The sequence below is a fragment of the Serratia sp. (in: enterobacteria) genome, from assembly GCF_051654945.1.
Classification (GTDB): domain Bacteria; phylum Pseudomonadota; class Gammaproteobacteria; order Enterobacterales; family Enterobacteriaceae; genus Chania.
Window position 1 is genome coordinate 287,894 of sequence record NZ_JBOFZA010000118.1, and the last position, 57,671, is coordinate 345,564.

A 57,671-nucleotide genomic window follows, 5' to 3' on the forward strand; every position below is an offset into this window, starting at 1 on the left:
TTGTGCCTTTCAAGAACCCTATTGTCGGGGTCAGCGAAGTTTTCACCGCGACCGGCAAAGGTGGTGCAGCACTGATGGCGGCACCAGTTAACAATGCCCCAGAGGGGAGCAAGGCCAAGAAATCCGATAACGACGCACCGGTGGCCCCGAAAGATAGCAGCGCGGCCTCGCGTATTTCAGCGCTGTTTAAACAGATCCAGAATTTGCAGCAAAAGCTCGTCGAGCTGCAAAACTCGGATGGCGATGCGAAACAGATCGAACAGCAAAAACAGCTGATCATGAGCCAGATCCAAATGCTCCAGGCCGAGATCGCGCGCATCCAGAAACAAGAAATGGAAAAACAGCAGGAAGAACAGATGGCCAAGGCCATGCAAGGCGATGGCGTCAACCGCCCGACGGCCGCCAACGCCGTGGACGTTTATATCTAGACGATAAAGGGCGTAACATGACGTTACGCCCCCTCGATTCAGCTTTTCTTCAAGGGTTTGATCAGGTGATCCAGCCCTTCAATTTTAATCGCCAACGTCATTTCCATCAGCATCCCCAGCTTGCCATTGGGAAATTCGCCCTTGCGGGCAAACCACAGCAGATACTCTTCCGGCAGGTCGATTAACGCCCGGCCCTGGTATTTGCCAAAGGGCATGAGGGTATTGGCGATTTCAATCAGGTTTTCCTTTTCCATCAACCCCCCAGCAGGCGGATCATCTCCGCTTCGTCGATAACCTCGATCCCCAGTTCCTGCGCCTTGACCAGCTTGGAACCGGCAGCCTCACCGGCGATCACCAGATCGGTTTTCTTGGATACGCTGCCGCTGACCTTGGCCCCCAGTGCGGTCAGCCGATCTTTGGCTTCGTCGCGGGAAAGCTGGCTGAGAGAACCGGTCAGCACCACGGTTTTACCGGCAAACGGGCTGTCGATCTCTTCCGCCACCACCACTACCGGCGCAGGCCAGTTAATGCCGATTTCCGGGCTGGTCAGTTCGTTAATCACCTGTTGGTTATGCGCTTCAGCAAAGAAGTTCACCACGTGGCTAGCCACAACTCCGCCAACATCCGGCACCTGCTTTAATGCCTCCAGATCGGCCTCTCGCAGCTTCTCCAGCGAGCCAAAGTGCGCCGCCAGTCCGGCTGCTGTCGCCTCCCCCACCTCACGGATACCCAACGCATACAGGAAGCGCGCAAACGTGGTCTGTTTGGCGGTGTTTAACGCATTGACCAGATTCTGCGCCGATTTAGGCCCCATGCGATCCAACCCGGTGAGAATGCCAGCGGAAAGGCGGAACAGATCGGCCGGCGTTTTGACATATTCTTTATCGACCAGCTGTTCGATGATTTTATCGCCCATGCCGTCCACGTCCATCGCACGGCGGGAGACAAAGTGTTTCAACGCCTCTTTACGTTGGGCACCGCAGATCAGGCCACCGGTACAGCGTGCGATGGCTTCGCCCTCCACCCGCTCCACATCGGAACCACATACTGGGCAATGCAGCGGGAACACCACTTCACGCGCGTCCTGTGGACGGCGATCTTCGATCACCCCGACCACTTTCGGGATCACATCCCCGGCACGGCGCACGATCACCGTGTCGCCGATACGCAACCCAAGGCGATCTATTTCGTCGGCGTTATGCAGCGTAGCATTGCTGACAATCACCCCGGCCACCAACACCGGCTCCAGGCGTGCTACCGGCGTAATAGCCCCGGTACGGCCAACCTGGAATTCCACTTCCCGCACTACAGTGATTTGCTCCTGGGCCGGGAACTTGAATGCCGTGGCCCAGCGCGGTGCGCGAGCGACAAAACCCAGAGATTCTTGCAGATCGATATCGTCGATCTTCACCACCACGCCATCGATATCAAAACCAAGATTGATACGGTCTTGTTCTACCTGACGATAAAATGCCAGCACCTCATCGCTACCGGTACAAAGCTTGACGCGATCGCTCACCGGCAAGCCCCAGGCTTTAAACTGCATCAGGCGTTGCCAATGGCTGCGCGGCAGTTCGCCCCCTTCCAGCAGGCCAACGCCGTAGCAGAAGAAGGTCAGTGGCCGCTTGGCGGTGATACGCGGATCGAGCTGACGCAGCGAGCCCGCCGCCGCATTACGCGGGTTAGCGAAGATTTTGCCATCTTTGCGACGCGCCTCTTCATTCATCTGCTCAAAACCGGCGTGCGGCATAAACACTTCACCACGGACTTCTACACGACGCGGAATGTTGTCACCGGTCAGACGCAGCGGGATTGCGCGGATAGTGCGCACATTCGAGGTGATATTCTCACCGGTGGTACCATCGCCACGCGTGGCAGCACGCACCAGTTCTCCGTCTTCATACAGCAGACTGACGGCCAACCCATCCAACTTAAGCTCACAGCAGAAGGTCAGCGGCTCGCTGCTTTTCAGGCGATCCTGCACACGCTTGTAAAACGCCAGATAGCTCTCTTCATCAAATACGTTATCCAGCGACAGCATCGGCACTTCATGGCGCACCTGATCAAACGCCGCCAAGGGAGCAGCCCCGACACGCTGGGTGGGCGAATCGGCGGTGATCAGCTCAGGATGGGCCTCTTCCAGCTTGCGCAGTTCACCCATCAGGCGATCGTACTCCGCATCCGGGATTTCCGGCGCATCGAGCACGTGATACTGATATTCATGATGGCGCAATGCGCTGCGCAGTTGATTGATTGTTTCGTTAATCGAGGCCATGGCTCACCATCAAAGATAAAAAACCCCCGGCTGGCGGGGGTTCTGGATTACGGGTTATGCAGTGCGCAGGCAACCGGTCAGGCGTTGTTTTCCAACACTTCGCGGATGCGCGCTTTATAGGTTTCCAGCTTTTGCGGGGTCATCATACGGCGCTCATCATCCAGCACCACGCCACCCACATCGTCGGCAATTCGTTGCGCCGATTGCAGCATCAGCTTGAAGTTCTGATTGGCATCGCCGTAAGACGGTACCATCATAAACATCGATACGCCCGGCGTAGAGAAGTCTGACATCATTTCCGGATCGAATGACCCAGGCTTGACCATGTTGGCCAGGCTGAACAGCACCGGGCCACTGCCTGCCGGGCTGATATGGCGATGGAAGATCCCCATTTCACCAAATTGGAAGCCCGCCTGCAGCACGCTTTGCAGCAGCACTTCACCGCCGATCACGCCACCTTGATGAGCAGCAACGTGCAGCACCAATACGGTTTCCTGCAATTTTGCCGGTTTAAGCGGTTCCGGCGCAGGCTGCGGCTCACGCACGGGTTCTGCGTGATGGAAGGCAGGCTCTGGCGCTTGGGCAGCAGGCATATCGTCAACGCGCGGCTCACGACGCACAACAGGCTGCTGCGGCTCTTCGTCTTCGTCCTGGGCGTAGTTATCCAACAGGATGTCGTCGTAGTCCGGCCGCTGGGAAAGCGGCGCGGGCTGGGCTGGCCGAGACGCTGGCTGTGCTGCAGGAACGGGCCTTGGTGCAATCACCGGCTCTTCGCGTGCGACATCGATATGACCCATTGAAGGTTCATCCTCAGGCTCGGTACGAGTGGCACGGATACGCACCTCCCCCACGCCTTCGGCTGGTTCATCAACGGGAGTAGGTTCACGCTCGTTTTTCGAACGTTTAGCTGGGCGATCGCGAAAAAGGGACGAGCGTTCCTTACGGCTGGTCCAAAGACCATGTAATAACAACGCTATTATGGCGATCGCGCCAACAACGATTAATATCAGACGCAAATCCTGCATCATTGCTATCTCTGTTGTTCCAAGACATTGCCACCGCGGCAAACATTCACTCTTTAACTCTATTTGCCCGCAGGCACAAGTGCAAGTCCGTGCTGAACTTTATGCCAATAAAGATGATTATTCGGCATTTTTTTGCTGTTTTTTCAGCCAATATGGCTCTAGCCAGTGGAAAATCAACCCTATATGATAGCGTTGCCTGTTCAGCCAAAGAGAAAATCCTAAGATATGTCCCATGTTCCTCCCCCTATCGGCTCCACCAACGGCTTCCATTATTTTGCCCAAGGATGGCGCCTGATTTCGCGCCCGGGGATTAAACGCTATGTCGTTTTGCCCTTGCTGGTTAACGTGCTGCTGATGGGTTCTGCCTTCTGGTGGCTGTTCAGCCAACTGGGTGACTGGATCCCCAGCATGATGAGCCATGTACCAAGCTGGCTCCAGTGGCTAAGTTATTTACTCTGGCCGATAGCAGTCATTTCCGTGCTATTGGTGTTCAGCTATCTGTTCAGCACCATTACCAACCTGATCGCCGCGCCGTTCTGTGGGCTACTGGCAGAACAGCTCGAGGGCAGCCTGACCGGCAAGCCGCTGCCGGATACCGGTATGCTGGGCGTAGTCAAAGATCTGCCACGTATCATGTCCCGAGAATGGCGCAAGCTGATGTATTACCTGCCGCGCGCGCTGGGCCTGCTGCTGCTCTACTTCATACCGGGCGTCGGCCAAACGCTGGCACCGGTGCTGTGGTTCCTGTTCAGCGCCTGGATGTTGGCCATTCAATACTGCGATTATCCGTTTGATAACCACAAGGTCAGCTTTGCCGATATGCGTCTGGCATTGCGCCAGCACAAAACCGATAACCTGCAGTTTGGCGCCCTGGTCAGCCTGTTCACCATGATCCCGATCCTCAATCTGGTGATCCTGCCGGTCGCGGTATGCGGTGCCACGGCGATGTGGGTGGACCGTTATCGTTCACAATTTGTGCGCCACTAATGACCGGGCGCAGCATGCAGCGCCCCTACGTAGCCAGCTTCACGAGGTTTGTCAGTGGTCTCCAGGGCGCTTTGGCGCCCTTGTTATTGTGCTTAAAACTTATTCTCTAATAACATATCGATATACCAAATCTTTACTTCCCTGCCGAGACCGTTAGCGTATGCTTTCGATGTTCCCTACATTTCATACAGTTAAAGGACGGACCATGAGCAAGATTTACCAAGACAACTCATTAACAATCGGCCATACGCCGCTGGTTCGTCTGAACCGTATCGGCAACGGACGCATTCTCGCCAAGGTGGAGTCTCGCAACCCGAGCTTCAGCGTCAAGTGCCGCATCGGTGCCAATATGATTTGGGATGCCGAAAAACGTGGCATTCTGAGCGCCGGCAAAGAGCTGGTAGAGCCAACCAGCGGTAACACCGGTATCGCTCTGGCGTTTGTCGCCGCAGCGCGTGGCTACAAACTCACGCTGACCATGCCGGAAACCATGAGCATCGAACGTCGTAAACTGCTCAAGGCGCTGGGTGCCAATCTGGTGCTGACCGAAGGTGCCAAGGGGATGAAAGGCGCTATCGCCAAGGCCGAAGAGATTGTGGCTACCGATCCAAACCGCTACATCCTGCTGCAACAGTTCAGCAACCCGGCCAACCCGGAAATCCACGAGCAAACCACCGGCCCGGAAATCTGGGAAGATACCGATGGTGAAGTCGATGTATTTATCGCGGGCGTGGGTACCGGCGGTACGCTGACCGGCGTCAGCCGCTTTATCAAGAACACCAAGGGCAAGGCCATCACCAGCGTGGCGGTTGAACCGACCGACTCACCGGTCATCAGCCAGGCACTGGCAGGCCAGGAAATCAAACCAGGCCCGCACAAAATTCAGGGCATCGGTGCCGGCTTCATTCCAGGCAACCTGGATCTCAGTCTGGTTGACCGCGTTGCGCAGATCACCAACGATGAAGCCATCAGCATGGCACGCCGCCTGATGGAAGAAGAAGGCATCCTGGCCGGGATCTCTTCCGGTGCTGCCGTTGCGGCCGCCGTCAAACTTTCACAAGAAGCCGACTTTACCGACAAGACAATTGTGGTTATTCTGCCTTCTTCAGGTGAGCGCTACTTGAGCACCGCTTTGTTTGCCGATCTGTTCACCGAACAGGAACTGCAGCAATAGCGCAAACAGTGCACAAAAAGCTAAAAAAGCACCTATTCAGGTGCTTTTTTTGTGGACTGGATCAAAGTTTACACCACTCAATGATTGATTTTCGCCGCTGGCTTTAGTATTTAACCGGTCAATTATTTCGATGCGCAAAATTAATCACCTTCCTGCCATTGTTTGAGCTGAATCGATTTACTCATTTGTCGCTCAAGCGAAAAACACGGCATAATGGGAAGCTGATTGAAACTACGCCAGATGCTCGGATTTTTTGATCTGAAATGCTTAAAGCGTCGTTTTATGTTGCATCAACGCTCGCCCCTGTACCATAGTCAGGCGCTAACCAGACAAGCTAAAATCACGCCGTTAGGCTAAACTTTAGCTCCACAACCTTAAATCCGATAAGTTGGGGAAACATCAATGTTCCAGCAAGAAGTGACTATCACCGCTCCGAATGGTCTGCACACTCGCCCTGCCGCTCAGTTCGTAAAAGAAGCCAAAGGCTTCACGTCTGACATCACCGTGACCTCCAACGGCAAGAGCGCTAGCGCCAAAAGCCTGTTCAAGCTGCAAACTCTGGGCCTGACCCAAGGAACAGTAGTCACCATCGAAGCCGTTGGTGAAGACGAGCAGAAAGCCGTTGAGCACTTGGTAAAACTGATGGCAGAGCTTGAGTAATCGGCCCGTCTTTTTAGTTAACACCAGTCAAGAGTAAGGTAGGGTTATGATTTCAGGCATTTTAGTATCACCGGGTATCGCTTTTGGTAAGGCTCTCTTGCTGAAGGAAGATGAGATTGTCATCAACCGGAAAAAAATCTCTGCCGACCAGGTAGAGCAGGAAATCTCACGTTTTCTGGCAGGCCGCGCCAAGGCGTCTGCACAGCTGGAAGTGATCAAGACCAAGGCAGGTGAAACCTTCGGCGAAGAGAAAGAAGCGATCTTCGAAGGCCACATCATGCTGTTGGAAGACGAAGAGCTTGAGCAGGAAATCATAGCCCTCATCAAAGACGATCTGGCGTCTGCCGATGCGGCAGCCTACACCGTGATCGAAGGCCAGGCGAAAGCACTGGAAGAATTAGATGACGAATACCTGAAAGAGCGCGCGGCCGACGTGCGTGATATCGGTAAGCGTCTGCTGCAAAACATTCTGGGCCTGGCCATCGTCGATCTGACCGCCATCCAGGATGAGGTGATCCTGGTCGCCAAAGACCTGACACCGTCAGAAACCGCACAGTTGAACCTGGACAAAGTGCTGGGCTTCATCACCGATCTGGGTGGCCGTACTTCCCACACCTCGATCATGGCGCGCTCCCTGGAACTGCCGGCTATCGTAGGCACCAGCGACGTGACTACCCAGGTAAAAAATGACGATTACCTGATCCTCGATGCGGTCAACAACAAGATTTACGTTAACCCGACGGCCGAGGTGATTGAACAGCTGAAAGCGGTTCATACCCAATACGTCACCGAGAAAAACGATCTGGCCAAGCTGAAAGACCTGCCGGCGATCACGCTGGACGGGCATCAGGTTGAAGTCTGTGCCAACATCGGTACCGTGCGCGACGTCGCCGGTGCAGAGCGCAATGGCGCCGAAGGTGTCGGCCTGTATCGTACCGAATTCCTGTTTATGGACCGCGACTCACTGCCAACCGAAGACGAGCAGTTCTCGGCTTACAAGGCTGTTGCGGAAGCTATGGGCTCACAGGCAGTGATCGTCCGTACCATGGACATCGGCGGCGATAAAGACCTGCCGTACATGAACCTGCCGAAAGAAGAGAACCCGTTCCTGGGCTGGCGCGCGATCCGTATCGCGATGGACCGCCGGGAAATCCTGCACGCTCAGCTGCGCGCCATCCTGCGTGCCTCCGCCTTCGGCAAACTGCGTATCATGTTCCCGATGATCATCTCGGTGGAAGAAGTGCGCGATCTGAAAGGCGAGCTGGAAACGCTGAAAGCGCAGCTGCGTGAAGAAGGCAAAGCCTTTGACGAATCCATTGAAGTGGGCGTGATGGTGGAAACACCGGCCGCGGCAGTGATTGCTCGCCACCTGGCGAAAGAAGTCGACTTCTTTAGTATTGGGACAAACGATTTAACCCAGTATACTCTGGCAGTAGATCGCGGCAACGAGCTGATTTCTCATCTCTATAACCCGATGTCCCCATCAGTGCTTGGCCTGATCAAACAGGTTATTGATGCATCTCACGCTGAAGGCAAGTGGACCGGTATGTGCGGCGAGCTGGCTGGCGATGAGCGTGCTACACTGTTGCTTTTGGGCATGGGGCTGGATGAGTTCAGCATGAGTGCGATTGCAATCCCGCGCATCAAGAAAATTATTCGTAATACCAATTTCGAAGATGTGAAGGCATTGGCAGCGCAGGCCTTGGAACAACCAACGGCACAGGATTTGATGAATTGCGTCAATAAGTTCATCGAAGAAAAAACGCTCTGCTAAAATTCCACGACACTGGAACGCCGCCCAATTTAATGCTTAGGAGAAGATCATGGGTTTGTTCGATAAACTGAAATCTCTGGTTTCTGATGACAAGAAAGACATGGGCACTATCGAGATCGTCGCTCCACTTTCTGGCGAAATCGTCAATATCGAAGATGTACCGGACGTCGTTTTTGCCGAGAAAATCGTCGGCGACGGCATTGCTATCAAACCCGCTGGCAACAAAATGGTTGCCCCGGTTGACGGCACCATCGGTAAAATTTTCGAAACCAACCATGCGTTCTCTATCGAATCTGATAGCGGCATTGAGCTGTTTGTCCACTTCGGTATCGACACCGTTGAACTGAAAGGCGAAGGCTTCAAACGCATCGCGGAAGAAGGCCAGCGCGTCAAGAAAGGCGATGTGATTATCGAGTTCAATCTGGCCCTGCTGGAAGAGAAAGCCAAGTCTACCCTGACTCCGGTGGTGATCTCCAACATGGACGAGATCAAAGAGCTGATCAAACTGTCCGGCAGCGTCACCGTTGGCGAGACTCCGATCATCCGCATCAAGAAGTAATCGCGGTTCGATCGTAAAAACGGCGCCTCTATCGGCGCCGTTTTTTTATCGACTGACAACCTGAAGGTTACTGCGCTACCAGCGGCTCGGCTTTCAGCTCTTCCCGCTGTTGCTGTCTTTCACGCTCCAGCTCCAATACGCCACGGTGCGACAGATAGCAGAACAGGATGCAGCAGACAACGCCGCCCATCAGCAGATAAAAGCCGCCGTGCCATCCCATCTGATCGACCATCACACCAAACAGGCTGGTGCCCAACGTCGCGCCAAAGATATAGCTCATAAAGCCACGCAGGCCGACGGCGGAACCAACAGCAAAGCTGGGAACGATCTCCATCGTCTGTACTGAAGCCAGGAACTGAGGCACGTAGATCAGACAACCGACGATGGCGGCAAAGATGGTGACCATCAGCAGCGAGTCACTCTTCCAGTAACCGATCAGACAGATGAAAATCATCACCATGCAGATCATCGCCAGCGGCATGCGGCGTCCTTTGAACAGCTTATCCGACAACCACCCAGCCAACAGTGTGGAAGGGATCGCCGCCCATTCGAAGAACAGAAACGCGATGCTCATCTGCTCTTTCGAGAAATGCTTTTCGGTGAGCAGGTAGATAGGTAACCAGCTGATCATGCCAAAGCGCACCATGTAGACAAATACGTCCACCAGCGATACATACCAGGCATTTTTATTACGCAACACATAGGTGCAGAAAATCTGGAAAGCGCTCATGTTCTCCGGCGCCTGCTCCTGCACACCCGGTTTCACCTTGATGGTTTCTTCCGGCATCATCTGCTCTAAAGCCGGCAGGCCTTCATTGCGCGGGGAACCTTTACCCAACCATAGCACCACCAGCGCAAACAGCACCGCGACCCCGGCAGGGACGATATAACTGGCACTTTGCCAATGCTCACTGCCTAACACCGCAAAAGCTACGCCGACGATGGGAGCTACAACCCCACCACCGATATTGTGGGAAATATTCCAAAATGCGCCCACACGCCCCCGCTCACGGCGCGGGAACCAGTTGGCGATGGTAATGAACGACGGGCCAACCCCCATTCCCTGGAACAGGCCGTTGAACACCACCAATGCGGCGAAGACCCAGAAAGCGGTACTGAACCCTAACCCGACGTTGACGATGGCACAAAGCACCAGGCCGCAGGCCATAAACACCTTGGGATTGGCCTTATCGGCCAGGCTGCTCATGACGCCTTTGCTGATGCCGTAGGCAATCAACATACAGCTGCTCAACATGCCGATCTGCGTCGCACTCAGGTCCAGATGCTCTTTCAGGTAGGGCGTTGAGAGTGTGAAGTTGTTGCGCACAATGTAATAGGCCAGATAACCCAAAAAGACGCTCAGTAACGCCTGCATACGATAACGCTGGTAGGTTGCCTGCACCTGTTCTGACGGCACACGCTTCGCCGCCGCGCCAGGTTTTAATAATGAAAACATGTTTTTCCCCTGTGAGGTTTTCCGTACTGGATCGATATTTGATATTTATTAATAACGCTCGCAACGAATGGTGTAATTAATCCATTAATAAGACAACCCCGATAATATGTGTCAAAATTGACTCAAACCCAGATCAAATAAGCTCATTTTTGACCCATCAATTAATTAACCAAAATCCTCTCCCGTTGTCAGAACGCCACAGCGCTGGGGCTACACGCCCAACGCTCCCATGAGTGATGATGTTTTTGAAGGCGTTAACAGTATTGAGCGGCTTTCGATGGTAATATTCTGACTTCATCAACGTTATAACCCCGGCCAAGGCTCATTGGTTGGCGACAAATACTTTTTGTCCCAAATGTTTTGTGGGTTATTTTTATCGTTATGCTGATTTTATGAATAAGATCACAAACGATGAGGTCGAGGGAGAGTTTTATTATGCGTATCACGCTCATTTTTACGGCAATGGCCTGCTTGCTGTTATCCACTGCTGCCTGCGCTACCAGAAATGAACTGGTGATGGCCACCACCTTCTCACCAGAGGCGACCGCCTACATCATCAGCCGCTGGCAAGGTCAGCCCCAGTCGGTGGTGATCCGCACGCTGAACCGTACCAGTTCCTCTCTCGAACAGTTGCTCGACAGCACTGGCAGTGACAACGTCGATCTGGTGTTGACCTCTTCCCCCATGCTGCTCCAGCACCTGCAACAGCATCAGCGCCTGGCCAACTATGAGGGTGCCCCAGAGCACTCACAGCGGCTGGTGCCTGAACCGATCCGTCATACCGCCGTGGCGGTGGCTATTTCGGGTTTTGGCCTGCTGATTAACCGCACCAATCTGACAGAAAAGCGGCTCCCATTACCCACCAACTGGGACGATCTGACCGATGCCCGCTACCAGGGCGCTTTGCTGATGAGCAGCCCTTCCCGCTCGGATACCAGCCATCTGATGGTCGAGTCGCTGTTGCAACAGCGGGGATGGCAATCGGGTTGGCAGACGATGCTGTCGGCGGCCGGTAATTTGATTACCATCTCCTCACGCAGCTTCGGCGTGGCGGACAAAGTCAAAAGCGGCCTGGGCTCCGTTGGGCCAATTATCGACAACTACGCCAATCTGCTGCTCGACGATCCGCATCTGGGCTTCCACTATTTCCCACAGGCAGCGGCCTCACCAACCTACATTGCCGTGACCAGCAACAGCCATTACCCCGCCGAGGCGAGGCGCTTTATTCAGTTTCTGCTCAGCCCGCAAGGGCAGCGGGTCCTGGCCGATACCAGTACGGGAAAATACCCGGTGGTTCCGCTGCCGGCCGACAACCCACGTTTCACACAGCAGCAGAAACTGTTACAGCAGCCACCGCTGAATTACCCCCTGATCCTGCAACGTCAGCGCCTGGTGCAAAAGCTGTTTGATACGGCCATCAGTTTCCGCCTGTCCCAGCTCAAGGACGCCTGGAAAGCGTTGCATGGCACAGAGAGCCGTCTCAAACGGCCTTTGCCGGAGATCCGCGCGTTGCTGACCGCCATTCCGGTTACCCAGGCCCAGAGCGAAGATCCGCTGTACCTTAAACAATTTACGTTGCGTAGCGAGAGCGAACAGCAGGTGATGGAATGGCAGCTGTTCTTTCAGCAACAGCAGAGAAAGGCCATCAAGGCATTGGAAGAGTTGAAATGAGCCGTTTTTTGCCACGCTTTTTCAAACGCCTGACCCTCAGCGCCTGCCTGCGGGGAGCATTTCTCACCGGCGCGTTGTTGACGCTGATCGTCAGCGGCGTCAGCCTGTACTCCTGGCATGAGCAAAGTTCACAGATTCGCTATGCGCTGGATGATTACTTTCCGCGTATCCAATCCTCGTTTGTGATCGAAAGCAATCTGAATACGCTGGTCGATCAACTGAACGAATTTTTGCAGGCTGCCAATACCAATGCCCGCCTGCAATTGAGAAATCAGATCGTCAGCCACTTGCAGCAAATCGAGCAGGCCAGCATGCAGTTGGATAACCCCGAGCGCCAGCAAATCCAGGCGACGCTGGCAGAGAGCCGCCAATTGCTGAGCCGATTGGACAATGCCCTGTACAACATGTTTATCGCCGGGGAAAAGGTCAATGAGATCGCCGCACGCATCAGTTGGTTACATGATGATTTCACTACCGAACTGAATTCACTGGTACAGGATTTCAGTTGGCAGCAGGGAGCATTGCTCGATCAGATGGAGACCAGTTCTGCTCAGGCGCTTCCCCGCTTGCAGGCCAGCTTGCGCGAGGTGCAGAGCGAGCAGCAGCAGGTCTATGCTCTGGCACGCATCGAGAACCAAATCGCCGATGCCCTGCGCGATCGTCTCAGCGAGCTGCAATCCGGCGGGGAAGAACACACCTCGGTCGCTGAGCATGTGCGTTATCTCGCCTATCTGCAAAAAACGGCGAATGAAAATATGCAGGGATTACAGGCCCATCCCAGTACCATTACGCTGCGGCAAACTATCGACGAGCTGCTGGAAACCGGCATTGCCGAAAACAGCATGCCTGCGGCGATGAAGGACTATCTCCAGGCTCGGCAGGCGCTGACGCAAGCCACCCAGGCCAAGGAAGCCACGCTTGCCCGCTTCCGCACGCAATTGGAAGCGCAACTGAACAACAGCCACCGCCAGATGCAAACCTTTAACCACCGCCTTGAGCAGATCATCCGCGTCAGCGGCAGGTTAATTGTCATCGCTACCCTGCTGGCGATGTTATTGGTGTATTTGCTCAATCACTACTTTATCCGCTCCCGTCTGGTCAAACGCTTTACCCTGCTCAACCAGGTGGTGGTGCGTATCGGCCTTGGGGAAACCAATGCAGCGATCCCGGTTTACGGTGGCGATGAACTGGGCCGTATCGCACGCCTGCTGCGGCGCACCTTGGGCCAGTTGAATCAACAAAAGTCCCGGCTGGAGCAGGAAATCACCGAACGTAAGGGTATTGAGCAGCATTTGCGTGCGACGCAGGACGAGCTGGTGCAGGCCGCCAAACTGGCCGTGGTGGGACAGACCATGACCACCTTGGCCCATGAGATCAACCAGCCGCTCAATGCCCTGTCGATGTACCTGTTTACCGCGCGACATGCAGTCGATAAACAGCAGCCCGAGGCGGCTACCCTAGCCCTGACCAAAGCCGAAGGCCTGATTGGCCGTATGGATGCCATTATCCGCATGCTGCGTCAATTCACCCGGCGAACCGAGCAGGATAGCCCTTCTCAGCCGGTCGATTTGCGCCAGTCATTACTTGTCGCCTGGGAGTTACTGGCTTTACGCCACCAACCATTGCAGGGAGAGTTGCGGCTAGCGGAAGGTGCCCCATACGTACTTGGTGACGAGGTACGCATTCAGCAGGTGTTGGTCAATCTGATGAGCAACGCGCTGGATGCCTGCCAGGAGCGGCCGCAATTACAGGTTAGCTGGCAGCGCTGCGCAACGGGATGGCAGATCATGCTGTGGGATAACGGGCCAGGCTGGCCGTTAGCGCGGGCTGAATCGTTACTCAAACCGTTCACCACCAGCAAATCGGTGGGCTTGGGGATTGGCCTGTCGATTTCGCTTTCGCTGATGCAGCAAATGGGGGGCAGTCTGCATCTGGCCTCAACGTTGACGCAGAACGCCTGCGTCGTTTTACAGTTTCAACCGGTGGATTGAACCATGCTAAACCCACAAGCGCATATTTTATTAATCGACGACGATGCCGATGTCCTGGATGCCTATACCATGATGCTCAACCAGGCGGGCTACCAGGTTCAGGCTTGTAATAATCCGCTGATGGCACAGGAAATGCTCGGTAACGAGTGGCCAGGGATCGTGATCAGTGATGTCTGCATGCCCGGCTGTTCAGGCATCGAACTTATGGCGCTACTGCTCGCTCACGATGCTTGTTTGCCGGTGTTGTTGATCACCGGCCATGGCGATGTGCCGATGGCGGTTGATGCGGTGAAAAAAGGAGCCTGGGACTTTCTGCAAAAACCGGTCAACCCGACCCGGCTACTCGAACTGGTCGGCTCCGCGCTGGCGCAGAGGCGCTCATACATTGCCCGCCGTCATTGGCAACAGGAACAGTTGCAGACCCATCTGATTGGCCGCAGTGAATGGATAAAGCAGCTACGGGTGCGTTTGCAGCAGGTGGCCGAAACCGATTTGGCGGTTTATCTGCAAGGCGAGTTGGGGGTTGGCAGGACTTTGGCCGCCCGCAACTTGCACCGTATGAGCCAGCGCAGCGAGCAACCGTTGATCGTGGGAGAGTTAACGCCGGGGGGAGAGGCACCGTTAGACCACTGGATAGAGCAAGCCAGCGGCGGGACGCTGGTTTTACGTCACCTTGAACACCTGTCTATTGCCCAGCAGGCGCGGTTGATCCAGCTGCAGGGACAAGATCCACAGCCCTTCCGGCTGATCGGTATTGGAGCCTCACCACTGGTGGAATTGGCCGCCGGGCATACTCTCCTGCCCGATTTCTATTACTGCTTCGCCATGACCCAAATCGCCTGTCTGCCGCTTACCCAGCGCCCTGACGATATAGAACCGCTTTTCAGACACTATCTGCAACAGGCCTGCCTGCGCCTTAACCATCCGTTGCCAGAGCTGCCGGCCGAGCTGATTAAACGCCTGGTAAAAAGGGTATGGCCCAATAACGTACGCGAGCTGGCTAATGCCGCCGAGCTGTTTGCCGTCGGGGTGATGCCACTGGCAGAGACCGCCAATCCGCTGCTACACGGGTCCGATCCCGCGCCGCTGGATCAACGCATCGAAGATTATGAGCGGCAGATCATTACCGAGGCGCTGAACCTGCATCAGGGGAGGATTAACGAGGTGTCCGAGTACTTGCAGATCCCGCGCAAGAAGCTCTATCTGCGGATGAAAAAGTACGAGCTGGATAAACAGCATTACCGTTGAGTACCCCCTCACCCTAGCCCTCACCCATAGGGCGAGGGGACCGATCGAGCGTGTTTGAAACAGTCGAGGCTCACCTTGGCTAGAGGTGATCGAGTTTGCTTAGGTGATCTCTTTACTTCCAAAAGTGCAGGGCTATCAGCTCCCTCTCCCTGTGGGAGAGGGTTGGGGTGAGGGGCTGAACAGCCATCGAGAACTCAGGTCCAGCGCGGTACCCGCAGCGTGATCACCAGACCACCCTGCTCGCCATTATGCGCCTCAACCTGCCCACCATGGGCCAGCACCACTTTACGGGCGATCGCCAGGCCCAGGCCGTAGCCCTTGCCAGACATCGCCGATTTCACCCGGACAAAGGGATCAAAGATGCTGGAAAGCTTCGACTCCTCTACGCCCGGCCCTTGATCGCTGACCTGGATCTGGAACGACTGGTCGATGCGCGTCAGCGCCACCGTAACCCGCTGGCCGTGGCTGGAAAAACGCAGGGCATTGCGCACAATGTTCTCCACCGCCCGACGCATCAATTCTGCATTGCCTTTCACGGTGTACTCCACATCGGAGCTGGCCTGCAAAACGATCTCTACCCCGGGAATTTGCGCCTCGTAGCGCGCATCATTGACCACCGCCTCCACCAGCCCATAAAGATCGAAATACTCTTCATTGTCCGGCAAGCTGTTGTTCTCGGTGCGCGACAGCGCCAGCAGTTCGCCGATCATCTTGTCCAACCGCCCGGCTTCGTGCTCAATCCGCTGTAACGAGTTCTCCACGTTGCTCGGATTTTGCCGCCCCAGGCCGATAGCCAACTGCAAGCGGGCCAGCGGCGAGCGCAACTCATGGGAGACATCATGCAGCAATTGCTCGCGAGCGCTGACCAACACCTCCAGCCGCTCTGCCATGCTATCAAAGTCACGTGCTACCTCGGAAAGTTCGTCATGCCGCCGCCGCATCGCCGGGAACAGCCGTACCGCCAGATCGCCCTGCGCCACCCGCTCAAAACCGGCACGCAGTTGGCGCATCGGGCGCGTCAGGTTCCAGGCCAACATGGCGCTGAACAACAACCCCCCCAGCCCACCGACCCATACCATGGGTTCTGGAATGTTCAGCAACCGCCAACGCTTGGCTGGCCGATACTCGGCCCGCAGCCCTTCCACATCGTAGCTCAGCAGATAGCCCTGGTTGTCCGCCCCTTTGACCCATTCCACTATCTTGGTTGGTCGTTCCGCTGCTTTGCTTTGCTCCGGCTCCTCAGCCGGAGGTTGGGCCGCTGGCGTAACGCTAAAGAAGCGCCGCTCAACTTCGGGCCAGTCTTCAACCATCGCGTTCAAGGCAGGCATCCCGCCGCTGTGTAACACCGAAGCCGCAGAGGTCAGTTGCAGATTGACAATGCGCCGGGCCATGCTGTTTTCCGGCGATTCATGGCGATTACCATAGAACGCGAACGTCACCCACAGCGCCTGGGTCATAATGATAAACGTCAGCCAGAAACCGAGCAGTATTTTCCAGAACAGTCTTCCGCGCATCGGCATTACCTGATGCGGTAACCGATACTGCGCACGGTTTCAATGCTCAGTCGGTTATTCGTTAGCGCGCCCAGCTTCTGGCGGATATTGCTGATATGCACGTCCACGCTGCGATCGTAAGCCTCGCGCGGTCGCCCCAGCCCTTTCTCTGACAGTTCATCCTTCGAGACCACTCGTTCAGGCGAACGCAGCAGCAGCTCCAGCAAATTGAACTCCGAGGCGGTGAGATCGAACGCCTTTCCTTGCCATGCGCTGCTGCGGGTGGACGGGTTGAGCGTCAATTCGTTAAAGCTCAGAACAGAAACCTTATCCACCGCTTCCGGCTGCTCTTCAAACCGGCGCAGCACCGCGCGCAGGCGAGCTACCAGTTCACGCGGGTAACAAGGTTTGGGCACATAGTCATCCGCCCCCATCTCAAGACCGATCACCCGGTCGATATTGTCGCCCTTGGCCGTCAGCATAATGATCGGCAAGCGGCTCTTTTTGCGTACCTCGCGCAGCACGTCAATGCCGCTCATGTCCGGCAACATGATATCGAGGATCATCGCGGTATAATCGCCAGAAAGCGCCCCATCCACCCCGGCCTTGCCGGTCAGCACCAGAGACGCGTTGAATCCTTCAGCCGTCAGGTATTCGCTCAGCATGGTGCCAAGTTCCAGATCGTCATCGACCAATAAAATTTTCATGCTCACTCCTTCGCTGATTTACCGCCATTTTCGCGTCTATTGCCCCGCAACGCAGCCGGTTTTACCTAATCCTTACAATATGCGAACGCTGGCAGAAAATCGAATTGGAGACACTGGGAAGAGGGTCGGATAAAAGGCGAGAAGGGTATTAGAAAATCGGTAGTGGAGTGAATATGCCGCTACCGATGATCGCTCGGCTATGAAAATACGCCGGTAGACAGATAGCGGTCACCGCGATCGCAAATAATGGCGACAATGACGCTACCAGGATTGGCCGCAGCGATGCGCAACGCACCGGCTACGGCTCCGCCGGAGCTGACGCCACAGAAGATACCTTCCCGCTGTGCCAACAGGCGCATGGTCTGTTCCGCTTCACTCTGTGCCATATCCAGCACCTGATCCACCAGCTCAGGGCGAAAAATGCCCGGCAGATAGGCCGGTGACCAACGGCGGATCCCCGGAATGCTGCTGCCTTCAGCGGGCTGTAATCCGATGATCTTCACCTGCGAACTTTGGCTTTTCAGATAGCCACCAACGCCGGTAATGGTGCCGGTGGTACCCATGCTGGAAACGAAATGGCTGATGCGGCCTGTGGTCTGTTGCCAGATTTCCGGCCCGGTGGTGGTGAAATGTGCGTAGGGATTATCCAGATTGTTGAACTGATCCAACACCTTGCCCTGCCCCTGCTGCTGCATCTCCAGCGCCAGATCACGCGCCCCTTCCATCCCCTGTTCGCGGCTGACCAGGATCAGTTCGGCACCATAGGCACGCATCGCCGCCTGGCGTTCCATGCTCATGTTTTCCGGCATCAGCAGCTTCAGCGTGTAGCCTTTCATCGCACAAATCATCGCCAGCGCGATACCGGTATTGCCGCTGGTAGCCTCGATCAGCGTGTCGCCCGGCTGGATTTCACCGCGCAGTTCCGCCTGCTGGATCATCCCCAACGCGGCACGATCCTTGACCGAACCCGCCGGATTGTTTCCCTCCAGCTTGACCCAGATTTCACTGTCCAGCCCCTCGGCCAGTCTTTGTAGTTTTACTAGCGGTGTATTACCGATGCATTGTTCCAGCGTGGTCACAATCATTGCCTGCATATCATGTAAAAAGGCAACCCAAAGGTTGCCTTAAAATGGGAGTAATGGGTTAGAAACTATCAGGCGCTTTTCGCTAACGCAACCGGTTGTAACAATTGTTCACCGGCGTAGAGGCGCGCATTCAGGCTGCCAACGTAGTAACGGTCACCGCGAACCGGTGTAACATGACTTTCCGACATAATTACGCTAATGGGTTCCTGATGCCAACCAATCGGCTGTACGGTCAACTGCCAGAAATGACCACGCGGGCTGACTTCCAGTACCTGTACCGGCAATGGGCAGCGGGTGCTGCAATCGGTGCCGATCTCCATTTCCCACGGGCGCAGGAACAGATCGACACTGCCCTGGTGCATGGGCTGGAACGACAGCGGCCATTGGTGAGCGCCCACAAACAGCTGGGAACCGCGGATTTCGCCGTTCAGGCGGTTCACTTCGCCCATAAACTCCAGCACGAAACGGGTAGCCGGCTCGCGCATGATCTCGGTCGGTGACCCTACCTGTTCGATATTTCCCTGGCTCATCACCACGATACGGTCGGCGACTTCCATCGCTTCTTCCTGATCGTGGGTGACGAACACGCTGGTGAACTTCAGTTCTTCGTGCAGTTGACGCAACCAGCGGCGCAGTTCTTTACGCACCTGAGCATCCAGCGCACCAAAGGGCTCATCCAGTAACAGGATTTGGGGCTCGACCGCTAACGCTCGCGCCAAAGCCACACGCTGCTTCTGGCCACCGGAAAGCTGTGACGGATAGCGGTTAGCCAGGTGGCCCAACTGCACCATCTCCAGCAACTGTGTGACTTTCTGTTTGATCGCTGCCGCATTCGGACGTTCACGGCGTGGCAACACGCTCAGGCCAAAGGCGATATTGTCGAATACCGTCATATGGCGGAACAGCGCATAGTGCTGGAACACGAAACCGACACGGCGGTCACGCGCATGCACGCGGCTGACATCGGTGCCGTGGAAGCCCAGCTTACCGCTGCTCTGGCTTTCCAGCCCGGCGATAATACGCAGCAAGGTAGTCTTGCCCGAGCCTGACGGACCTAACAGCGCCACCATCTCACCGGAGGGAATATCGAGCGAGATATCGTTCAATACCTTGGTACGACCAAAAGACTTGTTGATACCACTAATCTCAATGCTCATGATTTTCCTCCCGCTCAAGACGCGCATCCTGACGCGCCAGGCGCCATTGCAGTCCGCTTTTCAAAAATAGGGTGACGATCGCCATCAGGGTCAGCAGTGCCGCTGCGGTAAATGCCCCGGCGGTGTTGTAATCCTGATGCAGTAATTCCACTTGCAGTGGCAAGGTATAGGTTTCGCCACGGATAGAGCCAGACACCACCGAAACCGCACCAAACTCGCCAATCGCGCGGGCATTGGTCAGCACCACGCCGTACAGCAATGCCCAGCGGATGTTTGGCAAGGTGACACGGCGGAACATCTGCCAGCCGGAAGCGCCTAACAGCACTGCAGCTTCGTCTTCCTGGCTGCCCTGGCTCATCATCAGCGGCACCAGTTCACGCACCACAAATGGGCAGGTGACGAATATGGTTACCAACACCATGCCCGGCCAGGCGAACATCAGTTGAATGTCGTGGGCATCCAACCAGCCGCCGATCGGGCCGTTGGTGCCGTAAAACAATAGATACAGCAGCCCCGCTACTACCGGCGACACCGCAAACGGCATATCGAACAGCGTCAGCAGCAGTTGGCGGCCTGGGAAGGTAAAGCGCGTGACCAGCCAGGCCAGCAAAGTACCGAATACCAGATTGACCGGCACGGTGATCAACGCCACCAGCACCGTCAGCCAGATGGCGTGCAGCATGTCCGGATCCGACAGGTTATGCCACACCGCGCCCACACCGGAGGAGAATGCCTCGATAAAGATCATCACCATCGGCACGACCAGCAGCAGGATGGAGAACAGCGCGCCAATGGCGATCAGCGTCCACTTACCCCAATTCACGTGTGGGCGCGCTGCGCCGTTCAGAGCGGTAACATCAGCCATCAGTGACCTCCAATACGGCGGCCAAAGCGGCTCTGCAAGGTGTTAATCGCAAACAGCAGCAGCAGCGATGCCGCCAGGATCACTGAGGCAATCGCACTGGCTGCCGGATAATCGAATTCCTGTAAGCGGACAAAAATCATCAAGGACGTCACTTCGGTTTTCCAGGCGATATTGCCGGCGATAAAAATCACCGCGCCAAATTCCCCCAGGCTGCGGGTAAACGACAGCGCCGTACCCGCCAACAGCGCGGGTGCCACTTCTGGCAAAACCACGCGGCGGAAGCTCTGCCAGCGGGTCGCCCCGAGCGTTTCGGCGGCCTCTTCATATTCCGGCCCCAACTCTTCCAATACCGGTTGCACCGTACGCACGACGAAAGGAATGCTGGTAAAGGCCATCGCTACCGCGATCCCCAACCAGGTGAATGAAACCTTGATATCAAAATGCGCCAGCCATTGGCCGTACCAGCCGGTGGTCGAAAACAGCCCCGCCAGCGTCAGACCGGCCACCGCCGTAGGCAGCGCAAACGGCAAATCCATCAGGCCATCCAGCAAGGAGCGGCCAGGAAACTCGTAACGCGTGAGGATCCAGGCCATCAACATGCCGAATACCGCGTTGAAAATACTGGCAACCCCTGCCGCCAACAGCGTCACTTTATAAGCGGCCACCACCTGTGGGTTGCTGATCACTTCCCAATACTGTGCCAGGCTCATCTGCGCCAGCTGCATCACCAGCGCGCTGAGCGGCAACAGCAAAATCAGGCAGGTGAAAAGCAGGCTGCTTCCCAGACTGAGAGTGAACCCAGGCAGAACCCGCTTGCTGGCCATCGAAAACATTACTTATGCCCTGCCGCTAACAGTTGATCCAATTCACCACCGGTTGCAAAGTGGGCAGTCATTACCTGCGGCCAGCCGCCGAACTGATCTTCCACGCTGAACAGTTTTGTCTCTGGGAACTGGCCTTTGGCCGCCGCCATCACCTGCGCGTCATTAACGCGATAATAGAAGCTGGTGATCAGTTTCTGCGCCGCCGGGCTGTAGAGATAGTTCAGGTACTCTTTGGCCACCTGCTCGGTGCCATTTTTCTCGACGTTTTTGTCAACCCAGGCTACCGGGAACTCCGCCAGAATATCGACCGGCGGGACGATCACTTGATACTTGTCTTCACCGTACTGTTTGCGGATGTTGTTCACTTCTGACTCAAAGCTGATCAGCACATCGCCCAGGCCACGTTCGACGAAGGTCGTCGTTGCACCGCGACCACCGGTATCGAACACCACCACGTTTTTCAGGAAGCGGGTCATGAACTCACGGGTCTTGGCCTGATCGTTGCCGTCTGCCTGGCTGGCAGCGCCCCAGGCGGCCAGATAAGTGTAACGGCCGTTACCAGAGGTTTTCGGATTCGGGAATACCAGTTTCACGTCATCACGCACCAGATCGCTCCAGGTGCGGATCCCTTTCGGGTTGTCCTTGCGCACCAGGAAGGCCATGGTGGAGTAGAATGGAGAGCTGTTGTTCGGCAGGCGTTGCTGCCAATCTGCCGGGATCAACTGGCCACGATCGTGCAGGATTTGCACGTCGCTGACCTGGTTATAGGTGACCACGTCGGCACGCAGGCCCTGCAAAATCGCCAGCGCCTGTTTGGAAGAACCGGCGTGGGACTGCTTGATGGTCAGTTTGTCGTTTGGATGCTGCTGATCCCACTGCTTTTCAAAGCCAGGGTTGAGCGCAGAAAACAGTTCGCGGGAGACGTCATAAGAGCTGTTGAGCAATTCTGCCGCCGAGACCGTGCCACTGGCTAACAATGCCGCCACCAGCCAACCTTGCAACAGCGTATTTTTTACCCGGGAATGTTTCATTCTGCACCTTATCACTGAGTCTTGCCGCCGGGCTTACGCCCTGATTATGACCAGTGTATTTATAACTTGATGCAGACCTGTAACGCTTTTATATACCGTTTAGTGATTTTCAAGCATCAAACGCTATAAGGCAGGAGGGGAGCGGTTCACCGCAGAGGAAGGGGAAACCGGAACCAGCGGAACTGGCCCCGGGCGAGGCATCAAAGCGACATCAAACGCGTCAGCGAAGGTGCAAAGTAGTAACTGCCGGTCACCGCACGGCTGAAACGCAGCATCGCATCATGCTTGCCGTCCAGCTCACCAAACATGCTTAACAGCTGCTGTTCGATGTTATGCAGACGGGCACAATAGGCGATGAAATACAGGCCATGTTTGCCGCTGGCGGTGCCATAAGGCAGGCTCTGGCGCAAAATCTTCAGCCCTTTGCCGTCTTCTTTCAGATCGACACGGCTGACGTGCGAGGTATCAGGCCGTTGCTCCGGCGGCAGCTCTTCGCTGTCGTGCTTGGTGCGGCCAATGATCTGCTCTTGCTGCTCGGTAGTGAAACGCTGCCACTGGCGCAGGTTGTGCTCGTAACGCTGTACCAGCACGTAGCTGCCGCCTTCGTCTTCTTCGCCTGCGCCAATCACCGCCACTTCTGGGCGCTGTTCGCCCTGCGGGTTTTCGGTGCCGTCGATAAAGCCGCTCAGATCGCGCTCTTCTACCCAGCGGAAACCATGAGTTTCTTCTTCAATGCGAATGGTATTGCCAAACGTGGCCAGAGCGGCCTGCGCCAAAGTGAAGTTGACGTCATGACGCAGCGATTGAATATGGATCAGCATATCGCGTTGGGTGGCCGGTGCCAGCCCTTTGCCCAGCGGTGCGAAAGGCTTCAGCTCTTTGGCACCCTGACCGTTGGAAAGGTCATGCCAAACGTCGGAACCAAAAGCAATCACCGCCCCTAAATGCGCATCTGGAAACTGTTGCTGCAACTCGCCGAGCACCTGACAAAACTGTTTGCAACCCTGGCGCAGATCGACGAATTCGCCCTGCACCATCGCTTCCATAAAAATGCCAAAACGGCAGTGTTCCAGCAGGATGCCGCTCTGAACCTGTGTCATGTTGTTGTCCTCAAGACCTGAATCGGGTAACAGGTTTCCCTGTTATAAACGCGCAATAGCATAACGTATCGCAGGCTGATTGCCTTGCCCGAACGCAAAGAAAATAGGGTTTTAGCTCCGGGATGTACAGGCACACCGGCTGGTGCGCCTGCAATGAGAATTATTGCGTTTTGGCATGCCAGATGATTTTGCTCACCGTCCAGCTTTGCAGGGTATCATCCGGTGGGATCAGATCTTGCGGGCCAGCCCATTTGCCACTGAAGATATAGCTGACATTACGGCTTTGCTCCGCCACGCACTCGACCTTGCCGGCGTCCTCGCCCTCCGCTGGTCGACAGGCACCGTAGGCCTTTGTGAACAGTTCGCTAAACGGCGTGCCCAGTTTGCTGCCCCATTCGGTGGCGATCTTGGCGTCCATTACGTCAACACGCTGCACGTGGCCTTTGGGCTCCCCGGTGATCACCAGCTTTACATCATCGCCATCCAACGCCTGGAAGTAGGAAACTATCTGGCCCTGATTGGTCGCCATCCCACCACGCATGCGGTAGTTGTTATTCAGGCCCTGACCAATCGCCGCCTCTGTCATGGGGGTACCGGCCCCCACATCACCGACGCCTTTAGCGCTGACCTGTACGCTGCCGCCAAACCAGTTGAACGGCGACAGGCTGGACCAGGAGAAATTCGACATGGCCGAACAGCCGGTCAACAACAGCGGTAGCCCTAACAGCAGTGGGCGAATATTCATTCATAGCTCCTTAACATCAAACACATCGGCGATGTTGCAGCCTCTCATAACCGCTGAGGCTGCGCCATCAATTGCCAGATTGGAGTGCGTAAATTGGGAAAAGTGCCGCAGTTTTTAACAATTAACCAGCCTCATCCTGCGGGATAAAACAGGCTCGCAAACGCCGATTCACTAACAGATACCCCATCGCCAGCACATCCAGCAGCGCCAGCAACAGATCCAGCGGAGGCTCATTACTGTCTTGCTGCCACAGGCTGTAAAGCGAACCAAGCAGCGCCGCTGCCAGCGAAATCACCAGCACCCAACGCCAACAGCGCCACAGACGGGGCCAGTGCTGGCGGCGACCGCCAATCAGAAAAGCCAACGCCGCCGGTAATCCCAGCAGCATACCGTACCAAAAACGCTGGCTATCCGGGTAAAACAGTTGCAACAGGCCGCTGCCCTGATCGCGGGAGGTTCCCGCCATCACAAACAATAGCCAGGTGCGAGCCTGCAAGATCAGTACGCCCCAAAACCACAGCGGCAACCGTAGCATACCGTGCTGATCGTAATCGTCCGGTGAAAACCGGTGTGTTGACGCCTTCAAACGCTGTTCCTTGCCGATGTTATGATTACCCTTGCAAATGGCGGCAACGATCCCCAATTTCAATATCCAGCTTAAGAAGCTCTTAAGATCCTTATGGTTTAATCAGGCTATCTCCCGCTGACGGGAAATCATTCAGACCACTGATAAGGAAGACTCAGATGAAAAAGATCGCTTTACTCACCCTCATCGCATTATGCAGCGCCCCCGTTCTGGCTCAACAAGGCGGGTTCCTGGATCCTAACGCGCAGCAAACCCAAACCACAACGCAAGGCGGCTTTTCCGGCCCAAGCGCCGCGTTGACCACGGTAGATAAGGTCAAGTCGCTGAGCGATGATACCTGGGTGATGTTGCAGGGCAACATCGAACAGCGTGTCGGTGATGATACCTACACCTTCCGCGACGCCACCGGTACGCTGACAGTCGAGATCGACAGAAAGCGCTGGAATGGCCAGACCATCACCCCGAAAGACAAAGTACAGTTGGAAGGGAAAGTGGATAAAGACTGGAGCAACGTGGAAGTGGATGTGAAAAACATCAAGAAACTGCCTTAATTCTCCCCCTCACCCCAACCCTCTCCCACAGGGAGAGGGAGCTGATTCGGAGCCATGGTCAGGTAGCGTGGCTAAACTGTAACTCAGTGCAAAATGGGGCTGATTCGGAGCCGTGGTCAGGCAATCTTCTCTAACGAATAACGAACTCGATCGGTCCCCTCTCTCTGCGGGTGAGGGGACATTAAACACAACAATCTAATACTCCTGATCCTCGATCAGCCGTTTGCCGAGGCTGGTAATCGCCTGGATCTCGTAGCCGAGCTTTTCATACATCTCAATCACGGTGTCGTTGTCTTCACGCACCATCAGCTGGATTTTCGGGCAACCGCGCGCAATCAACTTTTTCTCCAGCCGATTAATCAACGCATTGGCAATGCCCCGCCCGCGAAAGTCCGGGTGAACGCCCAAATAATAGGCCGAACCACGGTGGCCGTCGTAGCCACCCATCACCGAGCCAACCACTTCTCCGCCCACTTCCGCCACCAAAAACAGCTCCGGATCGTGATTCAGTTTGCGTTCAATATCCATCTCGGGATCGTTCCATGGCCGCAACAGGTCGCATCGCTCCCACAGGGTGATGACCTCTTCAAAGTCGTCTTGCCGAAATACGCGAATTTCCATTAATGTTCGCCGCTGTTAATTAACACGTTTATCTACTAATTGCGTGATTATTCACTGTTAACCTCCGTGTTTCAAGCCACAGGGCGCTGGCTGCGGGTGATAACTTGCATTACAGCGGATAATCTTAAATTGATACTAGTTGGCTTACGCCAACCTGCCAACATCGCCGTGCACAGGCCAGGTAATAAATGGCAATAGTTATCAAGTCGATTAATCAGGATCAATACGCTATAACGTCGCGAAATAGTTTGATCGAGTTGGAGCCGCGCGTGATGAAGAAACAGAGCAAACCCTACCTCAATTTTACCCCCCTCACCGCTGCACCGACCCGCCGCCAACTGCTGCTCTCCGGCCTGGCTTTGGCCTTGCTCGGTGGCAAAACCGCCCCTACCCAAGCCAATATGCTGCAACCCAAACCGCACAGCAAACCGCAGCCCAAGGCTACGGGGAGCAAAAGAGTAGTGATGATCGATCCCGGCCATGGCGGTATCGACTCCGGCGCTGTCGGCCATGAAGGCTCGCAGGAAAAGCACGTGGTGCTGGAAATTGCCAACCATGTGCGGCGCTTTTTGCATGAGCACGAGCATGTGGAAGCCCGTCTGACCCGCGAGGAAGACGAGTTTATCCCGCTGTTCCAACGCGTGGAGATCGCCCACCAGCATCAGGCCGATCTGTTTATCTCGATCCATGCCGATGGCTTTACCAGCCCGGATGCCGCCGGTGCCTCGGTATTTGCCCTGTCCAATCGCGGAGCCAGCAGCGCGATGGCGCGCTATCTCTCCAATAAGGAAAACGCCGCCGATGACGTCGCGGGGGGCAAATACAAAGATCAGGACAACTATCTACAGCAGGTACTATTCGATCTGGTGCAGACCGACACCATCAATAACAGCCTGACCCTGGGCCGCCACGTGCTTGGGCAGATCCGGCCCGTCCATCGCCTGCACAGCGAAAGCACCGAACAGGCGGCGTTTGCCGTATTGAAGTCCCCTTCCATTCCTTCGGTGCTGGTAGAAACGTCCTTTATCACCAACCCTGGTGAGGAACGCCTGTTGGGAACCACCGCCTTTCGCGAAAAAATTGCGCGCGCCATTGCCGACGGCGTGATCAAGTTTTTCCAATATTACGACGTACACCAACGCAAGACGCGCTAGGCCTGCAAAATTAGGGGCGAAAAGGTATACTTGCCGCCCTGTTCAGTTACCCGTTGCGAATATCCCGTATGAGTTTACCCACCGTTGCCGCAGTAAAATCCTTCCTGCTGGCGTTGCAAGACCACATTTGTGCGCAGTTGGCCCAGGCCGATGGCGGAGCCAGTTTTAACGAGGATCGCTGGACGCGCGAGGAAGGCGGCGGTGGCCGCAGCCGGGTGCTGACCAACGGCGCGGTATTCGAACAGGCCGGGGTAAACTTTTCCCACGTTTCCGGCGCCGCACTGCCCGCCTCTGCCACCGCACATCGTCCTGAACTGGTCGGGCGCAGCTTCCAGGCAATGGGCGTGTCGCTGGTGATCCATCCGCTCAGCCCTTACGTTCCCACCAGCCACGCCAACGTGCGTTTCTTTATCGCGGAAAAGCCGGGTGAAGAGCCGGTATGGTGGTTTGGCGGCGGCTTCGACCTAACGCCATTTTATGGCTTTGAGGAAGATGCCATTCACTGGCACCGCACCGCACAACAGCTCTGCGCTCCCTTTGGCGACGACGTCTACCCGAAATACAAAAAGTGGTGCGACGACTATTTCTTCATCAAACACCGCAACGAAGCTCGTGGCATCGGCGGCCTGTTCTTTGACGATCTCAATACTCCGGATTTCGACAGCTGTTTCGCGTTTACCCAAGCGGTTGGTGAAGGTTTCCTGGCAGCCTATCTGCCGATCGTGGAAAAGCGTAAGGCACTGCCTTGGGGCGACCATCAACGCCAGTTTCAGCTGTATCGCCGTGGCCGCTATGTCGAATTTAATCTGGTGTGGGATCGCGGTACGCTGTTCGGCCTGCAAACCGGGGGGCGCACCGAATCGATCCTGATGTCGATGCCGCCATTGGTCCGTTGGGAATATAACTTCCAGCCCGCAACCGACAGCCCGGAGGCCGCGCTCTACCGTGACTTCCTGCCGGTGCGCGACTGGCTACAGGAGCAACCATAATGCAGATTTGGGTCGATGCCGACGCCTGTCCGAACGTGATCAAAGAAGTGCTGTTCCGTGCCGCCGACCGCGCAGCGATGCCGGTCACCCTGGTGGCAAATCAGCCACTGCGCACGCCGCCGTCCAAATTTATCCGCACCTTGCAGGTTGCCGCGGGCTTTGACGTGGCAGATAACGAGATCGTGCGCCGCTGTGAGAAAGGCGATCTGGTGATCACCGCCGATATTCCGCTGGCCGCCGAAGTGATAGAAAAAGGCGCTATAGCCCTGAATCCGCGTGGCGAGCGTTATACACCAGACACCATCCGTGAACGCCTGAACATGCGTGACTTTATGGATACTCTGCGCTCCAGCGGGATCCAGACCGGAGGGCCGAATACTCTCAACCAGCGCGATCGCCAGCAGTTCGCCAATGAGTTGGACAAGTGGCTACAACAGGCTAAACGGGCCAATTAGTATGGGGAGACACCCCTCACCCCAACCCTCTCCCCAAAAAAGGAGAGGGGGCTGGTAAGGTGTTGTCATCAGGTACAGGAGCCTAATTGCGGCTCAGGATTAGGGGCATCAACCTAGAAACGCACCTCGCCGCCAAACAGATAGGTCCGTCCGCGTGCGGTGTTGGCCGCAGTGGCATCGTCCCCCTGGATCGGCAACATATTCAGCTTGTTAAGCGCATCGGAATAGCTTTTGTCCATCACGTTCTGCACGCTGAACTTCAGCAATACGTTGCGGTTGATCTGATAGGTGCTGTACAGGTCGATCACGGTGGGAATATTCGGCATCTCCTGTTTCATCAACTGTCCGGTTTGCTCACTCGTTTCATAGTCAGGAGAAAGGCGGCGCGCCTTGCCGGTATATTTGATGATGCTACCTACGGTCAACGTTTCATCAAAGAAACGCAGCCCGCTATCCAGCGTGAAATACATGTCCGGCAATTCGTTGATATCTCCCGCGCCAAAGTAGCTACTGGCGATAGAAGTCGGCTGGTCGGTGTGCTGTTTGCTGAATGAGGCGCGGGCAAAGCCACGGCCAGCATCATAATTGGCTTCCAGCTCAACCCCATGAGTGCGCACCGGCGTCAGCGAGTTGACGTAGATATACATGTTATCCGAAAATTCCTCGCTTTCATCGCTCCAGTCATTCTGCAAGTTCTCCCCCAGGCTGCACTTACGGCCATTGCGGCACACCATGTACGACTCACTGAAGATATAGTTTTTGATTTTACTGGTGTAGACCACCGCCTTAAAGCGCAGGGTATCCTGCTTGAACAACAGATCGTTACCGCTGAGGTTAAAGCCCGCCTGCCAGGTTTCTGACCGCTCCCCCTTCAGGAATGGGTTCATCGAAGCGCCGCCGGAGTTGGAGTAGAACACTTCCTGAATATTCGGTGCACGCATGGATTTACTGTAGCTGGCAAAGGGTTGCAGCCAAGGCGTAACCTGTGCGGATAGCATCACCGAAGGATTAAATCCGTGTTCCTTCAGATCGATGTTGGCGCCACCCTGCGGAAAACACTGCACCCGCAAATCACAGGCCGGTTTATAGCCGCTGAGCTTGTTGTTGGCATAGTTCAGATTGAGATCGAGCTGGTAGATATCCCGATTGAGTTGCAAACCGGTATACAGGCTGGCGATACGCTGATCGCCCGACGGCGCAAAGGTGTTGTTCTCGATCGCCTCATGCGCCGTCTGCGGATCCTCAATCTGCGACTCGACGTGCTTTTCGTACTGGTTGCGCATCAGCTTGCCGCCGTAGGTCAACGCCACGTCGGTCTGCCACAGGTTGAAGCGGCTGGTATTATTGATATCCAGCGCGTCGGAGCGGTTTTCCGCATTGGTATTAAAGAAAGTGAACAGCGAGTCGCTGTCATATTTCTGATTACCTTTGCTATGGCTGGCAGTAATATTCACATCCACCAGTTCGGAGAATGGCGCGTAGTGATACTTGATATAAAAGTCGTTGCTGTCGATATCGCGGCGCGAGAATTTATTCTGGTAAGTACGGGCAGATAATTCAATGCTGTTATATTCGTTGGGCTTGATATCAACCTTGAACAGCTGCGACTTGGGGTTTTGCTTCATAAACTCGTCGTAGCCAAAATCCTCACTGCTCACGCCGTCGCCGTTATTAAAGTTGGAATAGATGGAACTGCCGCTAATGGCCGCCATTACGCCCAGACTACCGGTATCGCTGAACGCGGTCCCTTTTGCCCCGACGGCGATCATCCCGCTGCGGCCAATGCCGTTGCTCCCCACAGAAAACTTGGTGCGCACCCCAAATGGATTATCGGCAAACACCACGTCATCCACGCCAATAGTGCGGAAGTTGGCGCTACCGGCCAACGCATTTACCCCAGACGCACCGCTGTTTTCCCCCCGAGCCACGTCAACGCCAACAATAAAGTTCGGGTCAATCAGCACCCCGGATTGGTTATTGGTTGAGCCGTGTGACATAACGCCGGAGGTTGAGGTGCCAAAATAGCTCTGGGTAACGCCATCAACCATGGTATTGACCCGGCCAAAGCCGCTCATGCCACGGATATTGACGCTAACCGCCCCCTGGCTGGGATCGATTTGGGTAAAGGTACCGGGCATACTGCGCAAGATATTATCTATCGACTGGAGATTTTTACTCTCGTCACGCGAACTGAATGCACCCGGTTTTTCCAATGCCTCCTGCTCGCTGTTATTCGCCGCCGCCGAAACGTTCAGCGGGCTGAATGTCGCTTGGCCTTTATCATCTGCGGCCAGCAATGGGCCAGCCAAAACCATACCGGTGCTGACGGCACCAATAAACAGTTTGATTTTCATAGTTCCCCTAAAGTATTGCTATCAAAGTCAGAAATGATCAGTGCTCAGCAAAAAATACCGTCATAAAAACGGCGAAAACTTATTGTTGTTATTTTCCATGCGGCAATTAAGCCGCATGGCCAAACGGGTTATTGCTGCGTTTTTTCATCCATCGCCAAAATAAAGCTGTATTCCAGAGCGCTATTTTCCAACCGGCTTAAACGCCCCGATTTTCCGCCGTGGCCTGCGGACATATCCGTAGACAGCAGCAGCACCGCATCCCCCTGCTGGAATTGGCGCAGTTTCGCCACCCATTTGGCGGGTTCCCAATACTGCACCTGCGAATCGTAAAGCCCGCTGGTGACCAACAGATTCGGGTAATGCTGCGCTCGCACGTTATCGTACGGGCTGTAGGATTTGATCAGCGCGTAGGGCTGTGGCTGGTTGGGGTTGCCCCACTCTTCGTATTCACCGACGGTCAGAGGAATGCTGTCATCTAACATGGTGGTCAGCACATCAACAAAAGGCACCTGTGCCACCACCGCGTTATACAGTTGAGGAGCCTGATTGATCACCGCCCCCACCAGTAAACCACCGGCGCTGCCTCCCATGGCGTAAATACGCCCCGGTTGCCCGTAATGCTGGTCGATCAGCGCCTGGGTGGCATCGATAAAGTCGTTGAAGGTGTTTGGCTTGTTCGCCAACTTACCCTGTTGATACCAGCTTTGCCCAAGCTCACCGCCGCCGCGCACGTGGATCAGCGCATAGACAAAACCGCGATCCAACAGGCTGATGCGGTTGGCGCTGAACGCCGGGTCCATGCTCATGCCGTAGGCGCCGTAGCCGTAAACCATCAGCGGACTTTTACCAGGTTTGAATTTGGTACGGTTATAGACCAGCGAGACCGGCACCTTGACCCCGTCACGGGCGGTGATCCACAAACGTTCACTGTGATACAGGCTGGGCTCAACGCCCTTCACTTCCTGCTGTTTCAGCAATTGCCTGGTGCCGCTATTCAGATCCCATTCATAGGTGCTGGTTGGCGTGGTCATGGCCGAGTAGCCATAACGCAGACGGTCACTTTGCGGATCCGGGTTAAAGCCAAGCCAGGCCATATAGCTGGCATCATCAAACGGAATGCTGCGTTGCTCGCCCCCTTGCCAGGCAATCTGACGCAGATGCACCAGCCCTTCACTGCGTTCTTTCACCACCAGCCAGTCACGAAACAGGGCAAAGCTTTCCAGCTCGCTGTTTTCCTGTGGGGCGATCAGTGGCCGCCAAGGCTGGCTAGCGGACGCCGTCTGGTACAAACCGAAATGCGCGCTTTGATGGTTGGAACGCAGATAAAACTCACCGCGATAATGGTCGAGGTAATATTCGCGCCCGGTCTGGCGCGCGGCAAAGAGTTGCACCGCACTTTGCGGCTGGTTGGCGTCGATCAGGCGCACTTCGGAAGTGGTATTGCCGCTGATGGTGACGATCACGTAATCCCGCGAAGAGGAGCGATCCAGGCTCAGGTAAAATGCCCGATCGTTTTCCTGATATACCAGCTTATCGTCGGCGACAGGCGTACCCAATTGATGACGATATACCTGATAGGGTGACAGGGTTTGGGGATGATTGCGTATATAGAACAAGCTGCTGCCATCGTTGGCCCACACCATATTCCCGGAAGTGTTTTCAATCACCTCTTTAGCCCAATCGCCACTGGCCAGATCGCGCAGGGATATGTTGTATTGCCTGCGGCCCTGGGTATCTTCTGCCACGGCCAGGCGGCGGTTATCTTCACTGACCGCCAACCCGCCCACCCGATAATATTCCTGCCCATGAGCGCGCTGATTGGCATCCAGCAACGTCTGCCAGGCAGAGTCACCCGTCAACGCCTGCCGTTGGTAGACGGCAAACTCTTTACCCGCATCGATGCGTTCCTGGTAGCGGTAGCCGTTGAGCTGGTAGGGAACCGAGCGGTCTTCCGGACTCATGCGGCCAAGCATCTCCTGATACAACCGATCGCGTAGCGCCTGATACGGCTGCATCACCTGCTCGGTATAACGATTTTCGGCTGTCAGATAGGCCAACACCTTATTATTCTGGCGCTGGTCATCGCGCAGCCAATAATAATTATCGATGCGGGTTTCACCCTGGGTGGTTAATTTATGCGGAATAATGTCAGCCTGGGGCGGGCTTATCACCGCCGCGTTGGCAGTACTTAATAACCCCATAAAAATCAGTAGATAAGCATTAGAATGCCTACGGTAACGAGCCAATTGAACACGCAATGTCATAACCCCTCACGATAATTTGAGCGTAGCAAGCCCCTCTCCTGTTGCGCACAACGAGAGATAAAGCCTGATGGGTAAACTCTTTTTGGTTGGCCTACAACAACGCCAGATTAAAATCCACCGCCATAGTCACGGCAACCTTGCCTTGGCGCAGCATCTCCGCCGGTGGCGTAGGTAACGGCTGCGCACGCATAATCACCGCCAGCGCTTCACGATCCAATGATGCGGTGGCAGAGGGCGTTTTAAGTATGACATCGGCTACTCGCCCCTGGGCATCCACCACAAAACTCACCACCGGCGCTCCCGAGCGCTGACGCCGTTTGGCATCTGCCGGATAGCGCTTCACACGGTTGAGTAACCCTTTGACCTGGCTTTCCCAGGAAAGCTTGGCCTGCGCCTGCGCGGTGGAATCACTGTTTAACGGGGCGGCTACCCGCTGCGCCAGCTGTAGTGCCTTGGGAGCCGACGAGCTGGCTGCCGCAGCGTGCGTGACGTCTTGTTCTTCCTCCATCGGAGTCGGCGGCTTTGGCGGCGCTTTACGCCGCTGCTTATGCGCATTCTTGTTGCGTTCGGCCACCACAATTTTTGCCGCTTCAGCACGCGCCAGCTCTGGCATTTCCGGCTCTTGCTGCTGTTGCACAGGCTGTGCCGCCGAACTCTGTGCCTGTTGCTGCAACCCCAACGGCAACGGCTCTGGCTGGCTTGGCGCTTCGATCTGCGCCGCCCAACTGAGCATGATTGCCGGTGGCGGCATCAGCACCGGCGGCAGCGACGTTTGCGGCCAGTAAAACAGCGACACCAGCGCCAGGTGAGCGCCTAGTGCATACAATAAACCACGCCCCCAGCGCGGCTGCGGCAGAGCAACAACCTGAGGGCAATAAGGCTGACTAAACATAGGGACAGTAGATTACCTAATTGCGAATGATTGCAGATCACATTTGCTAATGATAATCATTTGTAAATGTTAATGACAGATCTTTTCGCAATCCTGACGTAATCATTTTGCGGTTGGCGTAACCCACAGGTAATCCGCCATTGAGCGATCGATGGCGACCCCCTGCTCAGCCAGCATCAACACCGTAAATTGGGCTTCGGGCTGTATGTCCTGGATGTGCAAGGGTACACCGACCGTTCTGGAAGCGTGATAACCGCCCACCATCAGTAATGCCGGGGTTGGCGCAGCCAGTAAACTTTCGGCCATACGACGATCGCGCTGTTGCTGAATGGCAAGCATCGCGTGCAACTGCACCTCATCAATTTTGCCGTCATGGGAGTCACGGATGGTGGCGGCTAACGCCTGCTGGACTTCTGGCTGCACGGAGAGCTGACCTTTGGGGAATTCAGGCCGTTGATAAAACGCCATGATCTCATTGCGATCGAGATTGGCAGACAGCAAAGGATAAGGGGCGCGCATGACCGCCATCACCACATCGCCGTACAGCGGCCATTGCCAACTGGCTTGCCAGACAATCAGTTCTGCGACGCGGCTATCACGTACCGTCGGATCGGTTTGCAGCCACTGCTTCACTTCATCCACCTTGGCCTGTTGGCCAGGCGTGATCATTTCCATCAGGACACTGCCCTGCGGCCGCTGCTGCGCTAACTGCTCCACCAGCCACAGTTCGATCTGGTGATGGCAAAAGTTGTCATGCTTTTCACCCACGATCACCCGAGGTTGAACCGCCAGACGCGTCAGTAACTGTTGCGGCGTCAATACTTCACCGCTGCGCAAATCAACAATCTTACCCAATGTGGCAATGTCGCTTTTCGGCGAAGAGCCGGGCCCTTGACTGCAGGCCGTAAGAACCAGTGTGGCTAACAATATCAGAAACTTCATTGTCGTTTTTCCTTACACAAAAGTGGCGACATTATAGATAATAATTATCATTTGCATATAGGAATTAGCAGCACCTGGCGGCAGCGAGCACCTATTTCTCGTTATCTTGTTTTGAGTTACGTTGATTTCGTTGAATAGAGCGGGTATAACTTACGGCCATGTAGACGTCCATATGGATAGATTGTTATGCAACCTGCTGCCGCTGAAGGGCAATTCAAACGCACCATGAAAGCCCGGCATTTGGTGATGCTGTCGCTGGGGGGCGTGATCGGGACCGGTCTGTTTTTCAACACCGGTTACATCATCTCCACAACCGGCGCGCTGGGAACCCTGTTGGCCTATATCATTGGCGCTCTGGTGGTCTATCTGGTGATGCTGTGTCTGGGTGAACTTGCCGTCGCCATGCCGGAAACCGGCGCATTTCACGTCTACGCGGCACGCTATCTTGGCCCGGCAACCGGCTATACCGTCGCCTGGCTGTACTGGCTGACCTGGACCGTCGCGCTGGGTTCCAGCCTCACCGCCGCCGGTTTCTGTATGCAATACTGGTTTGCGCAATCACCGGTCTGGCTGTGGTGCCTGATTTTTTGTGCTGCTATTTTTCTGCTCAACGTCGTGACCACCCGTTTCTTCGCCGAAAGTGAATTCTGGTTCTCGCTAATCAAGGTGATCACCATCCTGGCGTTTATCGTGCTGGGCGGCGCGGCCATGTTTGGCCTGATCCCGATGAAAGATGGCACGCCAGCGCCGTTCCTGAGTAATCTGACCTCATCAGGTTGGCTACCCAATGGCACGTTACCGATCCTGATGACCATGGTAGCGGTTAATTTCGCGTTCTCCGGGACCGAGCTGATCGGCATTGCGGCGGGCGAAACCGAAAATCCGGAAAAAGTGGTGCCCTGGGCCATCCGTACCACGGTGATCCGCCTGATGGTGTTCTTTATCGGCACGGTATTTATTCTGGCAGCGCTGATCCCCATGGAGCAGGCCGGGATCGTCAAAAGCCCGTTTGTCCTGGTCTTCGAACGCATCGGTGTCCCTTATGCCGCCGATATTTTTAACTTCGTGATCCTGACCGCCATTCTTTCGGCCGCCAATTCCGGGCTGTATGCTTCGGGGCGCATGCTGTGGTCGCTGGCCAATCAGCGTACTCTGCCCGCCTATTTTTCACGGGTGAATGCGCGCGGTATTCCAATGAATGCTCTGACGTTCAGCATGCTCGGCGGCGTGCTGGCGCTGTTGACCAGCGTGATCGCGCCCGATACGGTATTTGTGGCACTGTCTGCCATCTCCGGCTTTGCGGTCGTGGCCGTCTGGCTGAGCATCTGTGCCGCCCACTACGTTTTTCGCCGCCGTTACCTACGCAGCGGTCAGCCGATAGACGGGCTGAAATACCGCGCGCCGGGCTACCCACTGACGCCAATTGTCGGTTTTGCGCTATGTCTATTGGCCTGTATTGGTCTGGCATTCGACCCTGAGCAACGTGTGGCGCTGTATTGCGGCCTGCCGTTTGTGGCGATCTGTTATCTGACCTATTACCTGACCCGACGCACCGGGCAGAAAAACCTACTGAATACCGGAGAAGAACATGTCGGTTAACAACCCTCTGGCCGCCTTGCTGGCCGATAACCGCACGTTAGTGTTGGACGGGGCAATGGCCACCGAACTGGAGGCCCGAGGTTGCGATCTCACCGATCCGCTATGGTCGGCAAAAGTGCTGATTGAAAACCCGGAGCTGATTTATCAGGTGCATCTGGATTACTTCAATGCGGGAGCGCAATGCGCCATTACCGCCAGCTATCAGGCCACGCCCCAAGGGTTTGCACGCCGGGGCCTGGATGAGTCGCAATCGCTGGCACTGATCGCCCAAAGCGTCCACCTGGCACAACTTGCCCGTACCGATTATCTGGCCCAGCATCCACAACAATTGCCTTTGCTGGTTGCCGGTTCGGTCGGCCCATATGGCGCTTATCTGGCGGACGGCTCTGAATATCGTGGCGACTACCAACTGCCGCCAGCAGAGATGATCGCGTTCCATCGTCCGCGCATCACCGCCCTGGCCAACGCCGGAGTGGATTTGCTGGCCTGTGAAACGCTGCCGTCGTTCGCCGAATTACAGGCACTGCTGGCGCTGTTAGAGGAGTTCCCTGCGTTGGGTGGCTGGTTCTCTTTCACCCTGCGTGATAGTCAGCATCTTAGCGACGGCACGCCCTTGGCCGTGGTCATGGCTGAACTAAACGGTAATCCGCAGGTTCTGGCGGTCGGCGTTAATTGTATCGCGTTGGAAAACGTCACTCCGGCGTTGCAACAGCTTGCTGCACTGAGTGATAAACCGTTACTGGTTTACCCTAACTCCGGTGAACACTACGATGCGGTGAGTAAAACCTGGCATAGCTGCGTTCACCAACAGCATCAGTTGGTGAATCAGCTAGCCGACTGGCAGCATGCCGGTGCCCGCTTGATTGGCGGCTGCTGTCGCACCACCCCTGCCGATATTCAAGCCATTGCCGAGCGCTGCAACGCATAAAAAAACCCCCAGAGGCCAACGCCGCAGGGGGTCACGTTCACGCCATCACAGCGGTTGCGTCTGCGCTTCCACTACCGCCAACGCCACCATGTTAACGATGCGGCGTACCGAGGCGATCGGCGTCAGGATATGTACCGGCTTGGATACGCCCATCAATACCGGCCCGACCGTCACACCTTCAGATGAAGAGACGCGCAACAGGTTGTAGCTGATACGCGCCGCTTCCATGCTTGGCATGATCAGGATATTGGCCGAGCCTTTCAGTGGGCTGTCCGGCATCAAATCCTGACGGATGCTTTCCACCAGCGCAGCGTCACCATGCATCTCACCGTCGATCTCCAATTCTGGTGCCATCTGGTTGACCAGTTCCAGCGTTTTACGCATTTTGCTCGCCGATGCGCAGTTGGAAGAGCCAAAGCTGGAATGGGACAACAGCGCCACCTTCGGTTCAATCCCGAAGCGCCGTACCGTATCCGCTGCCATCAGGGTGATTTCTGCCAGTTGTTCCGGCGTCGGATCGTCATTGACATAGGTATCGGCGATAAAGGTGTTGCCGCTTGGCAGCAGCAAGGCATTCATGGCCCCAGCCACGTGTACCCCCTCACGGAAGCCGAACACTTTCTCCACCACGTCATAATGCTCATGGTAGCTGCCGATGGTGCCACAAATCATGGCATCGGCCTCCCCACGGTGTAGCATGATGGCGGCGATCAGCGTTGGGTTGCCGATCACGGCACGGCGAGCCTGCTCCTGCGACACGCCACGGCGCTTCATGATCTGGTAATACTCCCCCCAGTATTCATTAAAGCGCGGATCGGACTGGTTGTTCACCACTTCAAAGTCTTTGCCCGGTGTGAGTTGCAGGCCAAGTTTCTTCAAGCGCATTTCAATCACACTCGGACGCCCCACCAGGATCGGATAAGCCAGCCCCTGCGAGACCATCTCTTGAGTGGCATGCAGTACGCGTTCTTCTTCCCCTTCGGCCATCACGACACGTTTCACTTCTTTTTTCGCCTGGGAGAAGATCGGCTTCATAAACAGGTTGGTTTTGTAGACGAACTCGGTCAGTTTCTCTACATAGGCGTCAAAGTCTTCTATCGGACGCATCGCCACGCCGGAATCCATGGCGGCCTTGGCCACCGCTGGCGCAATCTTGACGATCAGGCGCGGGTCGAACGGTTTTGGAATGATATATTCCGGGCCAAAGGAGAGATCCTGATCGCCATACGCCGAAGCGACTACGTCGCTCTGCTCTGCCAACGCCAAATCGGCAATGGCGTGCACACAGGCCAGCTTCATCTCTTCGTTGATGGTGGTGGCCCCGACATCCAGCGCACCACGGAAGATGAACGGGAAGCACAATACGTTGTTCACCTGGTTTGGATAGTCAGAGCGGCCGGTACAGATAATCGCGTCTGGGCGCACCGCTTTCGCCAACGGCGGCAGAATTTCCGGTTCCGGGTTAGCCAGCGCCATGATCAACGGATCCCGGGCCATGGTTTTCACCATGTCTTGCGTCAAGACGCCAGGGCCAGAGCACCCCAGGAAAATATCGGCATTGGGAATGGCGTCTCCCAGCGTACGCTGGCCGTTATCCACAATGGCATACGCCGCTTTGGTTTCTTCCATCTTGGCGTCGCGGCCTTGATAAATCACGCCCTTGGAATCACAAACGGTGATGTTCTGTTTGCTCAGGCCCAGCGCCACCAGCAGGTTCAAACAGGCAATGGAAGCTGCACCTGCACCTGAGACCACCAGACGTACGTCGGAGATGTTTTTCTTCACCACCCGCAGGCCGTTCAGTACCGCTGCGGTAGTAATAATCGCCGTGCCGTGTTGATCGTCATGGAATACCGGGATCTTCATGCGCTCGCGCAGCTTCTTCTCAATATAGAAGCACTCGGGCGCTTTGATATCTTCCAGGTTGATGCCGCCAAAGGTCGGTTCCAGCGCGGCGATCACGTCAATCAGCTTGTCAGGATCGAGTTCATCGACTTCGATATCGAACACGTCAATACCGGAAAACTTCTTAAACAGAACCCCTTTGCCTTCCATTACCGGCTTACCGGCTAACGCGCCGATATTCCCCAGCCCCAGTACCGCGGTACCGTTGGAGATCACCGCGACCAGGTTACCTTTGGCGGTATATTTATAAGCGGCCAGCGGATCGGCGGCAATTTCCAGACAGGGAGCGGCCACGCCCGGCGAATAAGCCAAGGCCAGATCGCGCTGGGTGGCTAGCGGTTTGGTCGGCGATACCTGGATCTTCCCTGGGACAGGAAACTGATGGAAATCAAGGGCACTCTGTTTGAGCTGTTCGTCCATTATGGGTTCCTTTGCTTTCTTCTTTTATGATGAGGTAAGGCAATAACGCTGAACTAGTATAGTGAGAGAATCGTCACAAACTTTGAAGCGTGCCATAACCTTGGGCGAAACTTGTAAATAAAAGTTAAAAGCAAGTTAAACGAACAGAAAAGCAGCGGTTTTTAGTGCACCAGGGGTGACCACTGACCGTTCAAGCCGGATAATCTTTGAACGGCAATTGGAAATGCGGACCATCTTTCAGCGTTTTCCATTCGCCCCCCCACTCGACGTTGATACCACATTCCAGCCCCGCACGCCGCACCGCCGACGCAATCTGGGCATAGTAATCCCATTCCCATGACACTGTCCCCGAAGGCATGGCCACGACGTCGACCGCATGCCCGGTAAGATGGCGACTTCTCAACGTCTGGCTTTTCCCCTCACGTAGCAAATCCCGCTGCCGGGCCATAGAGCGCAACCCTTCGGTAATGGAGAACGGCACCAGCGAAAAACGCCGCGCCAGACGCATCACCCGTACCAGATCGGGATGTACCCCAAGCAGGTTGGTTTCGCTGCGTGCGTTAAATTTAATTTCCGACTTTTCACTTATCATTTTTAAATCCTGTTTTTTTGCCAATAATTCTTTTAATTAACTCACCAAGGTAATCCGCACCGAGGAAACCAATTAATACGCTGATGGTATTCGCCCATGCCAACTCCAACCCCATCAGCGATAACAGGTCACGCACGGTTAATGCCAATAAGGCACAAATGCCGGCATTTAATAACCGGTGGCGCAATGGCATATTCAGATACGCGCCCTTCAATAACGCCATGCTGCCGGCTAACAGGGCATTGAATACCGGTTGCAGATATTCACAGACTCGCTGAATGATTACGCCAACGGCGTCTGGCTCAAAGCTAGACATAGCTCCTCCTGTTTTTTAGTCACACGCCCTTGCGCGGCCTTTTTGAACGCTCAATAAAAGTGAGTCGCGTGAGCCCAGATGAATATCTGGGGGAATAAAGGAATAACGCGTTCCATTTAATTAACGAGGTAAAAAAGCCACCGTTACTGATTAGCGCGGCCATCCCATAAGCATAATTATACCGGCGACCACGGGGCTGTCGTTTGCTTTGCGTTGTTCGAGCGCTCAACGGACAAGGGAGGGAAATCGTCGTAAATCTGTTCAACCCGTCGCTTTCCTCCAGACTCAGGATCACGTGGCATACGTCCTAATCGCTATTATCCATCGCAACAATCAGAAAAAGCGCATTTCATTCACTGACTAAATGGTGCAGTGTGTTTCCCTATTAATGTAAATCGTTCTTATTTATCTTTACCCTATGGATTTCAAGTTGCAGCTAGGCGGCCAGTTCACTCATCCCCAGGAGCTTACTTTAGTAAGTGACTGGGGTGAGTGAATGCAGCCAACAACGCTGCGGCTAGAAAGACGACGGGTAAACAAGGAGCTATAAATGAACCAATTGGACGCACTCAAACAGTTGACCGTGGTGGTTGCCGACAGCGGTGATATCGAATCAATCCGCCAGTTCGAACCGCAAGATGCCACCACCAACCCTTCGTTGATCCTCAAGGCCGCGGCGCTACCGCAGTATAAATCACTGATCACCGAAGCGTTGGACTACGCCCGCCAGCAAGGCGGCAGCAAAGAAACCCAGTTGATTAATGCCAGTGACCGATTGGCGGTGAATATCGGGGTAGAAATTCTAAAAAGCGTGCCGGGCCGCATCTCCACCGAGGTGGATGCTCGCCTGTCCTTCGATCGAGGTATGTGCGTGGCTAAAGCGCGCAAGCTGATTGGCATGTATCAAAGCCAGGGGATCGATAAATCCCGCATTCTGATCAAGCTGGCCGCCACCTGGGAAGGGATCCAGGCAGCCGAAGAGCTGGAAAAAGAAGGTATCAACACCAACCTGACGCTGCTGTTCTCCTTTGCTCAGGCTCGCGCCTGTGCCGAAGCTGGCGTGTTCCTGATTTCACCGTTCGTTGGCCGTATCTACGATTGGTATCAGGCCAGACAACCGATGACCAATTATGATGCCGAGCAGGATCCGGGCGTGAAGTCCGTCCGTGCCATTTATGAATACTACAAACAGCACCGCTATCAGACCGTGATCATGGGTGCCAGCTTCCGCAAGGTTGAGCAGATCCTGGCGTTGGCCGGCTGTGACCGTTTGACCATTGCGCCTAACCTGCTGGAAGAGTTGAAGCAGAGCAATCAGCCTATCGAACGTAAACTGACGCCATCGGTTGAAGGGTTCCACCAGCCCGCGCCACTGGCCGAAGCCGAGTTCCGCTGGCTGCACAACCAGGATGCCATGGCGGTTGAGAAGTTGGCCGAAGGCATCCGCCTGTTCGCCGTAGACCAGCAGAAGCTGGAAGATATGCTGGTAGCGCAGCTGTAGTACTTTGAAAACAGGTGAGATAATCCCCCTCACCCTAACCCTCTCCCACAGGGAGAGGGAACTGTACGTGCCACAACTTATCCCCGTACCTACCTACGACTCCGAACTCGCTCCCTCTCCCCTACACTGTGTTCATTAGAGCCAGGACTACATTGGGAGAGGGTCGGGGTGAGGGGCCAGACAACGAATAAAACAAGACTACTCTCACCTACAAACAAGAAGGAAAGTGCTGCTTTAACAGGGTCATCATATTTCGCTTACGACGAAACTCGGTCGCTAATTGGGCCACTGCCTGGTTGAAATCACTCAATGAATGCTGATTGTCCTTGAGCCGAGCCTGTAGCTGCAATAACAGCGTTGTCGCCCTTTCATAGCTAGCGCTGTTGATCAAGTCTTCCACAATCCGCAGATACAGTGCCAGCACTTCAGCCGGTTGATCCTCAGTCAGCAAATCGGCCAGCCGCAGTATTTGTTCCTGCGACCCACCCCCTGTCTTGATGCAATCTTTAGCTTTTTCGATCTGCTGATGTTCAAAATAAAACTCTAACAGTTGCCCTCGCAAATGCGGATTTCCGAGCAATACCTGTTCCACTTTAGCTAGTAGTTCAGGCTCTGGTTTTCCAAGTTCTTCATGTACCGCAAGCAGCTCTCGATATTGTTCAGAGTAAGGTTGTTGTTCAAATAATCTCCACGCCATTTTCCATGCCGAAGTGTGTTCACCGAGCGCGACCCTTATCCGTAATTCTTGCTGGCAACAGAGGGCTTGGACATGGCCGTCGGTGGTCGCTTTTTTCGCCCTCAGTAACCAATCTTCTGCTTCAAGCTCTTCCTGATGGGCAAGGCAAATTCTACTGAGAGCCAGAAAGTCATGCCAATCATGGGCCAACAGCGATCGCAAGCGCAGCTCTTCACGCCAGTTACCACTTTGCTGGGCTGCTTTCACCAACGGTTTGGCATAGCATTCCATATGCCAAGAGGGCTCCGAAGGTTGATCTGCACTCTGGAGCTCCGTTGCCAACTTTTCGAATGCATCGTGACATAATTCCAGCAGGTGGGTTTGCACCTCACCGGTCGCAACAAAGTGCTCACCAACCGTCGGAAAGACCTCGTATTCGTTGCAGTCCAAATGATCAAACAGCCACCGTGCTTTCTTTACTGCGGGCCAGTCGAGTTTGTCAAAAATCTGCGACATTTGACCAAAAAGCTGTTCCTGGATAGCGGTTACGCGCTCGCCAGAGTCATCGATAAACTCCAGCACTTCGTCCAGCCGTTGTACCACATGCCAACTCAGCAACCACTGATCGTCGATGGATAGCCGCTCCATCGCTAGCCAGACGTCACCTAGCTGCAGCTCTGCGGTAAAGAAATATTGCGCCGCTTCATTCCAATCCCAGGCTTTACGCTTCGGCAACGCCTTATTCACCATCTTCTTGAGCTGTTTTAGCGAGGAAGGTTCGAGTGCTAGCGTGGCCTTGAATAGCCACTCACGCATCACGTTTTTGTCGCTCCGCAGCAATTGCAGCAGCAACGTGATGAGTTCATCGGGATGCTTTTGCAGAAGATAACGACGCAGTAGCTGCTCATCGCCGCTATCCTGCGGCAGGTCGGTACTCTGGCTAAGCCGTAAGGCAACGGCAACCGCATGTTTGCAAACCGCCCAAGAATTGGCAGCCGGGCAAGTACAGCGGCATTGCAGTTCGGCACCCGCAGCGATCATAACGAAATAGGGATAGTTGCGACTCCCCATGACATCGGCGGTCACCCCATTATCCCGGATCTTGACGTTGCTGATGCAATTTGATGCCGCCAGTTGCTCCCCTCTCTTCAAAAGCCCTGGGTCAACGGATGCCAGCAATTCAGCCATAGCCGCCAAGGGCGGAACGATGGCAATTTCGCTAATTGATTTCATCAGGTGTCCTTTTCCTGCCTCTAATTATCAGAACTACTCCATCACCCGATGGATCTGTAGATACTGCAACAGCATGATGGTTTTACCATCCTTGAGACGACCGTCAGCGATCATCGCAATGGCCTCACCAAACGGCAGTTCCACCACTTCAATATCTTCATCCTCAATGCCGCCACCGCTGGTTTGCCGCTCATCATCCTGATACTCGGCAATAAAGAAGTGGAGGATTTCCGTGACGCCACCCGGCGACATATAAGCCTCAAAAATCTTTTGCACCTGCGAAACCTGAAAACCGGTTTCCTCAACCGCTTCTCGGCGGGCGCATTGCTCAGGCTGATCGTCATCCAGCAACCCGGCACAGGCTTCCAGCAACATGCCCGTAGTATTGCCGTTGACGTAGGTTGGCATGCGGAACTGGTTGGTCAGCACCACGGTGCCCTTGGCGCGGTTATACAGCAGAATGGTCGCCCCGTTGCCGCGATCGTAGACCTCGCGAACCTGTTCGATGGTGCCACCATTTTTACGTTTCAAATCAAAAGTGTACTTATTCAATACGTACCAGTTATCTGACAACAGCTGCTTTCTGATATTTTCAATTTTTGACGACATATTCCCTTCTTGCGTGAGCCAATTCACTCTAACCTTTGGCCACTAGCAAAGCGCAGCCGCGGCGGATTTGCAACAAAAAAACCCCGCAGGCCTTGCGGCGCTGCGGGGTTTTCATCAACCAGAATCAGAAACCGGTAGGCACACCGTGCATGTCTGGCAGTTTATGTGCAATCCCTTTATGGCAATCGATACAGGTTTTGCCTTCGGTAATCGCTTTGTCATGCATCTTGGCCGCCACGGTTTTCTGCGCGGTGAAGTCCATATACTCGAAGTTGTGACAGTTACGACACTCCTGCGAGTTATTGGCCTTCATACGCGCCCACTCGTTGCTGGCCATCGCCAAGCGATGTTCTTCGAACTTTTGCGGCGTGTCGATAATGCCAAATATCTTGGCATACAGCTCTTTACTAGCCTTCATCTTACGCAGCATCTTCGGGCCCCACTCGTGCGGGACGTGGCAATCCGGACAGGTGGCACGCACGCCGCTGCGGTTGTTGTAGTGCACCGTCTCCATATACTCTTCGTAGACGTTTTCACGCATTTCGTGGCAGCTGATACAGAATTTTTCGGTGTTGGCCGCTTCCATACCGGTGTTGAAACCGCCCCAGAAAACGATCCCGGCTACAAAGCCCAACAGCAGCAAAGTCCCCAGGGCCAACCTGCTCGGCCTGCGCCACCAGCGCCATAACCGGCGGATCGGCCCGGCCTTTTTCTCGGATGTTGTGGTATTACGTTCGGCCATAGCTCCCCCGCTTAGTGCCCAAAGCCCTGCATTGGCTTGAAATCATTACCGACGATTGGTGCCGCATCGGTTTGTGGTACGTGGCATTGCAGACAGAAATAACGGCGTGGAGCGACTTCCCCCAGTACCTTGCCATCGCTGTCCATAAAGTGTGTCGGGCTGATGCGCGGTGCCCCGGTGGTGCGGTAGTGCTCCACGCCGTGGCACTGCAAGCAGCGGTTAGTGTTTTTGCTAATCTGGTAGCCGTCGACGCTATGCGGGATCATCGGCGGCTGATTGACATAGTTTAGTGCCATCTTTTCCTGCTGCTTGGGCATTTTTATCTGCCCTTCAGCGGTGCCGGAAACCTCTGGCGATTGCTTGAGATCGACATCGCTGGCGGCAAACGCGGCACTGGCAACTACCAGTGTTAACAGCGCGCCCCACAGGGAAAGCTGCTTTTTCAGGACATTGCTGGTCATTTTTTGGCTCCCGAATAATGAAATTTGCTCTTAATTTCGAATACGTTTTCTGCACAAACGTCGATACAACGTCCGCAGGCAATACAGGCATCACTGGCAACCTGCGGTGTGCCTTTTTTGACTAATAATGGCTCACGCAGGATCTGCGGTTCCGGGCAAACATGAAAACAATCCATGCAGCGGGTACAGTTATCACGGTTCTCCGCGCTGATCTGCACCACGCCTTGGCTACCAATGGCGCCATACAGCGCCCCCATTGGGCAAAGATGGCCACACCAGCCATGTTCGACCACCAGCAGATCGAACAGAAACAGCGCCACAATCAACCAGATGCCAGCACCAAATGCGGCACCCAGCCCTTTCAGCCAGGCTAATGTGCCTTCCCCGCTGCTGCCGTGGATCAACCCGCGCCCCATCAAGGCCACCGGATTAATCCATTCCCAAATCAGCGTGCCACTCACGGCACTGCCAACCAGGACGACGAGCAAGATGCCGTAGCGCAGGGAGCGAGGCAGGCTGGCCGATTGACGCAGGCCTAACTTGCGCCGCAGCCAGGCCGCCAGGTCGGTCACCGGGTTGACCGGGCAAACCCAGCCGCAAAACACCCGATTACCGATCAGGCCGTAGATCAGCACCACCACCGCCCCAACCCACACCAGCCAGGCTGGCCAATGCCCAGCCAACAGGCTTTGCAGCATCATCAACGGATCCGTTAACGGCACCGTCTCTGCCAATAGGCTGGCGCTGTAGTTACCGCGCAGGATCCAGATGCCCCACAGCGGGCCGGAGAGAAACATCAGCAAGATCAACAGTTGACTGCAACGCCGCAGGATCAGGAAGCGATTGCTGCGCAACCAGCCATGACGCAAACGGGCATCACGCCCGGCTTGAGCGACTGGATTAGCCATCATTCACCTCCCTTTACGCCGCGTGCCGGCAATGTGAGTCCTTCCGGCACCAGTGATTGCCCTGCGCGCTGCTTTTCCTGCCAGCCCCAGCGATAGTGTTCACCCAACTGACCGCGCGCCAGTTCCATCGGTAACACCTTGATCGCCGCCTGCTCCAGCACGCAAGCCTGCTCACACTTGCCACAGCCGGTGCAATCCTGGCTGTGTACCGTTGGCAGGAACATGGCGTGCTTGCCGGTGCGTACGTTATGTTGCAGCTCCAGCGTGATGGCCTTGTCGATCTGCGGGCAAACCCGGTAGCACACATCGCAACGCAGCCCTTGCCAGTTCAGACAGTTTTCATGGTCCAGCAACACCGCCAGCCCCATCCGCGCCTGATCGATATCCGTCAGCTTCGGATCCAGCGCACCGCTCGGGCAGGCCACCACGCACGGGATGTCTTCACACATCTCGCAAGGGATGTCCCGCGCCACAAAGTACGGCGTTCCCGCCGCCTTCGGTGACAACAGCGTCGCCAGTTTCAGCGTCTGGTACGGGCAGGCTTGCACACACTGGCCACAGCGAATGCAGGCGCTATCAAACGCCCCTTCGGCCAGGGCACCCGGTGGCCGCAGCGTCAGGCCATCGCGCGCCTGAGATTGCTTTTGTTGCAACCCCAGCAGCACGCCAATCCCTGCCAATCCGGCCACACTGCGCGCGGCATCCCGTAGGAAACGCCGCCGGGCTGGTGTTTTATCTCGTTGCTGGCTCATTCCGTTGGCCTTAAACCTTCTCCAGTTTCACCGCACACTTCTTGTAGTCGGTCTCTTTGGACAGCGGATCGGTGGCATCCAGCGTCAGGTTGTTGACCAGTTGTGCGGCATCAAAGAATGGCATATACACCAGACCTTTCGGCGGGCGGTTACGGCCACGGGTTTCGACGATGCTGACCACTTCACCACGGCGTGACAGTACCTTCACCTTGTCACCACGGCGCAGATTGCGGCTCTTGGCGTCCAGCGGATGGATAAACAGCACCGCTTCCGGGAAGGCTCTGTGCAACTCTGGCACCCGGCGAGTCATCGACCCGGTATGCCAATGCTCCAGTACACGGCCGGTTGACAACCACAGATCGTATTCCTGATCCGGGCTTTCCGCCGCAGGCTCGAACGGCAGTGCGAAGATCACCGCTTTACCGTCTGGCTTGCCATAGAAGCGCACGCTTTCACCGGCTTTCACATAAGGATCGGTCCCTTCGCGGTAACGCCACAGGGTTTCTTTGCCATCCACCACCGGCCAGCGCAGACCGCGCGCCTGATGGTACATATCAAAGGCGGCCAGATCGTGGCCATGGCCACGGCCAAAACCGGCATATTCTTCAAACAGCCCTTTCTGGATGTAGTAACCGAATTCGCGTGACTCGTCGTTCAACTGTTCGGCAGGGATCTCTTCCAGCTTGTATTTGTTCACTTCACCGTTGGCGAACAGGACGTCGTACAGCGTCTTACCACGGTATTCCGGCTTCTGGTTGATCAGCTCGGCAGGCCACACTTCTTCCACCTTGAAGCGTTTGGCAAATTGCACCAACTGCCACAGGTCGGATTTAGCCTCACCCGGTGCTTTCACCTGCTGATGCCAGAACTGGGTACGGCGCTCGGCATTACCGTAAGCCCCTTCTTTCTCCACCCACATGGCGGTAGGCAGGATCAGGTCGGCGGCCAACGCGCTCACCGTTGGGTACGGATCGGAGACCACGATAAAGTTGCGCGGATCGCGCCAGCCCGGCATACGTTCTTCATTGATGTTCGGCCCGGCCTGCATGTTGTTGTTACACATCACCCAGTAGGCATTCAGCTTGCCGTCTTTCAACGCACGGTCTTGTGCGACCGCGTGCAGACCGACTTTTTCCGGGATGGTGCCGGCTGGCAGCTGCCATTTCTGTTCGGCAATCTGGCGGTGCTTCTCGTTGGTTACCACCATGTCGGCTGGCAGACGGTGGGAGAATGTCCCCACTTCACGCGCGGTACCACAGGCGGAAGGCTGACCCGTCAGCGAGAATGGCCCACAGCCTGGCTTGGAGATTTTGCCGGTCAGCAGGTGCAGGTTGTAGCACAGGTTATTAGCCCAGACGCCGCGAGTATGCTGGTTGAAGCCCATGGTCCAGTAAGACACGACCTTCACATTCGGGTCGGCATACAGCTTAGCCAGCGCTTCCAGTTGGTCTTTCGGCACGCCGCTCATTTCGGCGGTCTTTTCCAGCGTGTATTCCGCCACAAAAGCCTTGTAATCCTCGAAGCTCATCGGCTCGGAAGCATCGCTACCCGGGTTTTTCGCTGCTTTTTCCAACGGGTGAGTTGGACGCAGGCCGTAACCGATATCGGTCGCCCCTTTGCGGATATTGACGTGCTGCTTGAGGAAATCCTGGTCAACCGCATTGTTCTGAATAATATAGTTGGCGATGTAGTTCATGATCGCCAGATCGGTCTGCGGAGTGAACACCATGCCGTTATCCGCCAGCTCGAAGCTGCGGTGTTCGAAGGTGGAAAGTACCGAGACGTTGACCTTGTCATTACCCAGGCGGCGGTTGGTAATGCGCGACCACAGGATCGGGTGCATTTCCGCCATATTGGAGCCCCACAGCACGAAGGCGTCGGCCTGCTCGATATCATCGTAGCAGCCCATCGGTTCGTCCATGCCGAAGGTGCGCATAAAGCCGACCACCGCAGACGCCATACAGTGGCGCGCGTTCGGATCGAGGTTGTTGGAGCGCAGGCCCGCCTTGAACAGTTTGGAGGCCGCATAGCCTTCCCATACCGTCCACTGGCCGGAGCCGAACATGCCAACCGATTCTGGCCCTTTCTCTTTCAGTGCCCCTTTGAACTTTTCTTCCATAATGTCGAAGGCTTGCTCCCAACCGATCGGGGTAAACTCACCTTCTTTATCGTACTGCCCGTTCTTCATACGCAGCATTGGCTGTGTCAGACGATCCTTGCCGTACATGATCTTGGGCAGGAAGTAGCCTTTAATACAGTTCAGACCCCGGTTAACCGGAGCATCCGGATCGCCCTGCGAAGCCACGACGCGGCCATTTTGGGTACCGACCAGAACGCCACACCCGGTGCCGCAGAAACGGCAAGGTGCTTTGTCCCATTTGATTTCGTCACCGCCACCGACCACGGCTTGGGCGACCGTTGGGATCGTCAGCCCGGCAGCTGCGGCAGCAGCCGCTGCGGCGTTCGCTTTCATGAAGTCTCGACGACTGAGTTTCATGGCATTACCTCACCTTGCTCATCCTGCTGGTGATAAACCAGCGACACTGCCAACACGCCTTCCAGATTGCGCGTCGACTCAATTTTTTCCAGCAACGCTTGAGAGCTTGCTGCTTGCATAACGACGACCAACTTGCCCTGCTGCTGGTCCTGTGTCGGAATTTCTGTATCCGGGATTGCCAGCAGCGTCTCAATCAGCGCCGGGAATTTTTCTGGCCGAGCCTGCACCATCAACCCGCTTACGTGCCATTCACTGTTCATTATTTTCACTCCGGGTTATTGCAATCGCCGAGGTCGGGCAGCTGGTAACACAGGCACCGCAACCATTGCACGCCGCCGCCTCGAGCGCCGGTTGGGCTATGCCGCCCAACCGTGGCCGAAAACGGATTGCCTGCGTTTCACAACTGTCCTGACAGCTGCGACATTCAACCCCCTGCATCGCCAGGCAAACGGCCGAAAAGGACGCGGCTTGTTGCCAGGGTTGGTGCTGTGGAGGGTAAAACAGTGGGGCTTCGCAGGCATCTGCGCATTGTCGGCAAAAGGTACATTCCGCGCGTTGGAAATCGATTTCGGGATAACCGCCGCTGCCGCTGATCAACACGCCGGTTTCGCAGGCGTTGACGCAAGCCTGGCATCGGGTGCAACCCGCAAGGAACAGAGGGGCTTCACGCGACCACGGGGGACGGATCGCATCAGTTTGATGACGCCATTGTCCGCTGAGCAATCTGCGTCGCGACAATTCGGCCATTCGGGTTATCCTTCAAAGTTGGCAACACGCGCGCGTGTAAAAATTATAGTGTGATTTTATTATTTTTTTTGTCTCGAACCACGGGTTCGGGGCAAGGATAAAATAGGCCTATTGGAGGGAGTAGATAATCACCCTTTAGGGGTAAAAGTGGGTATTACTTGCGCCAGATCAATCGCTGATGGCCGATATAGTGCATTTTGCCAGCGGGAGCACACACAATCGTTATTTAGTTGATTATATAGCGAAGTTTTATTTAGCCAGGGATCACCCGTTTGGTAAAAATCGCAATGCTTTTTGCCAGCAAAAGTTATAATTTGGCGGCGCATAACACCCGGCGACCCCGGTCGGCCAATCACCAGAAGGACGCTTAATTGCTCGTAAAACGCTCAGTGACAGCTAGCCTGGCGAAGGCGCTGATAGGTATCGTGATCCTTTCCGTGTTGTCTACCGGCTTGGCTCTAACCACCGTGGCCGGTAGCCTACGGGACGCCGAGGCGGTCAATATCGCGGGATCGTTACGCATGCAGAGTTACCGCCTGGCCTATGAGCTCGCGAACGGTTCCAGTAAATTGCAACAGCATCTGATGCAGTATCAGCAGTCGTTGATGGCACCTGCCCTGATGGAACTCGATCGATTTTACGTGCCTGAAGATGTGCGGCAGAAATACCTGGCGCTGCGCCGGGCCTGGCTGACGCTGGAAAAGCAGATCCTGGCCGGGCACCCGGAAAACTATCAGGCCAACGTGGCCAGCTACGTCAATCAGATCGACCACTTTGTCTTGGCGTTGCAGCGCTATTCCGAACAAAAGCTGGCCATTGTCGCCGCAATCAGCGTGATGGGCTACATCGCCATTATTGCCCTGGTGCTGTTCTGCATCCGCTTTATGCGCCGCCAGGTGGTCACCCCGCTCAAACGCCTGGTGGATGCCAGCCTGCGGATGCAGCAGCGTGATTTTCATTATCCACCGCTCGACGTCTCACTGCCCAACGAACTGGGCGTGCTCTCGCAAACCTTCACCACCATGTCTGGCGAGCTGGCCAAGCTCTATCAATCGCTGGAACAAAAAGTGCAGGAAAAGACCGAACGCCTGCAACAGGCCAACCGCACGCTGGAAGTGCTCTACAGCTGCTCCCAGGCGTTAAGCGTGGGGCAGTTGGATCAGCGGGCGTTCGAGAAGGTCTTGAGCATCATCAAGCTCAGCGAACAATTACATTGCATCCGGCTCAATGTGGAGGACAGTCTCAGTCAATGGCAGGTCAGCAGTGGTGAACCCGTGGCGGAACTGGCCTGGCATTCGCAGGCGATTATGCAAGACAATAAACCGCTGGGCAGCCTGAGCTGGCAACATGAACACCAGCCGCCTCATCCGCACCTGATGCAAAGCGTGACCAATATGCTCAGCCGCGGGGTTTACTTTAATCGGGCGCAAAAGCAGCATATGCAGTTTCTGCTGATGGAAGAACGTTCTACCATCGCCCGCGAGTTGCATGATTCACTGGCCCAGGCGCTGACGTTTTTGCGCATCCAGTTAACCCTGCTCAAACGCACCCTGACAGGCCATTCATCGCAGGCGGATGAGATCATTGATGATTTTGATCGGGCACTGGCAGATGCTTACCGCCAATTGCGCGAACTGCTGGCCACCTTCCGCCTGAGCATTCAGGATGCCGATCTGAACGCCGCGTTGCAGCAGGTATTAGAACCATTAAAACTGCTGACCAGCGCGCGGATTCAGTTACACTGTCGGCTAGCCTCACAGGCGTTGAATGCCCAGCAACAGGTTCATGCGCTACAAATCGTGCGTGAAGCCGTGCTTAATGCCATCAAACACGCCGATGCACAGGAAATTGTGATCCATTGCGAAGTCTCCCCCAACGGAGACAACGAGATCATCATTAGCGACGACGGCTGCGGCATCGACAGCCTGGACGAACCCGAAGGCCATTACGGGCTAACCATTATGAGCGAACGCGCAACGCGCCTGAACGGTACGTTACAAATCAGGCGTGGCCATGCCGGGGGCACGGAAGTCTGTCTGACCTTTCCGCCATAAGGGCCAATAGCATTGCACGGCGGCCATTCGAGCCGAACGACAATGCTAATTACGACTATATTTTATGAGTCAGCTTTACTGCCTGCATTACGCAGTAGCTTTACTCGCTACAGGGAGCATGTTTTATTGTGATTAGAAATTTCCGAGTAATGATCGTGGACGATCACCCGCTGATGCGGCGTGGCATCAAACAGCTGCTGGGGCTGGATGCGACGTTCACCGTGGTGGCGGAAGCCAGCAGCGGTGCCGAGGCGATCGCCCTGGCCGCGCAGTTCACGCCAGACGTGATCCTGCTCGATCTGAATATGAAGGGGCTTTCCGGGCTGGATACGCTGAAAGCCCTGCGCGATGAAGGCGTTGATGCACGTATCATCGTGCTGACCGTTTCCGACTCCCGCAGCGACGTCTATGCGCTGATCGATGCCGGTGCCGATGGCTATCTGCTGAAAGACAGCGAGCCAGAACAGTTGCTGGAGCATATTCGTCAGGCCGCCGAGGGCCAGAACGTGATTAGCGACGCGGTGGCGGACTACCTTTCATCACGCAGCGAGCAGCACGATCCCTTTGCCGATCTTACCGAGCGTGAGCTGGACGTGTTGCAGGAAGTGGCGCGCGGCATGTCGAACAAGCAGGTCGCGGCGCAGTTGCATATTTCTGAAGAGACGGTGAAAGTGCACATCCGCAATATGCTGCGCAAGCTCAACGTGCGTTCGCGCGTAGCGGCAACCGTGATGTATCTGGAATCGAAAAGCCAGTAATGCTTCCCCGGCACGCCGGGGAACATTCAATCAATGGCCGCCAGCAGCATCTCGTGATGCTGATTAATCCAGCTTTGACTTAGCGGACCCCAATTGACCAACTGGTAATAGCCAGCGTTATTACGCACCCCTTGCTGAACAAACTGCAACTCCAGGCCCAGGCCGGGCAGCGCTTTCAGTACGTCCTGCAAGGTACGCCGCGGCCAACCTGTCAGTTCCATCAAACGTGGAACGTTAGGGTGTTCATGAGTGCTGATGAGCCAACACAGGTAAAGACGACGAGCAAAAACCGGGTTAATTTCCATGCTAAACTCCTGCTGCGGAAAACGTCCTGATTATTCCACCATAACGCAATAAAATCGCCATAATGACGCGTTGCGTTGCGCTGCAATATGTAACTGTAGATTTCTACTACTGTTATTTACATTATCTCCTTTTTTTCTCCACGCTTTATCTTCGCTTGACGAGTAAAGTGCAGTAGCACCTTTGGGTACAACGAAATCCTGCGACAGCCCGGCCACCAGTAAGCGCCAGGCATAAGCATAACTGATGCTGTCAAAAATAGAACAAGCCACAACGAGGTTCATGCTGCATGGCCAATTTTTTTATTGATCGCCCGATTTTTGCCTGGGTGCTGGCAATTATTCTTTGCCTGACGGGGACATTGGCGATTTTTTCTCTGCCTGTCGAACAATATCCGAACCTTGCTCCGCCGAACGTGCGTATCAGCGCCACCTATCCGGGCGCATCGGCACAAACGCTGGAAAATACCGTTACCCAGATTATCGAACAGAACATGACCGGTCTCGACAACATGATGTACATGTCGTCTCAGAGCACCAATACCGGTCAGGCCTCGGTAACGCTGACCTTCGAGGCGGGTACCAATCCTAATGAAGCCATGCAACAGGTTCAGAACCAGCTGCAAGCCGCCATCAAACGGTTGCCACAGGCGGTACAGCAGCAAGGCGTGACGGTGTCAAAATCGGGGGATACCACGCTGATGATGGTGGCTTTTGTTTCTACCGATGGCAGCATGGATAAGCAGGACATCGCGGACTACATCGTCTCCAACCTGCAAGATCCGCTCAGCCGTATCAACGGCGTAGGCAGCATGGACGTTTACGGTTCGCAATACGCCATGCGTATCTGGCTGGATCCGAACAAACTCACCAGCTACCAGCTCACGACTCAGGACGTGGTCAATGCCATCAGCTCGCAAAACGCCCAGGTAGCGGTGGGCCAGCTAGGCGGCTCCCCCTCCGTGGATCAGCAGGCGTTAAACGCCACCATCAACGCCCAATCCCAGTTGCAAACGCCGGAGCAGTTTCGCCAAATCACGCTGCGCGTCAATCAGGACGGTTCGCTGGTGACGTTGGGTGACGTTGCCACGGTGGAGCTAGGCGGGGAAAACTATAACTACCTTAGTCGTTATAACGGCCTGCAGGCCGCCGGGATGAACATCAAACTGGCCTCCGGCGCCAACGAATTGCAAACCGATAAACTGGTCAAAGCCAAGATCGAGGAGCTTTCGCAATATTTCCCCCATGGGCTGGAAGCCAAGATCGCCTATGAGACAACGCCGTTCGTGCAGGCATCTATCCATGACGTAGTAAAAACCCTGCTGGAAGCCATCGTGTTGGTGTTTTTAGTCATGTACCTGTTCTTGCAAAACTTCCGCGCCACGCTGATCCCCACCATCGCCGTACCGGTTGTGCTGTTGGGTACCTTCGCCATCCTTTCAGCCTTCGGCTACAGCATTAACACCTTGACCATGTTTGCCATGGTGCTGGCGATCGGCCTATTGGTGGACGACGCCATCGTGGTGGTGGAGAACGTAGAACGGGTGATGAGCGAAGAAGGTCTCTCACCCAGGGACGCCACCCGTAAATCCATGGGCCAGATCCAGGGCGCATTGGTGGGGATCGCCATGGTGCTGTCTGCGGTATTTATCCCCATGGCCTTCTTCGGTGGCACTACCGGGGCCATTTATCGCCAGTTCTCGATCACCATTGTTTCCGCCATGGTGCTTTCCGTGCTGGTGGCGATGATCCTCACCCCGGCCCTATGTGCCACTATTCTCCAGCCGATCGCCAAGGGGCATCATCACGGTAAGCGCGGTTTCTTTGGCTGGTTTAACCGCATGTTCAACCGCAATACCGAGCGCTATGAACGTGGGGTGGCGCGCGTGCTGCATCACAGCGCCCGCTACATGGTGATTTACCTGTTGCTGCTGGCCGGTATGGCACTCCTGTTTATCAAGCTGCCAACTTCGTTCCTGCCGCAGGAAGACCGCGGCGTATTCACCGTACAGGTGCAGTTGCCAGCAGGCTCTACCCTGCAACAAACCACCAAAGTAGTGGAAAAGGTCGAGCGCTACTTCCTGACTGAAGAGAAAAACGATGTGCTGTCTGTGTTCTCAACCATCGGTGCCGGGCCTGGCGGCAATGGTCAGAACGTCGCACGCCTGTTCTTGCGTTTGAAAGACTGGGATCTACGCACTTCAGGAGCCAATAGTTCGTTCGATATCATCGATCGTGCGACCAAGGCCTTTAGCAATATCAACGAAGCGCGTGTTATCGCCAGCAGTCCGCCTGCGATCACGGGATTGGGAAACTCTTCCGGCTTCGATATGCAGTTGGAAGACCACGCCGGGCTGGGGCACGCCAAACTGATGGCTGCCCGCGATCAACTTCTGCAACTGGCGGGGCAAAATCCGCAGTTGTCACGCGTGCGGCATAACGGCCTGGATGACAGCCCACAATTGCAGATCGATATCGATCAGCACAAGGCGCAGGCGCTGGGCGTGTCAATCGACGATATCAACAACACCCTATCCACCGCCTGGGGCTCCACCTACGTCAACGACTTTTTAGACCGTGGACGAGTGAAAAAAGTGTACGTCCAGGCTGGCGCGCCCTTCCGTATGCTGCCAGAGGACATTAACAAGTGGTATGTCCGTAACAACAGCGGCGGTATGGTGCCCTTCTCCGCCTTCGCTACCTCCCATTGGGAATATGGTTCACCGCGCCTGGAACGCTACAACGGTAGCTCTACAGTAGAAATCGTCGGTGAAGCTGCCTCGGGAGTCAGTACCGGCACCGCAATGGATGAAATGGAAAAACTCGTCAGCCAGTTGCCTACCGGTTTCGGCCTGGAATGGACCGCGATGTCCTACCAGGAGCGCCTGTCCGGTTCCCAGGCACCGGCGCTGTATGCCATCTCGCTGTTGGTGGTATTCCTGTGTCTGGCAGCCCTGTATGAAAGCTGGTCGATCCCGTTCTCGGTCATGTTGGTGGTGCCGCTGGGGGTGATCGGTGCCGTCACCGCCACCTGGCTGCGAGGGCTGGAAAACGACGTGTACTTCCAGGTCGGCCTATTGACGATTATCGGGCTGTCGGCCAAGAACGCCATCCTGATCGTGGAGTTTGCCAACGAGCTGAACCACAAAGGCAAGGATCTGATGGCAGCAACGCTGGAAGCTTCGCGCTTGCGCTTGCGCCCTATCCTGATGACCTCATTGGCCTTTATCTTCGGCGTGCTGCCAATGGCAATCAGCTCCGGCGCGGGCTCAGGTAGCCAGCATGCGGTAGGTACCGGAGTGATGGGCGGTATGATTTCAGCCACAGTGCTGGCGATTTTCTTTGTGCCGTTGTTCTTCGTATTGGTACGCCGCCGCTTCCCTGGCAAGGTGAGCAAAACCACTGAATGACAGGCGTAAAAAAAGCAGCTTCGGGAAACCGAGGCTGCTTTGCTAAAGACTTAATATTGTTACCCTAGGTGCTTTAAATAAAAACAAATCAAATAGCCTTATTCAAGCTTCAAACCCTATATGGCGTTAGTTACCTAACATCTCATCAATAAAGTCTTTCCAGTTTTTTAACTCACGATCAACCATGATACTTAACAA

Annotated in this window: 52 protein-coding genes (1 of these 52 cut by a window edge); 19 read left to right on the forward strand and 33 right to left on the reverse strand. The window is 55.3% G+C overall.

Going from position 1 to position 57,671, the window contains the following annotated elements:
- Nucleotides 1–428, forward strand: partial view of a FlxA-like family protein gene (locus ACRDCA_RS26695; protein ID WP_438692205.1) — the 3' portion only. Its footprint begins 22 nt before the window's first position; 428 of the gene's 450 nt are visible here — the last part of the coding sequence; the start codon falls outside the window, past its left edge; its stop codon occupies nt 426–428.
- A gap of 38 nt (nt 429–466) precedes the next feature.
- On the opposite strand, the gene ACRDCA_RS26700 is transcribed toward ACRDCA_RS26695, so the two are convergent.
- The 3 genes from ACRDCA_RS26700 to zipA all read right to left on the reverse strand — a co-directional run bounded on the left by ACRDCA_RS26700 (nt 467) and on the right by zipA (nt 3,731).
- Nucleotides 467–682, reverse strand: coding sequence for a DUF3820 family protein (locus tag ACRDCA_RS26700; RefSeq protein WP_438692206.1), 216 nt, complete (start codon nt 680–682; stop codon nt 467–469).
- Nucleotides 682–2,703 (reverse strand): NAD-dependent DNA ligase LigA, encoded by a 2,022-nt coding sequence (ligA, locus tag ACRDCA_RS26705; protein ID WP_438692207.1) that lies wholly within the window; start codon nt 2,701–2,703, stop codon nt 682–684. The genes ACRDCA_RS26700 and ligA overlap by 1 nt, the downstream gene beginning before the upstream one ends.
- Nucleotides 2,704–2,780: 77 nt before the next feature.
- Nucleotides 2,781–3,731, reverse strand: a complete 951-nt coding sequence (gene zipA / locus ACRDCA_RS26710; protein ID WP_438692208.1) for a cell division protein ZipA — start codon at nt 3,729–3,731, stop codon at nt 2,781–2,783.
- 222 nt (nt 3,732–3,953) lie between these two features.
- Here zipA and cysZ point away from each other — a divergent pair, with 222 nt between their 5' ends.
- The 5 genes from cysZ to crr all read left to right on the forward strand — a co-directional run bounded on the left by cysZ (nt 3,954) and on the right by crr (nt 8,882).
- Complete coding sequence (gene cysZ, locus ACRDCA_RS26715) at nt 3,954–4,715, forward strand: sulfate transporter CysZ (RefSeq protein ID WP_438692209.1); 762 nt, start codon at nt 3,954–3,956, stop codon at nt 4,713–4,715.
- 205 nt (nt 4,716–4,920) lie between these two features.
- Nucleotides 4,921–5,889, forward strand: coding sequence for a cysteine synthase A (gene cysK, locus ACRDCA_RS26720; RefSeq protein WP_438692210.1), 969 nt, complete (start codon nt 4,921–4,923; stop codon nt 5,887–5,889).
- Nucleotides 5,890–6,291: 402 nt separating this feature from the next.
- A complete protein-coding gene (gene ptsH, locus ACRDCA_RS26725; RefSeq protein ID WP_024484477.1) occupies nt 6,292–6,549 on the forward strand; it encodes a phosphocarrier protein Hpr in 258 nt (85 codons plus the stop codon).
- A 46-nt stretch (nt 6,550–6,595) separates the two neighbouring features.
- Entirely contained in the window at nt 6,596–8,323 is a 1,728-nt protein-coding gene (ptsI, locus tag ACRDCA_RS26730) for a phosphoenolpyruvate-protein phosphotransferase PtsI (protein ID WP_438692211.1), read from the forward strand.
- 49 nt (nt 8,324–8,372) lie between these two features.
- Nucleotides 8,373–8,882, forward strand: a complete 510-nt coding sequence (crr, locus tag ACRDCA_RS26735; protein WP_021807057.1) for a PTS glucose transporter subunit IIA — start codon at nt 8,373–8,375, stop codon at nt 8,880–8,882.
- A 67-nt stretch (nt 8,883–8,949) separates the two neighbouring features.
- On the opposite strand, the gene pgtP is transcribed toward crr, so the two are convergent.
- Nucleotides 8,950–10,338 (reverse strand): phosphoglycerate transporter PgtP, encoded by a 1,389-nt coding sequence (gene pgtP / locus ACRDCA_RS26740; RefSeq protein WP_438692212.1) that lies wholly within the window; start codon nt 10,336–10,338, stop codon nt 8,950–8,952.
- A gap of 435 nt (nt 10,339–10,773) precedes the next feature.
- On the opposite strand from pgtP, the gene ACRDCA_RS26745 reads away from it, so the two are divergent.
- From ACRDCA_RS26745 to pgtA, 3 genes are read left to right on the forward strand one after another with little or no spacing between them, the layout of a single operon-like run.
- On the forward strand, nt 10,774–12,009 hold the full coding sequence (locus ACRDCA_RS26745; RefSeq protein ID WP_438692213.1) for an ABC transporter substrate-binding protein: 1,236 nt from the start codon (nt 10,774–10,776) through the stop codon (nt 12,007–12,009).
- Complete coding sequence (gene pgtB / locus ACRDCA_RS26750) at nt 12,006–14,000, forward strand: two-component system sensor histidine kinase PgtB (RefSeq protein WP_438692214.1); 1,995 nt, start codon at nt 12,006–12,008, stop codon at nt 13,998–14,000. The genes ACRDCA_RS26745 and pgtB overlap by 4 nt, the downstream gene beginning before the upstream one ends.
- 3 nt (nt 14,001–14,003) lie before the next feature.
- A complete protein-coding gene (pgtA, locus tag ACRDCA_RS26755; protein ID WP_438692215.1) occupies nt 14,004–15,248 on the forward strand; it encodes a two-component system response regulator PgtA in 1,245 nt (414 codons plus the stop codon).
- Between the two features lie 194 nt (nt 15,249–15,442).
- On the opposite strand, the gene ACRDCA_RS26760 is transcribed toward pgtA, so the two are convergent.
- The 10 genes from ACRDCA_RS26760 to ACRDCA_RS26805 all read right to left on the reverse strand — a co-directional run bounded on the left by ACRDCA_RS26760 (nt 15,443) and on the right by ACRDCA_RS26805 (nt 24,841).
- A complete protein-coding gene (locus tag ACRDCA_RS26760; protein WP_438692216.1) occupies nt 15,443–16,762 on the reverse strand; it encodes an ATP-binding protein in 1,320 nt (439 codons plus the stop codon).
- A 5-nt stretch (nt 16,763–16,767) separates the two neighbouring features.
- The gene (locus tag ACRDCA_RS26765) at nt 16,768–17,448 is read right to left on the reverse strand and encodes a response regulator transcription factor (RefSeq protein ID WP_438692217.1); all 681 of its coding nucleotides are present in this window, start codon (nt 17,446–17,448) and stop codon (nt 16,768–16,770) included.
- A 197-nt stretch (nt 17,449–17,645) separates the two neighbouring features.
- Complete coding sequence (gene cysM / locus ACRDCA_RS26770) at nt 17,646–18,527, reverse strand: cysteine synthase CysM (protein WP_438692509.1); 882 nt, start codon at nt 18,525–18,527, stop codon at nt 17,646–17,648.
- 74 nt (nt 18,528–18,601) lie between these two features.
- A complete protein-coding gene (gene cysA, locus ACRDCA_RS26775; protein WP_438692218.1) occupies nt 18,602–19,690 on the reverse strand; it encodes a sulfate/thiosulfate ABC transporter ATP-binding protein CysA in 1,089 nt (362 codons plus the stop codon).
- Nucleotides 19,680–20,555, reverse strand: coding sequence for a sulfate/thiosulfate ABC transporter permease CysW (gene cysW, locus ACRDCA_RS26780; protein ID WP_438692219.1), 876 nt, complete (start codon nt 20,553–20,555; stop codon nt 19,680–19,682). Before cysW ends, cysA begins: the two co-directional genes overlap by 11 nt.
- Nucleotides 20,555–21,388 carry a sulfate/thiosulfate ABC transporter permease CysT gene (gene cysT / locus ACRDCA_RS26785; RefSeq protein ID WP_438692220.1) on the reverse strand — a complete coding sequence of 278 codons (834 nt, stop codon included), beginning with the start codon at nt 21,386–21,388 and terminating at the stop codon, nt 20,555–20,557. Before cysT ends, cysW begins: the two co-directional genes overlap by 1 nt.
- Nucleotides 21,388–22,410: a sulfate ABC transporter substrate-binding protein gene (locus ACRDCA_RS26790; RefSeq protein ID WP_438692221.1), complete on the reverse strand. Its 1,023-nt coding sequence runs from the start codon at nt 22,408–22,410 to the stop codon at nt 21,388–21,390. Before ACRDCA_RS26790 ends, cysT begins: the two co-directional genes overlap by 1 nt.
- A gap of 200 nt (nt 22,411–22,610) precedes the next feature.
- Complete coding sequence (locus ACRDCA_RS26795; protein WP_438692222.1) at nt 22,611–23,510, reverse strand: Dyp-type peroxidase; 900 nt, start codon at nt 23,508–23,510, stop codon at nt 22,611–22,613.
- Between the two features lie 160 nt (nt 23,511–23,670).
- On the reverse strand, nt 23,671–24,255 hold the full coding sequence (locus ACRDCA_RS26800; protein WP_438692223.1) for an RpoE-regulated lipoprotein: 585 nt from the start codon (nt 24,253–24,255) through the stop codon (nt 23,671–23,673).
- Nucleotides 24,256–24,376: 121 nt separating this feature from the next.
- A complete protein-coding gene (locus tag ACRDCA_RS26805; RefSeq protein ID WP_438692224.1) occupies nt 24,377–24,841 on the reverse strand; it encodes a DUF2919 domain-containing protein in 465 nt (154 codons plus the stop codon).
- Between the two features lie 158 nt (nt 24,842–24,999).
- Here ACRDCA_RS26805 and ACRDCA_RS26810 point away from each other — a divergent pair, with 158 nt between their 5' ends.
- Entirely contained in the window at nt 25,000–25,392 is a 393-nt protein-coding gene (locus tag ACRDCA_RS26810) for a YgiW/YdeI family stress tolerance OB fold protein (RefSeq protein ID WP_438692225.1), read from the forward strand.
- 195 nt (nt 25,393–25,587) lie between these two features.
- On the opposite strand, the gene ACRDCA_RS26815 is transcribed toward ACRDCA_RS26810, so the two are convergent.
- Nucleotides 25,588–26,013, reverse strand: coding sequence for a GNAT family acetyltransferase (locus tag ACRDCA_RS26815; RefSeq protein ID WP_438692226.1), 426 nt, complete (start codon nt 26,011–26,013; stop codon nt 25,588–25,590).
- Between the two features lie 272 nt (nt 26,014–26,285).
- Between ACRDCA_RS26815 and amiA the strand changes: the two genes are divergently transcribed.
- The 3 genes from amiA to ACRDCA_RS26830 all read left to right on the forward strand — a co-directional run bounded on the left by amiA (nt 26,286) and on the right by ACRDCA_RS26830 (nt 28,611).
- Nucleotides 26,286–27,167 carry an N-acetylmuramoyl-L-alanine amidase AmiA gene (amiA, locus tag ACRDCA_RS26820; RefSeq protein ID WP_438692510.1) on the forward strand — a complete coding sequence of 294 codons (882 nt, stop codon included), beginning with the start codon at nt 26,286–26,288 and terminating at the stop codon, nt 27,165–27,167.
- A gap of 68 nt (nt 27,168–27,235) precedes the next feature.
- The gene (gene hemF, locus ACRDCA_RS26825; RefSeq protein ID WP_438692227.1) at nt 27,236–28,156 is read left to right on the forward strand and encodes an oxygen-dependent coproporphyrinogen oxidase; all 921 of its coding nucleotides are present in this window, start codon (nt 27,236–27,238) and stop codon (nt 28,154–28,156) included.
- Nucleotides 28,156–28,611: a YaiI/YqxD family protein gene (locus ACRDCA_RS26830; RefSeq protein ID WP_024527105.1), complete on the forward strand. Its 456-nt coding sequence runs from the start codon at nt 28,156–28,158 to the stop codon at nt 28,609–28,611. The genes hemF and ACRDCA_RS26830 overlap by 1 nt, the downstream gene beginning before the upstream one ends.
- Nucleotides 28,612–28,724: 113 nt before the next feature.
- On the opposite strand, the gene ACRDCA_RS26835 is transcribed toward ACRDCA_RS26830, so the two are convergent.
- The 4 genes from ACRDCA_RS26835 to ACRDCA_RS26850 form a co-directional block, all read right to left on the reverse strand.
- Nucleotides 28,725–30,965: a TonB-dependent receptor domain-containing protein gene (locus ACRDCA_RS26835; protein WP_438692228.1), complete on the reverse strand. Its 2,241-nt coding sequence runs from the start codon at nt 30,963–30,965 to the stop codon at nt 28,725–28,727.
- A 128-nt stretch (nt 30,966–31,093) separates the two neighbouring features.
- Entirely contained in the window at nt 31,094–33,166 is a 2,073-nt protein-coding gene (locus ACRDCA_RS26840; RefSeq protein ID WP_438692229.1) for a S9 family peptidase, read from the reverse strand.
- Nucleotides 33,167–33,320: 154 nt separating this feature from the next.
- A complete protein-coding gene (locus ACRDCA_RS26845) occupies nt 33,321–34,121 on the reverse strand; it encodes an energy transducer TonB (protein ID WP_438692230.1) in 801 nt (266 codons plus the stop codon).
- 102 nt (nt 34,122–34,223) lie between these two features.
- The gene (locus tag ACRDCA_RS26850; RefSeq protein WP_438692231.1) at nt 34,224–35,063 is read right to left on the reverse strand and encodes a ChaN family lipoprotein; all 840 of its coding nucleotides are present in this window, start codon (nt 35,061–35,063) and stop codon (nt 34,224–34,226) included.
- 186 nt (nt 35,064–35,249) lie between these two features.
- On the opposite strand from ACRDCA_RS26850, the gene mmuP reads away from it, so the two are divergent.
- Complete coding sequence (gene mmuP / locus ACRDCA_RS26855) at nt 35,250–36,662, forward strand: S-methylmethionine permease (protein WP_438692232.1); 1,413 nt, start codon at nt 35,250–35,252, stop codon at nt 36,660–36,662.
- Complete coding sequence (mmuM, locus tag ACRDCA_RS26860) at nt 36,652–37,590, forward strand: homocysteine S-methyltransferase (RefSeq protein ID WP_438692233.1); 939 nt, start codon at nt 36,652–36,654, stop codon at nt 37,588–37,590. Before mmuP ends, mmuM begins: the two co-directional genes overlap by 11 nt.
- Nucleotides 37,591–37,635: 45 nt before the next feature.
- Here the strand turns inward: mmuM and maeB are convergent, their stop codons facing one another.
- From maeB to ACRDCA_RS26875, 3 genes are all read right to left on the reverse strand, one after another.
- Nucleotides 37,636–39,915: an NADP-dependent oxaloacetate-decarboxylating malate dehydrogenase gene (maeB, locus tag ACRDCA_RS26865; RefSeq protein WP_438692234.1), complete on the reverse strand. Its 2,280-nt coding sequence runs from the start codon at nt 39,913–39,915 to the stop codon at nt 37,636–37,638.
- A 190-nt stretch (nt 39,916–40,105) separates the two neighbouring features.
- Nucleotides 40,106–40,507, reverse strand: a complete 402-nt coding sequence (locus ACRDCA_RS26870) for a M15 family metallopeptidase (protein WP_438692235.1) — start codon at nt 40,505–40,507, stop codon at nt 40,106–40,108.
- Nucleotides 40,497–40,823 carry a phage holin, lambda family gene (locus ACRDCA_RS26875; protein ID WP_438692236.1) on the reverse strand — a complete coding sequence of 109 codons (327 nt, stop codon included), beginning with the start codon at nt 40,821–40,823 and terminating at the stop codon, nt 40,497–40,499. Before ACRDCA_RS26875 ends, ACRDCA_RS26870 begins: the two co-directional genes overlap by 11 nt.
- Before the next feature lie 550 nt (nt 40,824–41,373).
- Between ACRDCA_RS26875 and tal the strand changes: the two genes are divergently transcribed.
- Nucleotides 41,374–42,324, forward strand: coding sequence for a transaldolase (gene tal / locus ACRDCA_RS26880; RefSeq protein ID WP_438692237.1), 951 nt, complete (start codon nt 41,374–41,376; stop codon nt 42,322–42,324).
- Between the two features lie 208 nt (nt 42,325–42,532).
- Here tal and ACRDCA_RS26885 read toward each other — a convergent pair whose 3' ends face one another.
- From ACRDCA_RS26885 to napF, 9 genes are all read right to left on the reverse strand, one after another.
- The gene (locus ACRDCA_RS26885) at nt 42,533–44,233 is read right to left on the reverse strand and encodes an SWIM zinc finger family protein (RefSeq protein ID WP_438692238.1); all 1,701 of its coding nucleotides are present in this window, start codon (nt 44,231–44,233) and stop codon (nt 42,533–42,535) included.
- Nucleotides 44,234–44,266: 33 nt separating this feature from the next.
- Nucleotides 44,267–44,842 (reverse strand): GDP-mannose pyrophosphatase NudK, encoded by a 576-nt coding sequence (nudK, locus tag ACRDCA_RS26890; protein ID WP_438692239.1) that lies wholly within the window; start codon nt 44,840–44,842, stop codon nt 44,267–44,269.
- A gap of 124 nt (nt 44,843–44,966) precedes the next feature.
- Entirely contained in the window at nt 44,967–45,584 is a 618-nt protein-coding gene (napC, locus tag ACRDCA_RS26895; protein WP_438692240.1) for a cytochrome c-type protein NapC, read from the reverse strand.
- An 11-nt stretch (nt 45,585–45,595) separates the two neighbouring features.
- The gene (gene napB / locus ACRDCA_RS26900) at nt 45,596–46,045 is read right to left on the reverse strand and encodes a nitrate reductase cytochrome c-type subunit (protein WP_025120801.1); all 450 of its coding nucleotides are present in this window, start codon (nt 46,043–46,045) and stop codon (nt 45,596–45,598) included.
- On the reverse strand, nt 46,042–46,953 hold the full coding sequence (gene napH / locus ACRDCA_RS26905; protein WP_438692511.1) for a quinol dehydrogenase ferredoxin subunit NapH: 912 nt from the start codon (nt 46,951–46,953) through the stop codon (nt 46,042–46,044). The genes napB and napH overlap by 4 nt, the downstream gene beginning before the upstream one ends.
- The gene (gene napG, locus ACRDCA_RS26910; protein ID WP_025120799.1) at nt 46,953–47,705 is read right to left on the reverse strand and encodes a ferredoxin-type protein NapG; all 753 of its coding nucleotides are present in this window, start codon (nt 47,703–47,705) and stop codon (nt 46,953–46,955) included. The genes napH and napG overlap by 1 nt, the downstream gene beginning before the upstream one ends.
- A 10-nt stretch (nt 47,706–47,715) precedes the next feature.
- Nucleotides 47,716–50,202 carry a nitrate reductase catalytic subunit NapA gene (gene napA / locus ACRDCA_RS26915; protein ID WP_438692241.1) on the reverse strand — a complete coding sequence of 829 codons (2,487 nt, stop codon included), beginning with the start codon at nt 50,200–50,202 and terminating at the stop codon, nt 47,716–47,718.
- Nucleotides 50,199–50,465, reverse strand: coding sequence for a chaperone NapD (gene napD / locus ACRDCA_RS26920; RefSeq protein ID WP_438692512.1), 267 nt, complete (start codon nt 50,463–50,465; stop codon nt 50,199–50,201). Before napD ends, napA begins: the two co-directional genes overlap by 4 nt.
- The gene (gene napF, locus ACRDCA_RS26925) at nt 50,452–50,949 is read right to left on the reverse strand and encodes a ferredoxin-type protein NapF (protein WP_438692242.1); all 498 of its coding nucleotides are present in this window, start codon (nt 50,947–50,949) and stop codon (nt 50,452–50,454) included. Before napF ends, napD begins: the two co-directional genes overlap by 14 nt.
- Nucleotides 50,950–51,320: 371 nt before the next feature.
- Here napF and narQ point away from each other — a divergent pair, with 371 nt between their 5' ends.
- Nucleotides 51,321–53,003, forward strand: a complete 1,683-nt coding sequence (narQ, locus tag ACRDCA_RS26930) for a nitrate/nitrite two-component system sensor histidine kinase NarQ (RefSeq protein WP_438692243.1) — start codon at nt 51,321–51,323, stop codon at nt 53,001–53,003.
- Nucleotides 53,004–53,128: 125 nt separating this feature from the next.
- Nucleotides 53,129–53,761, forward strand: a complete 633-nt coding sequence (gene narP / locus ACRDCA_RS26935) for a nitrate/nitrite response regulator protein NarP (protein WP_438692513.1) — start codon at nt 53,129–53,131, stop codon at nt 53,759–53,761.
- A 26-nt stretch (nt 53,762–53,787) separates the two neighbouring features.
- Here the strand turns inward: narP and ACRDCA_RS26940 are convergent, their stop codons facing one another.
- Nucleotides 53,788–54,066, reverse strand: a complete 279-nt coding sequence (locus ACRDCA_RS26940) for a winged helix-turn-helix domain-containing protein (RefSeq protein ID WP_438692244.1) — start codon at nt 54,064–54,066, stop codon at nt 53,788–53,790.
- 287 nt (nt 54,067–54,353) lie between these two features.
- Between ACRDCA_RS26940 and acrD the strand changes: the two genes are divergently transcribed.
- Nucleotides 54,354–57,473: a multidrug efflux RND transporter permease AcrD gene (acrD, locus tag ACRDCA_RS26945; protein WP_438692245.1), complete on the forward strand. Its 3,120-nt coding sequence runs from the start codon at nt 54,354–54,356 to the stop codon at nt 57,471–57,473.
- 126 nt (nt 57,474–57,599) lie between these two features.
- Here the strand turns inward: acrD and ypfM are convergent, their stop codons facing one another.
- The gene (gene ypfM / locus ACRDCA_RS26950) at nt 57,600–57,659 is read right to left on the reverse strand and encodes a protein YpfM (protein WP_137751254.1); all 60 of its coding nucleotides are present in this window, start codon (nt 57,657–57,659) and stop codon (nt 57,600–57,602) included.
- Between the last annotated feature and the right edge of the window lie 12 nt (nt 57,660–57,671).

Bases quoted from the DNA above. Each gene is read 5' to 3' on its own strand.
- ACRDCA_RS26700 (WP_438692206.1), bottom strand. From the start codon at position 682: ATGGAAAAGGAAAACCTGATTGAAATCGCCAATACCCTCATGCCCTTT.
- ligA (WP_438692207.1), bottom strand. From the start codon at position 2,703: ATGGCCTCGATTAACGAAACAATCAATCAACTGCGCAGCGCATTGCGC.
- zipA (WP_438692208.1), bottom strand. From the start codon at position 3,731: ATGATGCAGGATTTGCGTCTGATATTAATCGTTGTTGGCGCGATCGCC.
- cysZ (WP_438692209.1), top strand. From the start codon at position 3,954: ATGTCCCATGTTCCTCCCCCTATCGGCTCCACCAACGGCTTCCATTAT.
- cysK (WP_438692210.1), top strand. From the start codon at position 4,921: ATGAGCAAGATTTACCAAGACAACTCATTAACAATCGGCCATACGCCG.
- ptsH (WP_024484477.1), top strand. From the start codon at position 6,292: ATGTTCCAGCAAGAAGTGACTATCACCGCTCCGAATGGTCTGCACACT.
- ptsI (WP_438692211.1), top strand. From the start codon at position 6,596: ATGATTTCAGGCATTTTAGTATCACCGGGTATCGCTTTTGGTAAGGCT.
- crr (WP_021807057.1), top strand. From the start codon at position 8,373: ATGGGTTTGTTCGATAAACTGAAATCTCTGGTTTCTGATGACAAGAAA.
- pgtP (WP_438692212.1), bottom strand. From the start codon at position 10,338: ATGTTTTCATTATTAAAACCTGGCGCGGCGGCGAAGCGTGTGCCGTCA.
- ACRDCA_RS26745 (WP_438692213.1), top strand. From the start codon at position 10,774: ATGCGTATCACGCTCATTTTTACGGCAATGGCCTGCTTGCTGTTATCC.
- pgtB (WP_438692214.1), top strand. From the start codon at position 12,006: ATGAGCCGTTTTTTGCCACGCTTTTTCAAACGCCTGACCCTCAGCGCC.
- pgtA (WP_438692215.1), top strand. From the start codon at position 14,004: ATGCTAAACCCACAAGCGCATATTTTATTAATCGACGACGATGCCGAT.
- ACRDCA_RS26760 (WP_438692216.1), bottom strand. From the start codon at position 16,762: ATGCGCGGAAGACTGTTCTGGAAAATACTGCTCGGTTTCTGGCTGACG.
- ACRDCA_RS26765 (WP_438692217.1), bottom strand. From the start codon at position 17,448: ATGAAAATTTTATTGGTCGATGACGATCTGGAACTTGGCACCATGCTG.
- cysA (WP_438692218.1), bottom strand. From the start codon at position 19,690: ATGAGCATTGAGATTAGTGGTATCAACAAGTCTTTTGGTCGTACCAAG.
- cysW (WP_438692219.1), bottom strand. From the start codon at position 20,555: ATGGCTGATGTTACCGCTCTGAACGGCGCAGCGCGCCCACACGTGAAT.
- cysT (WP_438692220.1), bottom strand. From the start codon at position 21,388: ATGTTTTCGATGGCCAGCAAGCGGGTTCTGCCTGGGTTCACTCTCAGT.
- ACRDCA_RS26790 (WP_438692221.1), bottom strand. From the start codon at position 22,410: ATGAAACATTCCCGGGTAAAAAATACGCTGTTGCAAGGTTGGCTGGTG.
- ACRDCA_RS26795 (WP_438692222.1), bottom strand. From the start codon at position 23,510: ATGACACAGGTTCAGAGCGGCATCCTGCTGGAACACTGCCGTTTTGGC.
- ACRDCA_RS26800 (WP_438692223.1), bottom strand. From the start codon at position 24,255: ATGAATATTCGCCCACTGCTGTTAGGGCTACCGCTGTTGTTGACCGGC.
- ACRDCA_RS26810 (WP_438692225.1), top strand. From the start codon at position 25,000: ATGAAAAAGATCGCTTTACTCACCCTCATCGCATTATGCAGCGCCCCC.
- ACRDCA_RS26815 (WP_438692226.1), bottom strand. From the start codon at position 26,013: ATGGAAATTCGCGTATTTCGGCAAGACGACTTTGAAGAGGTCATCACC.
- amiA (WP_438692510.1), top strand. From the start codon at position 26,286: ATGAAGAAACAGAGCAAACCCTACCTCAATTTTACCCCCCTCACCGCT.
- hemF (WP_438692227.1), top strand. From the start codon at position 27,236: ATGAGTTTACCCACCGTTGCCGCAGTAAAATCCTTCCTGCTGGCGTTG.
- ACRDCA_RS26830 (WP_024527105.1), top strand. From the start codon at position 28,156: ATGCAGATTTGGGTCGATGCCGACGCCTGTCCGAACGTGATCAAAGAA.
- ACRDCA_RS26835 (WP_438692228.1), bottom strand. From the start codon at position 30,965: ATGAAAATCAAACTGTTTATTGGTGCCGTCAGCACCGGTATGGTTTTG.
- ACRDCA_RS26840 (WP_438692229.1), bottom strand. From the start codon at position 33,166: ATGGGGTTATTAAGTACTGCCAACGCGGCGGTGATAAGCCCGCCCCAG.
- ACRDCA_RS26845 (WP_438692230.1), bottom strand. From the start codon at position 34,121: ATGTTTAGTCAGCCTTATTGCCCTCAGGTTGTTGCTCTGCCGCAGCCG.
- ACRDCA_RS26850 (WP_438692231.1), bottom strand. From the start codon at position 35,063: ATGAAGTTTCTGATATTGTTAGCCACACTGGTTCTTACGGCCTGCAGT.
- mmuP (WP_438692232.1), top strand. From the start codon at position 35,250: ATGCAACCTGCTGCCGCTGAAGGGCAATTCAAACGCACCATGAAAGCC.
- mmuM (WP_438692233.1), top strand. From the start codon at position 36,652: ATGTCGGTTAACAACCCTCTGGCCGCCTTGCTGGCCGATAACCGCACG.
- maeB (WP_438692234.1), bottom strand. From the start codon at position 39,915: ATGGACGAACAGCTCAAACAGAGTGCCCTTGATTTCCATCAGTTTCCT.
- ACRDCA_RS26870 (WP_438692235.1), bottom strand. From the start codon at position 40,507: ATGATAAGTGAAAAGTCGGAAATTAAATTTAACGCACGCAGCGAAACC.
- ACRDCA_RS26875 (WP_438692236.1), bottom strand. From the start codon at position 40,823: ATGTCTAGCTTTGAGCCAGACGCCGTTGGCGTAATCATTCAGCGAGTC.
- tal (WP_438692237.1), top strand. From the start codon at position 41,374: ATGAACCAATTGGACGCACTCAAACAGTTGACCGTGGTGGTTGCCGAC.
- ACRDCA_RS26885 (WP_438692238.1), bottom strand. From the start codon at position 44,233: ATGAAATCAATTAGCGAAATTGCCATCGTTCCGCCCTTGGCGGCTATG.
- nudK (WP_438692239.1), bottom strand. From the start codon at position 44,842: ATGTCGTCAAAAATTGAAAATATCAGAAAGCAGCTGTTGTCAGATAAC.
- napC (WP_438692240.1), bottom strand. From the start codon at position 45,584: ATGGCCGAACGTAATACCACAACATCCGAGAAAAAGGCCGGGCCGATC.
- napB (WP_025120801.1), bottom strand. From the start codon at position 46,045: ATGACCAGCAATGTCCTGAAAAAGCAGCTTTCCCTGTGGGGCGCGCTG.
- napH (WP_438692511.1), bottom strand. From the start codon at position 46,953: ATGGCTAATCCAGTCGCTCAAGCCGGGCGTGATGCCCGTTTGCGTCAT.
- napG (WP_025120799.1), bottom strand. From the start codon at position 47,705: ATGAGCCAGCAACGAGATAAAACACCAGCCCGGCGGCGTTTCCTACGG.
- napA (WP_438692241.1), bottom strand. From the start codon at position 50,202: ATGAAACTCAGTCGTCGAGACTTCATGAAAGCGAACGCCGCAGCGGCT.
- napF (WP_438692242.1), bottom strand. From the start codon at position 50,949: ATGGCCGAATTGTCGCGACGCAGATTGCTCAGCGGACAATGGCGTCAT.
- ACRDCA_RS26940 (WP_438692244.1), bottom strand. From the start codon at position 54,066: ATGGAAATTAACCCGGTTTTTGCTCGTCGTCTTTACCTGTGTTGGCTC.
- acrD (WP_438692245.1), top strand. From the start codon at position 54,354: ATGGCCAATTTTTTTATTGATCGCCCGATTTTTGCCTGGGTGCTGGCA.